Below are 53,520 nucleotides of genomic sequence, written 5' to 3' on the forward strand. Positions count from 1 at the left end.
ACTGCGATGCCGTGTTTGCCGCTTACCAACAGATCGGCACGCCTGAAGTGGTACTCAAGCGGGGCGCCGATGCGTGCCTGATTCGATGCGCCGGCGAGTCGTTCGAAGTGCCGGCGCAAAAGGTCGAGCGGGTGGTTGATACGACGGCGGCGGGGGATTCGTTCAGCGCGGCGTACCTGGCTTCAAGGCTCAAGGGCGCAAGCCCTGTGGAGGCGGCTGAGGCCGGGCATCGGTTGGCGAGTCGGGTGATTCAGGTGTCGGGGGCGTTGATTGCGAAATAGTGGTGGATGGCCGCTGGCTACGCCATCGGTTCGCGAGCAAGCCCGCTCCCACAGGGATGGGGGGTGGTGGCATATTTTGCCGACTCACAAAATCCAATGTGGGAGCGGGCTTGCTCGCGAAGGGGGCTTTCAAGCCAGCCCATCAATCCCGGTAAAACACCTGCACAAGGTGATAACCAAACTTGCTCTTGATCGGCCCATGCACCACTCGCAGCGGTTTCTTGAAGATCACCGCATCGATCACGCCGACCATCTGGCCGGGCCTGACCTCACCAAGGTCGCCACCACGTTTGCCGGACGGGCAGGTGGAGTATTTTTTCGCCAGCACATCAAAGGCTTCGCCTTTGGCGATGCGCTGCTTGAGTTGCTCGGCTTCTTCCGAGGTTTTCACCAGAATATGGCGGGCTTGAGCTTTCATGGGGCGGTTACCTTGCAACGGCGGTGACAACGGGGCGCGCGATTATGCCTCAAGTCAGCGGGCATGGCCGATCATCGTGCGAATCTTGTTGGCCAGCAGGTCGATGGTAAATGGTTTGGACACCATGTCCATGCCGTGCTCGAGGAAGCCCTGGCGTTCGGCGGCGATTTCCGCGTAGCCGGTCATGAACAGCACTTTCAATTCGGGACGATGCTGGCGGGCGATTTCCGCCAGTTGCCGGCCATTCATCCCCGGCAGGCCGACGTCGGTCACCAGCAGGTCCACCCGCAAGTCGGACTCGAGCATGGGCAGGGCGGCACTGGCGTCTTCGGCTTCGTAGGCGCGGTAACCGAGCTCGTTCAACAGATCGAGCACCAGCATGCGCACCGCTGAATCGTCTTCCACCAGCACTACGGTTTCCCCGGCAATGACTGGCGGTGCTTCGCCCACCAGCGGCTGCGGCTCCGCCACCTGTTCGGTGCCGTCCAGACGCGGCAGATACAGGCGCACACAGGTGCCCCGGTCTGGCAGGCTGGACAGGGTGACATGGCCGCCCGACTGCTGGGCGAAACCGTAGATCATCGACAACCCCAGGCCGGTGCCCTGGCCAATGGGTTTGGTGGTGAAAAAGGGATCGAATGCCTTGGACAATACCGATGGTGTCATGCCGATGCCGTTGTCGCTGACGGCAATCATCAGGTAGTCCCCGGCGTTGACCTGTTCCAGCGTGGTGATGTCGCTGCCATCGAGATACACGTTGGCCGTTTCGATCAACAGCTCGCCGCCGTCGGGCATGGCATCCCGTGCGTTGATCACCAGGTTGAGCAAGGCATTTTCCAGTTGACTGACATCGGTGTTGACCCGCCAGACGTTCTCGGTCAATTGCAGTTTGAGTTCGATGTGGTCGCCCTTGGTGCGGCTGAGCAAATCTTCCAGCGAATGGATCAGCTCATTGGCGTTGAGCGGCTTGCGATTGAGCGACTGGCGCCGGGAGAACGCCAGCAGGCGATGGGTGAGGGCGGCGGCGCGGTTGGCCGAGGACACGGCCGCCTCGGTGAAGCGGGTAATTTCGTCGACACGGCCTTCGGCAATGTAGCGCTGCATCAGGTCAAGGCTGCCGATGATGCCGGTGAGCATGTTGTTGAAGTCGTGGGCAATGCCGCCGGTGAGCTGGCCGACCGCTTCCATCTTCTGCGCATGGCGCAGCGCTTCTTCGGCGCGTTCGCGCTCGCACATCTCGTTTTGCAGGCGTTCGTTGGCTTGCGCCAGTTGCCGGGTGCGGGCAGCCACCCGTTCTTCCAGGGTTTCATTGAGGTTACGCAGAGCTTCCTCGGTCTGTTTGCGCTCGGTTTCGTCGATCACGAAGATGTAGAAACCGTTGACCGTGCCATCCGCCCCGTGGCGCGGCAGATAATTCATCAGGGCCTGGCGGATGCTGCCGTCGCGATGTGGGGTGCTAATGCTGAAGCTGCAGGGTCTGCCGGACAGTGCTTCGGCGACGTAGGACGCACGCAGCGCGTAGGCTTCTTTTCCGAGCACTTCAACAATGGTCCGGCCATAGAGTTCCTGAGGCGTCAGGCCGTACCAGTCGAGGTAAGCGGCATTGTTCAGGCGAAAGCGTTCCTCGCGGTCGACGTAGCTGATCAGGATTGGCATGGCGTTGATGATCAGCTGCAGCTCGGTCTGGCTCTGGCGCAGGGCCTGTTCGGTTTGTTTGCGCTCGGTAAGATCAAGGGCTGCACCGAGGAAGCGGATCGGGCGGTCATGGTGATCCTTGTAGCAACGGCCACGGGCAAACACCCAGCGCAGCTCCCCATCCGCTTGCAGCAGGCGATATTCTTCGGCGTACTCGCTGCCTTGGGTGATGCAGTGCCTGATGCTGCGGGTGATCAGGGCGCGGTCCTCGGGGTGCACGCCATTAAGGTATTCGCTGATTGGCAGATGATTGGCCTTGGCCGGATCGATGCCATGTAACTGGGCGAAATGCGCGTCAGCGATGAAGCGGTCCTCGCTGATGTCCCAATCCCAGGTACCGACCGCGTCAGTGGCGGCGAGGGCCAGTTGCAAGCGTTCTTCGGTTTCGCGCTGGGCCTTGAGGCTGGCGGCCGAACGTTGTTCGAGCTCCAGAGCGATGCGTCGGCGTTCGTTGGTTTGGATGGCCGTGACCAGAATTCCCGCGACCTCGGTATTTTCGTCACGAATGGGGCTGTAGGTAAGGTCCAGCCAGAGGTCGGATTCCTGGGCTTCGCCTTGAAGGGTGAAGCGCTGTTCGCTGTAGGTGCGCACCTGACCTTGCAGCACCGCGTGGTAAATCGGATCGGTGAAGTCCTTCAGCTCAGGCCAGATCTCGTGCGTCGGTTGCCCGAAAGCCTGCGGATGTTTACTGCCGGCCAGCAGGGCGAAACCGTCGTTGTAGATCTGCGTCAGCTGCGGGCCCCACAGCAACAGCATCGGCATCGGTGAGTGAATCACGATATCCACGGCGGTTCGCAGGCTCTGTGGCCAGTTGCTGGCAGCGCCCAGCGGACTGTTTTCCCAGTCCAGTCGGGCAATCAGGGCCTGGGCATCGCTGGCGGTCGGTGCTGCATTCATCGAGAAGTCCTGCGCATAAGTCGGCATGGCTGTGCCTATTCTTGCACAGCTGGGCGATGCTGGAGGATTCGGTGGGGTGAGCGGTTCACGTTGCAGGCACCCTGTGGGAGCGGGCTTGCTCGCGAAGGTGGAGTATCAGTTCTCAATGATGCCGACTGACACACCGCCTTCGCGAGCAAGCCCGCTCCCACAGGGGGGGCGCAACCTCAGGTTTTCAGTTCAGGACGGTCACGAAATTGCTCCAGGGCTTCGGGGTTGGCCAGTGCATCGGTGTTTTTCACTTTCTGCCCGTGCACGACGTTACGCACCGCCAGTTCAACCACCTTGCCGCTGATGGTCCGGGGAATGTCCGTGACCGCGACAATCTTAGCCGGCACGTGGCGCGGTGTGGTGTTGGCGCGGATCACCTGGCGAATCTGCTGCTGCAGCTCCTCGTCCAGTTCGACGCCATCGTGCAATCGCACGAACAGCACCACGCGCACGTCTTCCTGCCACTGCTGGCCGATGGCGACACTGTCGAGTACCTGCGGGACTTTCTCTACCTGACGATAGATTTCCGCGGTGCCGATGCGCACGCCGCCGGGATTGAGTACCGCGTCCGAGCGTCCGTGGATCATCATCGCGCCGTGGGGCAACTGCTCGGCATAATCGCCCTGGGCCCATACGCCGGGGAACTGGCTGAAATACGAGGCCAGCAGTTTCTTCCCGTCAGGATCATTCCACAGGCCGACGGGCATCGCCGGGAAGTGGCGGGTACAGACCAACTCGCCTTTTTCGCCAATCACCGGCTGACCCTCGTCATTCCAGACTTCCACCGCCATGCCCAGGCTCTTGCCCATGATTTCTCCACGACGCACCGGTAGCCAAGGGTTGCCGTTGACGAAGCAGGAAACGATATCGGTACCACCCGACATCGATGCCAGGCGCACGTCGGGTTTGAAGTCGCGGTAGACGTAGTCGTAGCTTTTCGGTGCCAGGGCAGAACCGGTGCAGAGCAGGGTTTTCAGGCTGTCCAGATCGTGGCTGGACCTGGGCCTGACACCGCTGCTTTCCAGGGTGGCGAGGTATTTGGGGCTGGTCCCGAAGACACTGATGCGCTCGTCGTCGATCAGCTCCAGCAAGCGCGAGTTATCGGGATGGAACGGCGAGCCATCGTACAGCACCACGGCGCTGCCCACGGCCAGGGCCGAGACCAGCCAGTTCCACATCATCCAGCCGCAGGTGGTGTAGTAGAACAGGCGATCGCCGGGGCCGAGATCGCAATGCAGGCCGTGCTCCTTGACGTGTTGCAGGAGCACGCCGCCGGTGCTGTGGATGATGCACTTGGGCACCCCGGTGGTGCCGCTGGAGTAGAGGATGTACAGCGGATGGGTGAATGGCACCGGGACAAAGTCCGGCTCGCCGCCGGGGTCGTAAAAGTCGTCCCACAGCGTCACGTTGGCCTGCGTGCGGAAATCTTCGATGTGCGCCTGCGCTCGCGCGTAGGGCACGACAACCAGCTGTTGCAATGATGGCAGGCGCTCGAGAATCTCGTTGATCTTGGCAGTCTGGTCGATCTCCTTGCCGGCGTAACGGTAACCGGCGCAGGTGACCAGCACGTTCGGTTCGATCTGGCCGAACCGGTCAACCACCCCCTGGGTGCCGAAGTCCGGTGAAGAACAGGACCAGATCGCCCCGAGGCTGGTGGTGGCGAGCATGGCCACCAGGGTTTGCCAGGTGTTGGGCATGCACGCGGCGACCCGGTCGCCAATACCGACACCGGCGGCCTTCAGACCATTCTGAAAGCCGGCCACATGTTCCGCGAGTTCAGCCCAGGTCAACTGTTCGCGCTGGCCGTTTTCACCGACAGCCACCACCGCCACTGCATCGTCGCGACGGCGCAGCAGGTGTTCGGCAAAGTTCAGGGTTGCGCCGGGGAACCACTGGGCGCTGGGCATCTGTGGGCCTTCGAGCAGCACCGCGTCGGGTTGATCGTGGAAGCGGATGTCGAAGAAGTCGACGATGGACAGCCAGAAATCTTCACGCTGGTCGATGGACCATTGGTGCAGGGCAGGGTAGTGATCGATTTTCAGAGCATGCCGCTGATTGATGAAGCGCCGAAAGGCCTCCATGCGAGTCTTGGTGATGCGCTTGGCGTCAGGTTGCCAGAGGATGTCGGACATGGTTTGCCTCTTCTTATCGCATACATGGGTGCTTTTGTGGCGAGGGGGCTTGCCCCCGCTGGGTGGCGAAGCCACCCCGGGCCCTGCGCCCCCATTTTCTGGGTATACCGCGAGCATAGAGTTTGCGACTGCTTCGCAGCCGAACGGGGCGGTGCGGCGGTCCGACAAGCCCCCTCGCCACAAGGAGCTTGCAGGCGCTTACTGCGCCAACCACCCGCCATCGACATTCCACGCCGCCCCACGCACCTGGCTGCCGGCCTCGCTGCACAGGAACAGCACCAGTTCACCCAGTTGCGGTGGCGTCACGAATTCCAGCGATGGCTGCTTTTCAGCGAGCAAATCATGCTGTGCCTGCTGCGGATCAATTCCGGTCGCAGCGCGGTCATCGATCTGTTTTTGCACCAATGGCGTGAGCACCCAGCCCGGGCAAATCGCGTTGCAGGTGACATTGCTGGTGGCGGTTTCCAGGCCCACCACTTTGGTCAAACCGATCACCCCGTGCTTGGCGGCCACGTACGCCGCCTTGCCCACCGAGCCGACCAGGCCATGCACGGATGCGATGTTGATCACCCGGCCCCAGCCCTTGGCGCGCATGCCCGGCAGGCTCAGGCGGGTGCTGTGGAACACCGACGACAGGTTGATGGCGATGATCGAATCCCAGCGCTCCTCCGGAAACTCCTCGACCGCTGCCACGTGCTGAATGCCCGCGTTGTTGACCAGAATATCCACGCCGCCAAACTCGCGCTCGGCATAGGCAATCATCTGGGCAATCTGTGCCGGGTCGCTGACGTCGGCCGGGTGATGGCCGACCTTGCCGCCGAACTGTTGCACCTGGGCGATGACCTCGCACGGGTCGCCGAAACCATTGAGGATCAGGTTGGCCCCGGCCTTGGCCAGGCTGAGCGCGATACCCAGGCCGATGCCGCTGGTGGAGCCGGTGACCAGTGCGGTCTTGCCCGATAAAGTCGTCATGAATACCTCACACAATGCCAGTGGCGTAGAAGGTGCCGATCACCACGAAAACCGCGAGTGTCTTGATCAGCGTAATACAGAAAATGTCTTTATAGGCCTCGCGGTGGGTCAGCCCGGTGACCGCCAGCAAGGTGATCACCGCGCCGTTGTGCGGCAGGGTGTCCATGCCGCCACTGGCCATCGCGGCGACCCGGTGCAGCACTTCCAGGGGAATGTTCGCGGCGTGGGCGGCGCTGATGAACTGCTCGGACATCGCCGCCAGCGCAATGCTCATGCCCCCCGACGCGGAGCCGGTGATACCGGCCAGCAGGGTCACGGTAATCGCTTCATTGACCAGCGGATCGGGAATGTTCTTGAGCCAGTCGGCTAGTACCAGGAAGCCCGGCAACGAAGCGATCACGGCACCGAAACCGTATTCCGACGCGGTGTTCATCGCTGCCAGCAGTGCGCCGCTGACCGCACTCTTGCTGCCCTCGGCGAGCTTGCTGCGAATGGCCTGGAAACCGAATGCCAGCACCATCAGGATGCCCACCAGCAGCGCGGCTTGTACCGCCCAGATCGCCGTGAGTTTGGCGATTTCGGTGGTGACCGGAGCGGCCATGCCCGGCAGCTGCAGGCTGTGGGTCTTGCCGTACCACTGTGGAATCCAGTGGGTGAACAACAGGTTCATGATGCCCACCGCCAGCAGCGGCGAGAGGGCGATCCATGGATTGGGCAGCTTGATGTCGGCAGCGGTTTCCGGCTCGTTGCGCAAATCAGTGCCGTAACCTTCGCCGGTGCGTTGCGCCTTGTTGCGCTGGCGCTGCAGAAACAGCATGCCGGCGCAGAACACGAAGATGGTGCCGATCACACCCAGCCAGGGCGCGGCCCAGGCGGTGGTGTTGAAGAAGGTGCTGGGGATGATGTTCTGGATCTGCGGAGTGCCGGGCAGGGCGTCCATGGTGAAGGAGAATGCGCCCAGGGCAATGGTCGCCGGAATCAGGCGTTTGGGAATATTGCTCTGGCGGAACATCTCAGCGGCGAAGGGATAAACCGCGAACACCACCACGAACAGCGAAACGCCGCCATAGGTCAGCAGCGCGCAGACCAGCACGATCACCAGCATCGCCTGGCGGGTGCCAAGCAGGCGGATCGCGGCAGCAACGATCGAGCGGGAGAAGCCCGACAGCTCGATCAGCTTGCCGAATACGGCACCGAGCAGGAATACGGGGAAATAGAGTTTGATGAAGCCGACCATTTTCTCCATGAACACGCCGGTGAAGACGGGGGCAACGGCGGAAGGGTCGGTGAGCAGGACAGCGCCGAGGGCGGCAATGGGGGCAAAAAGGATAACGCTGTAGCCACGGTAAGCAGCCAGCATCAGCAGCGCGAGGGCTGCCAAGGCAATGATCACACTCATGGTGTGTCTCCTGGGTTGTTATTTTTGTAGGGTGGATCTGTTGTAGGAGAGGCGTATAGCGAGATTTGTGCCATGTGCTTAAGTTGTTGAAATATAACGATATATTTTGTTTGTGGGACGGCGGGTGGCGAATTCGTCTCGTTCTGGAGAATTTGTTGCGCGGCTGGAATGATCGCTGGCAAGCCAGCTGCTACAAGTGAGCGGTGTTCCACGGTACGTTGGTGCGCCTACAACCCGTAGGAGCCGGCTTGCTGGCGATGCGCGCAAGCGCAAAAATAACGGTGTCTACAAAAAGAGATAGATATCTCACTATTGAGACTCGGCAATCCCCAAGGCCGCCATCTTCTTGTAAAGCGTCGACCGCCCAAGCCCCAGCCGGGCCGCCGCCTCAATCACCTTGCCGCCGCATTGTGCGAGGGTGGTCTCAATCAAATGCCGATCGAAACGCTCCCGCGCCGCGCTGAACGTTTCATGGGCCAGCGGCTCAAGGGTCAAGGGCGCCACACGCTCCACCGGGGTGAAGGTGCCAATGGCCGCACGGATATCCGCAGTTGTCAGGCGCAAGTCATCGCTAAGCAGGGCGGCTCGCTCCAGTACGTTGCGCAGTTCGCGAATGTTCCCCGGCCAGGCGTGCTGGGCCAGTAGCTCCAGCGCTTCGTGATGCAATTCATGCTGGCTGCGCAGTTCCTCAAGGATCGCTTCACTGAGCGCCGGCACGTCGTCGAGGCGGTCGCGCAGGGGCGGGACCTGAATCGGCAACACATTGAGGCGGTAATACAGATCGGCGCGAAACTCGCCGCGCTTGATGGCCGCTTCGAGGTCCGTGGACGTCGCGGCGATCACTCGCACATCGCTTTGAATCATTTCGTTGGAGCCGACCGGTTCGAACTCTTTTTCCTGCAGCACCCGCAGCAGTTTGCTTTGCAGGGGCAGCGGCATGTCGCCGATTTCATCAAGGAACAAAGTGCCGCCCTGGGCGATCTGCAACTTGCCGGCGCGGCCCTTGCGATCGGCTCCGGTAAAGGCGCCAGGGGCCGTGCCGAAGAACTCGGCCTCCAGCAACGACTCGGGAATCGCCGCACTGTTGATGCTGACGAAGGCCTTGTGCGCTCGCGGCGAGGCATTGTGGATGGCCTGGGCCAGCAACTCCTTGCCCGTGCCGGTTTCGCCCAGCAGCAACACCGGCGATTCGGTGCTGGCACTGCGTCGGGCACGGCGCTTGACTTCGAGGCTGGCTGCGCTGGTGCCGATGAAGTGGGCGAAGTTGTACTTGGTCTGCCGCGCGCGTAACAGCGAGCGGGTGGAGGCCAGTTCTTCCTGCATGCTCATGTAGCGCTTGAGCATGGGTGAAAGGCTGCGCAATTCATCGAACAGGGCAAAGCCGATGGCGCCGATCACCACGCCGGTGTCGTCGTGAATTGGCAGGCGCATGACCACCAGCGGTTCTTTTGAGGTGTCCTGCATGTCGAGCAATATCGGCCGACCAGTGCGCACCACTTCGCGCAACAGACTGCCGGGAATAACGCTTTCGCAGGGTTTACCGATGGCAATTTCCGCCGATTCCAGGCCGAAACGGCGGGCATAGCGCTCGTTCATCCAGACGATGTTGGCGTCGCGGTCGACAATCACCGTGCCTTCGCTGGATTGCTCGATGATCTCGAACAGCGAGCGGATCGCCAGCAGGCGCACGCGCTGGTAGTCCTTGAGGTTTTCGGTGGTGTTCATCTGTAGCGTCCATTTTTGGGATCAAGATCAAAAGATCGCAGCCTGCGGCAGCTCACAGGGAATGCGGTCCCCTGTGGGAGTGAGCCTGCTCGCGATTGTCGCGACGCGGTCTGAAGCCTGGCACTGAATCATGCATGCCCCAAAAGCGCCGCCGCCAACAGCTCCTTGGTATACGGATGCTGCGGCGAATCGAACACGTCATGGCTGGCGCCGCTTTCCACCACTTTGCCATCCTTGATCACGATCATGTCGTGAGCCAGGGCGCGCACCACCGCAAGGTCATGGCTGATGAACAGGTAGGTCAATCCGTATTTTTCCTGAAGCTGGCGGAGCAGGGCGACCACCTGTTTTTGCACGGTGCGGTCCAGCGCCGAGGTCGGCTCATCGAGCAGGATCAATTCGGGCTTGAGCACCAGTGCCCGGGCAATGGCGATGCGTTGGCGTTGGCCGCCGGAAAATTCGTGAGGGTAGCGATGACGGCTCTGCGGGTCGAGGCCGACCTCCGTCAGTGCCCGTTTAACTTCAGCATTACATTGCTCGGCGCTCAGCTGACGATGCACTTGCAGGCCTTCGCTGATGATCTGCGCCACGGACATTCTGGGGCTGAGGCTGCCGAAAGGGTCCTGAAACACCACCTGCATCTTCTTGCGCCACGGCCTCAGCTGCTTTTGCGTCAAGCCGTCCAGCGCCTCGCCCTGGAAGCGAATGCTGCCTTCGGAATCGAGCAGACGCAGGATCGCCTGACCCAGAGTGGACTTGCCCGAACCGGATTCGCCGACAATGCCCAGGGTTTTGCCGCGCTGGATGTTCAGGCTGATGCCGTCCACGGCTTTGAGGTACGTCTTGCGCTGGAACAGGCCGCCACTGACGGCGAACTGCACCTGCAAATTATCCACCTCCAGTACGTTTTCGCGCTGGTCTCGGGGCAGGGCTTCACCTTCCGGTTCGGCGTTCAACAGCTCGCAGCTGTAAGGGTGTTTCGGCTCGTTGAAGAGCGTTTCACAAGGCGCCTGCTCGACAATTTCCCCGGCCTTCATCACGCACACCCGCTGGGCGATGCTGCGCACCAGGTTGAGGTCGTGGCTGATCAGCAGCAGCGACATGCCCAGCCGATGTTGCAGGGATTTGAGCAGCAACAGGATCTTGCGCTGCACCGTCACATCCAGTGCGGTGGTCGGCTCGTCGGCGATCAGCAACTCCGGCTCGCAAGCCAGGGCCATGGCAATCATCACCCGCTGACGCTGGCCCCCGGACAATTGATGCGGATAGGCCTTGAGTCGTTCCTCGGCTTTCTGAATGCCCACCAGATGCAGCAGTTCAAGAATCCGTGCCCGCGCCGCTTTACCGGCCAGGCCTTTATGCACCAGCAACGTCTCGCCAATCTGCTTTTCGATGCTGTGCAGCGGATTGAGCGAGGTCATCGGCTCCTGGAAAATCATCGCAATGCGATTGCCGCGCAACTGACGCAGTTTTTTGCCCTCGGCCCCCACCAGCTCCTGGCCGCGATAACGGATGCTGCCGGTCGTCTCGGTGCCGCATTCGGGGAGCAATTGCAGGATCGAGTGGGCGGTGACCGACTTGCCCGAGCCCGACTCGCCGACCAGCGCCAGGCATTCGCCGGGGCGGATATCCAGGTTCAGGTTGCGCACCACGGTCTGGCCGCTGAAGGCGACGCTGAGGTCACGGATTTCGATCAGGTTAAGCATATCAATGTCCGTTGCATGGCCATGTCTTCAGGAGCGAGGGTCGAACGCATCGCGCAACGCCTCGCCGATAAACACCAGTAGGGAAAGAATCAGCGCCAGGGTGAAGAATGCGGTTAGCCCCAGCCAGGGGGCTTGCAGGTTCTGCTTGCCCTGGCCGATCAGTTCGCCCAGCGAAGCGCTGCCGGCGGGCATGCCGAAGCCGAGAAAGTCCAGCGCCGTCAGGGTCGAGATGGCCCCGGTCAGAATGAACGGCAGGTAACTCAAGGTCGCATTCATGGCATTGGGCAGAATGTGCCGCACGATGACTTTGCGGTCGGTCAGGCCCAATGCGCGAGCGGCTTTGACGTATTCCAGGTTGCGCCCGCGCAGGAACTCGGCGCGCACCACGTCCACCAGCGCCAACCATGAAAACAGCGCCATGATCCCCAGCAGCCACCAGAAATTCGGTTCGACGAATCCCGAGAGGATGATCAGCAGGTACAGCACCGGCAAACCGGACCAGACCTCGAGCAGGCGCTGGCCGAGCAGATCGACCCAGCCACCGTAGTATCCTTGCAGGGCGCCGGCGGCGATGCCGATCAGGGCACTGACAAGGGTCAGCATCAAGGCAAACAGGATCGACACCCGGGCGCCGAAAATCACCCGGGCCAATACATCGCGGGCCTGGTCGTCGGTGCCCAGCCAATTCACGCTGGAGGGCGGGCTGGGTGCCGGTTTGTTCAGGTCATAGTTCGGCGTGTCGTCGCTGAACGGGATCGGCGGAAACAGCAGCCAGCCGCCGTCTTTCTTGATCAGCTGCTGTACGTAGTCGCTGCGGTAATCGGCCTGGAACGGCAACTGCCCGCCGAACTCCTGTTCGGTATAGCGCTTGAGGGCAGGGAAGTACCACTGGCCCTGATAACTGACCATCAGCGGTTTGTCGTTGGCGATCAGTTCGCCGCCCAGGGTCAGCATGAACAGACCGATAAACAACCACAGCGACCACCAGCCACGACGGTTTTTCTTGAAGCGCTCGAAGCGGCGACGGGCCAGCGGAGAAAGCTTGAGCATCAGGCATTCCTCGCGGCGAAGTCGATGCGCGGGTCGACGAGGGTGTAGCAAAGATCGCCGACCAGTTTTATCAGCAGGCCGAACAGGGTGAAGATGAACAGTGAACCGAACACCACCGGATAGTCCCGCGACACCGCGGCTTCGTAACTCATGCGCCCCAGACCATCGAGGGAGAAGATCACTTCGATCAGCAGCGAGCCGGCAAAGAACACGCTGATAAAGGCCTGGGGGATGCCCGATACCACCAGCAGCATGGCGTTGCGGAACACGTGGCCGTACAGCACCCGCCGCTCGCTCAAGCCCTTGGCGCGGGCGGTGACCACGTATTGACGGGTGATTTCATTGAGGAACGAGTTTTTCGTCAGGATGGTGAGTGTGGCGAAACCGCCGATCACCAGCGCCGTCACCGGCAGGACCAGGTGCCAGAAGTAATCGGCGACCTTGCCCAGGGTCGACAGCGAATCGAAGTTGTCCGAGACCAGCCCGCGAACCGGGAACCAGTTCAACGAGGTGCCGCCGGCAAATACCACGATCAGGAACATGGCGAACAGGAATGCCGGCATGGCGTAGCCGATGATGATCGCGGTGCTGCTCCAGATATCGAAATGGCTGCCATGGTGCACAGCCTTGCGGATGCCCAGGGGAATCGACACCAGGTAGGTGATCAGCGTCGCCCATAACCCGAGGGAAATGGTGACCGGCATTTTTTCCAGGATCAGGTCAGTGACCGTGGCGCCCCGGAAGAAGCTTTTGCCGAAGTCCAGGCGTGCGTAACTGGTGAGCATCAGCCACAGGCGCTCGTGGGCCGGTTTGTCGAAACCGTACTGTTTTTCGATGTCTTTGATCAGCTTTGGATCCAGGCCGCGACTGGCCCGGGAAGTGCCGCTCATGGCTTCACTGGAACCGCCGCCGACCGCGGCACCGCCTATGCCTTGCAGGTGGGCGATGGCCTGTTCCACCGGCCCGCCCGGCGCGGCCTGGACGATGACGAAGTTGACCAGCAGGATGATCACCAGCGTCGGGATGATCAACAGCAGGCGCCGCAATATGTAAGCCCACATCAGTGCGGCCCTCCGGGTCTGCCTCGGCGGATGCGCTCGGCGGTCATTTGCTGGTTGGTCAGTGGTGTGCGGCTCATTTCCCACCAGCTTTCGATGGCTTCGTCATTGCTCGCCTGCACGTCCGGGATGCCGAAGCGGTTCCACCATACTGTGGAGGTGCCCGGTGGGTAATAGTTGGGAATCCAGTAGTAGTTCCATTGCAGCACCCGGTCCAGCGCGTGGGCATAGCGCAGCATTTCAGGCTGGGTATCGGCCCGCACCAGGCCTTTGATCAGGCTGTCCACCGCAGGGTTGCTCAACACCATGTAGTTGTTGGAGCCCGGATCGGTCGCCGCCACCGAGCCGAAATAGTTGAACAACTCGCCCCCCGCAGAGGTGGTGACCGGGTAGCCGGTGACGATCATGTCGTAGTCGCGGCTCATCAGGCGGTTGACGTACTGGGACGAATCGATGCGGCGGATGTTCAGGTCGATGCCGATCTGTTTCAAGGTGCGCTTATAAGGCAGCAGCAAACGGTCCAGACCGTTCTGGCTGACCAGGAAGGTAAAGCTCAGTGGCTCACCGTTGGCGTTGACCAGATGATCACCGTCCGGTTTCCAGCCGGCCTGTTCGAGCAAGTCCAGAGCTTGCAATTGCTTGTCGCGAATCAGGCCGCTGCCATCGGTTTTCGGTGCCTCGAACACCTGGGTGAAAACTTCGTCGGGAATCTGCCCGCGCAAGGGTTCGAGAATCGCCAGCTCGCCGGCATCCGGCAATTGTCGGGCGGCAAGGTCCGTGTTGGAAAAGAAGCTCTGCTGGCGGATGTACAGGTTGCGCATCATCTGCCGGTTGCTCCATTCGAAATCCCAGAGCATCACCAGCGCCTGACGCACCCGGCGATCCTGGAACATCGGTTTTTGCAGATTGAACACAAAACCCTGGGACGGCTGCGGCGCCTGGGTCGCCAGATGGGCCTTTTGCAGGCGGCCGTCGCTCAGGGCCGGGCTTTCGTAGCCGATGGAGTATCCGGTGGCGGAAAACTCGCGGTTGTAGTCGTAGGCACCACCGCGCAGTACCTGGCGTGCCACGTCGGTATCGCCGAAGTACTCGATGCTGAACAGGTCGAAGTTGTACAGTCCGCGACTGACCGGCAAGTCCTTGCCCCACCAGTCGGGGTTGCGTTCGAAGGTGATGCTGCGCCCGGAGTCGACCTTGCTCACTTTATATGGACCGCTGCCCAGGGGGGGCTCGTAACCGCCGCCATCGGCGAAGTCGCGGGTGCTCCACCAGTGCTGGGGAAGCACCGGCAAGGTCGCGATGTCCAGCGCCAGGGTGCGGTTTTGATTGTTTTTGAAATCGAAGCGAACGGTCAGCGGCGCTTCCACTTCGACGCTTTTGACGTCGGCGAACTGGGTGCGATAACGCAGGCTGCCCTGGGTCATCAGCAAGTCGAAGGTATAGTGCACGTCTTGGGCAGTGATCGGTTTGCCATCGGCAAAACGCGCGTTGGGGTTGAGCTGGAAACGCAAGGACAGGCCGTCCTCGGAACGCTCCATTGTCTGCGCCACCAGGCCGTACACGGTATAAGGTTCATCGAGCGAGCGCTGGGCCAGAGGGGAGTAGAGCAGGCCGTCGATCTGTGCGACGCCGATACCCTTGTCGATGTAGGGCAATATATGGTCGAAGTGCCCGATTTCGATCGCCGAACGACGCATGGCACCACCCTTGGGGGCCTGGGCATTGGTGTAGTCGAAATGACTGAAACCGGCAGGGTATTTGGCCGGTTCGCCGTACACGGTCATTGCATGTTGTGGTGCGGCATTCACACCAGCGGCACTCAATAGCAGGGCCACGGCAGTGAACAACAGGGTCGGGAAAGCCAGTCGCATTGTCAGTCTTAGAGCCGGGTGGTCGTTAACGACAATTTGTACGCTAGCGGCGCGTCCCTCGCCAGCCTATTACGTGTGCGAAACACAACGGCCCGCCAAAAGGCGGGCCGTTGCATGCAAATTGCGCGAATCGATCAGTCCTGACGGCTGGTCACTTCCAGCAGGTGATAGCCGAACTGGGTCTTGACCGGGCCTTGCACGACATTGAGCGGCGCGCTGAAGACTACGGTGTCGAATTCCTTGACCATCTGGCCAGGACCGAACGAACCCAGGTCACCACCCTGACGGCTGGATGGGCAAGTGGAGTTTGCCTTGGCAACTTCGCCGAAATCGGCACCGCCCTCGATTTGGGCCTTGAGTTCGTTGCACTTGGCTTCGCTGGCAACAAGGATGTGACGGGCAGAGGCTTTAGCCATGGAAAAATACTCCTTTCAATGTTCGGTAAAGTGCTGAGCCTACCGGATTCAGTGATGTATTTCTCCTCAAAGTTCCCTGGTGCGCGGGATTCGCGGCGGGACACTTCTTATAACCCGGCATTGATCAGGCGTTCGGCGTGGCGTACATAGAGTTCAACCGGGTCAATGCCAGAACGAAGCCGGCCGGCTGGCTGGGCGATGCTGTCCAGGTGATCCAGCGCATAGTCGGAGCGGATGACGGTGCCCAGGTGGGAGCTGTAACGCCCGACCATGCCGTCGTTCTGGTCGGCCTCGGTGGTGAAGAAGCGGGAAAAGGACCGGCATATGGCGTGGAACGGGTTGAGCGCGTTGAGCCCTTCGTCGAGGATGCGTTCCTGCAGGACACCGCTCCATGAGTAATAACGAACACCATTGACCAATTCCTGGCCCATGCCGCCCCAGTTTTGCGGTAGCCCCTGAGGGTACTTGTCGTTGAAAGCCCCCACACCCTCGGTGGTCAGGGCGTTCAGGGCGGCGATAGCGCTCTGCGGCATGTAATGATCGTCGCTGAGCGCCGCGAGCAAATCGGCGAACAGCGTCACGGCTTTGTCGGCGACCTTTTCCGGCAGACGTCCTGGCGTGAGCGCCTTGCGCAGGAAATCGGCCAGCTCCGAGCCATGGTTTGGCCCACTGACCGAAGTCACCGAGGCAATCGCGGCCGGATCCATCGCTGCGGCATAACGCGCGGCCAGTGCACCCTGGCTATGGCCGATCAGGTTGACTTTGCTGGAGCCCGTTCCTTGCAACACCCGTTCGATCTGCCCCAGCAACTGATCACCGCGTATCTCGTTGCTATGGGTGGCCGACAAGTGCGGGACGAATACTCTCGCCCCCGCATTTCTCAGGGCTTGCCTGATGTCATGAAAGAGCTCGAATTTGCCGATCCGATCGAAGCCCAATAATCCATGAACCAGCAGTATCGGGTAGCAGGTGTTTGCATTCCTTTGCATATTCGTACCTTTGCGCAGACGTTCTGGTGAGTGAAATTGCGCCTCACTCTAAAACACTGGGCGGTGGCGGGATGTATGAAAGGTCCGCCCCGGTCTGAAGAAAACGGCATAGGGGCAGTACGAAAGCCCGGATTGTGTCGCGTTCTTCGTCGCAGTGTTTCGGCACCTTTCACAGTGGTTAAGCCCTGTCTGCCCGCAGCCTTTGTGCAGCCTGACGCAACAGTTGTTCCGTGTCGGTCCAGCCCAGGCAGCCATCCGTCACCGAGACGCCGTACTGCAACGTCGAGCCCAGCGCTTGGCAACCCTCGAACAAGTGGCTTTCGATCATCACACCCATCAGCGAGCGATCGCCTTGCAGGCGTTGTTCGAGTACATCGTTGAACACTGCCGGTTGACGCAGCGGGTCCTTGCCGCTGTTGGCGTGGCTGCAATCGACCATGATCCGCGCCGGGATCTTCAGTCGGGTCAGGTCACTCTTCACCTGGGCGACGCTGTTGCGGTCGTAGTTGGCTCCGCGATGACCGCCGCGCAGTACCAGGTGCGTATCCGAATTGCCAGGGGTATGAATAATTGCCGGGTGGCCCTGGCTGTCGACACCGAAATGACGATGGGGGTGGGCCGCGGAGCGCATGGCGTCGCTGGCCACACCGACGCCGCCATCGGTTCCGTTCTTGAACCCTACCGGCATGTCCAGGCCGCTGGCCATTTCCCGATGGATCTGCGACTCGGTGGTGCGGGCACCAATGGCCACCCAGCTCAACAGGTCGTCGAAGTAGCCGGCCGCCATCGGTTGCAGCAGTTCAGTCGCAACGGGCAGGCCGAGGCGGAGCATTTCGCGTATCAGTTCGCGCGACAGCGTGAGGCCTGCGGCCATGTCGTCGCTGCCGTCCAGGTGCGGATCGTAGGCCAGGCCTTTCCAGCCGACAGTGGTACGGGGTTTCTCGACGTAGGCGCGCATCACCAGCAGCATTTCGTCGCTGACCTCGGCGGCCAGGCGGGCGAGGTTACCGGCGTATTCCAGGGCTGACTGCGGATCGTGGATCGAGCAAGGGCCGACGATGACCAGAAGGCGAGAGTCTTCGCCGTTGAGGATCGCGCGAACCGCCTGGCGGTGGGCGCTGACTTGCTGGGTCAAGGCGTTGCAGAGGGGCAATTGCTGTTTGAGCTGCAACGAGCTTGGCAGACGCAGGGTCAGCGCTTCATTGGCAGGGCTCAGGGTGGACAGCGGCAGTGCGCAGGCGGACGAGTTCATATTCAAGGCTTCCTGGGCTGGCGGCGGGTTGATGCCCGCGCGCTCGGCCCTACTGGGGTGTTCGACAATTGGCCGGATTGGCTGCGTGTGTGTGCTTGCCACCTGTGGGTGACCGATCGGAGGCGGCAGGCTGTCCCGAGCGGAGGCTGCTAAATCGCCAGGCGGTAAAACTGTCGTAACGGTAATAAGTGGCGTAGTTCATTTTTGAATCCTCAAGTTGTCTGGTGTGTCGCTAAAAATGTGCGGGGCTGAAAAAACAAAACCCCCGGTCGGGAAGCCGACCGGGGGTTGAGAATTCTCTGGTGGCGACCCGTTTAAAGTGGGCGCCGTGTGGGTATCAGGCGCGCCAGTGGCTAAACCAATACCCAAAATAAAAGCTGACCGGAGCACAAGCGTCATTCACCCGGGCAGCCGCAACCGAGCGCGGGGCGCTGACGGTACGAAGCTGTAAGAGGGTGTTGAGCATGGTCTGTCTCCGATGGATGAGCCGAGCTTACTAGAGGCCGGTACGCGGATTCAATCAGAAAATGCTATCGATCCACAAAGGCTATTTCTATCATCCGGGCACGACTCAAGTTGTGACACACTTTGGCCTTTCCCTGCCTGCCATGGTGCTTCGATGGAGTTTGAATGGCGCCCGGCAACTCCAGAGGATCTGGATTTCGCCCGCGACCTGACCTGCCGGAACATGTTGCGCTACTACATCCACCACGATTTGCTGTGGCAGGACGCAGCGTTCGACGTGGCCTGGGCAGGTCGCGACAACCGCATGATCACCCGCGGCGAGGACTTGCTGGGTTACGTCAGCCTGAGTCGTGACGCTGCAGCCCTGTACATTCGCGAATTGCACATCACTGAAGCTTTCCGGGGGCAGGGTGCCGGCTCATGGGCGATTGATCAGGTGTTAACCGTTGCGCGCGGGGAGCGGCGGCCGGCGTTGCGCCTGACGGTTTTCACCAACAATCCGGCGCACGCCCTGTATCAGCGAAAGGGCTTGCGCGTGGTGGGCAGGGACGAGTGTTTCCTGAGAATGCAGGTCGATCTTGATCGCTTGCAGTGCTGAGACACGCTTGCGGCAAGCCTTTGAAGATGAATTGAAACTCTTGAACCAGCGCTTTCTGCTAGGTCTGCCAGTTGCTTTTTGCTAAGGTGTCTCGCAATTCAATAAGACCATTTCGCGAGGTGTCTGCTTGATTAGGGTGCTAGTAGTCGATGACCATGATCTCGTTCGTACAGGCATTACACGAATGCTGGCTGACATCGATGGCCTGCAAGTAGTCGGCCAGGCCGAGTCGGGAGAGGAGTCCCTGCTCAAGGCACGCGAACTGAAACCTGATGTGGTCTTGATGGACGTCAAGATGCCCGGTATCGGCGGTCTCGAGGCCACTCGCAAAATGTTGCGCAGCCACCCGGATATCAAGGTCGTTGCGGTTACCGTGTGCGAGGAAGACCCGTTTCCTACACGGCTGTTGCAAGCCGGTGCCGCGGGCTACCTGACCAAGGGTGCCGGTTTGTCCGAGATGGTCCAGGCCATTCGCCTGGTATTTGCCGGGCAACGCTACATCAGCCCGCAAATTGCCCAGCAACTGGCGATCAAGTCCTTCCAGCCGACCAACGACTCGCCCTTCGATGCCTTGTCGGAGCGCGAAATCCAGATCGCACTGATGATAGTCGGCTGCCAGAAGGTGCAGATCATTTCCGATAAATTGTGCCTGTCCCCGAAAACAGTGAATACCTACCGTTACCGCATCTTCGAAAAGCTTTCGATCAGCAGTGATGTGGAGTTGACGCTGCTGGCGGTTCGTCACGGCATGGTCGACGCCAGCCTCTGAAAATGACCGATACCTTTGATCCTGGCGCCTTCCTGTCAACCGTCAGCGGACGCCCCGGCGTGTATCGCATGTTCGACAGCGAGGCGCGGTTGCTCTACGTCGGCAAGGCCAAGAACCTCAAGAATCGCCTGTCGAGCTACTTCCGCAAGACCGGGCTTGCGCCCAAGACTGCTGCGCTGGTGGCGCGTATCGCTCAGGTCGAAACGACCATCACGGCCAACGAAACCGAAGCCTTGCTGCTTGAGCAGACGCTGATCAAGGAATGGCGTCCGCCTTACAACATCCTGCTTCGCGACGACAAATCCTATCCCTACGTCTATCTGTCGGACGGCGACTTCCCGCGCCTGAGCATCCATCGCGGGGCGAAGAAGGCCAAGGGCAAATATTTCGGTCCTTACCCCAGCGCCGGGGCGATCCGGGAAAGCCTGAGCCTGCTGCAAAAGACTTTTTTCGTTCGCCAGTGTGAAGACAGCTACTACAAGAACCGCACGCGACCTTGCCTGCAATACCAGATCAAACGGTGCAAGGCGCCTTGCGTCGGCCTGGTCGAGCCCGAGGTGTACGCCCAGGACGTACGGCACTCGGTGATGTTCCTCGAAGGGCGCAGCAATGCGCTGACCGACGAATTGTCTGCGGCCATGGAAGAAGCCGCGATCAACCTCGAATTCGAGCGAGCCGCCGAACTGCGTGACCAGATCGCCTTGTTGCGACGAGTCCAGGACCAGCAGAGCATGGAAGGCGGCACGGGTGATGTCGATGTCATCGCGGCCTTCGTCAACCCGGGGGGCGCCTGCGTTCACTTGATCAGCGTGCGCGGCGGGCGGGTACTGGGCAGCAAGAACTTCTTCCCGCAGGTCGGTATTGAAGAAGACGTATCCGAGGTCATGGCGGCGTTTCTTGGCCAGTATTTCATTAGCAGCCCGGAACGCGACTTGCCCAGCGAGTTGATCGTCAACGTGGTTCACGAGGATTTTCCGACGCTGATTGCGGCCATCGATGAGCTGCGCGGTCGTGAACTGACCATCAGTCACAGGGTGCGAGGCACTCGGGCGCGCTGGCAGCAACTGGCGGTGACCAATGCCGAACAGGCCCTGGGCGCACGCCTGGCGAATCGACAACACATTACCGCGCGGTTTGATGCGCTGGCAGAAGTGCTCAAGCTCGAGGAGCCGCCACAACGCCTCGAATGCTACGACATCAGCCATTCCAGCGGTGAAGCGACTGTGGCGTCCTGCGTGGTGTTCGGCCCCGAAGGCCCGATCAAATCAGATTACCGCCGCTATAACATCGAAGGCGTGACCGCCGGCGACGACTATGCGGCGATGCACCAGGCCTTGACCCGCCGCTTCAGCAAACTGAAAGACGGGGAGGGCAAGCTGCCGGACATCTTGCTGGTGGACGGTGGCAAGGGCCAGTTGTCGATGGCCCGCGACGTGCTCAACGAACTGGCTGTGCCCGATCTCATCCTGTTGGGCGTGGCCAAGGGCGCGACGCGCAAGGCCGGTTTCGAAACCTTGTACCTCAACGACGCTGCCCACGAATTTACCCTGCGCGGCGATTCCCCCGCGCTGCACCTGATCCAGCAGATTCGCGACGAAGCCCACCGTTTCGCCATCACCGGCCACCGCGCCCGGCGTGGCAAAACCCGGCGCACGTCTACACTGGAAGGCGTCGCCGGGGTCGGGCCGACCCGTCGGCGCGATTTGTTGAAACATTTTGGTGGATTGCAGGAGCTGTCTCGTGCCAGCATCGAAGAAATCGCCAAAGCCCCCGGGATCAGTAAAAAGCTCGCAGAGTTGATTTATGCAAATCTGCACAGCGAGTAGAATGCTCCCTCACCTCGTAGCCAGTTGTGCCGATGAATATCCCTAATCTGATTACCGTTCTACGCGTCCTGCTCATACCGATCTTCATTTTACTGTTCTACCTGCCTTACCAATGGAGCTACCTGGCATCCGCCTCGGTCTTCGCCTTTGCTGCCGCAACAGACTGGCTGGATGGATACCTCGCCCGCCGCCTGGAGCAGAGCACGCCGTTCGGGGCCTTCCTGGACCCGGTGGCCGACAAGCTGATGGTTGCCGTCGCATTGGTATTGCTCGTCCAGGAACATGGCAACTTGTGGCTCACGCTGCCTGCCGCCGTGATCATCGGTCGCGAAATCGTCGTCTCGGCGCTGCGTGAGTGGATGGCCGAACTCGGCGCCCGCGCCCACGTCGCCGTATCGAACCTGGGCAAATGGAAAACCGCCGCGCAAATGCTGGCGCTGGTGATCCTGCTGGCCAATCCATCGGACTTCAGCTTCTGGGTCCTGTTGGGTTACACCCTGCTGATGGTGTCCGCAGGCCTGACCTTGTGGTCGATGGTCCAATACTTGCGCGCTGCCTGGCCGCATCTGAAGACCGACGTTGAAAAGAAATAAAACTTTTTTGAATCAAGGGGTTGACGGGGCTTCTGGAATCTATAGAATGCGCCACACCAAGCGGGAATAGCTCAGTTGGTAGAGCACGACCTTGCCAAGGTCGGGGTCGCGAGTTCGAGTCTCGTTTCCCGCTCCAAGTTTGTACGCATTTGATGTTGTGCTACCTGACAGCAAATGTTTTGAGGCCGAGTAGCAAAATGGTTATGCAGCGGATTGCAAATCCGCCTACGCCGGTTCGATTCCGACCTCGGCCTCCACTAATAAACAACCCCGTAGATTAATGTCTACGGGGTTTTTTATTGGCTTCGAAAAAGTGAAGTGTTCCGCAACTGGCGGACTGCTCTCCATCCCTCTGGCTTAATCAGCTAGCCAAAAGCGTAAGCCACTGCCTCCATCAATACCGGTCCGACGTATCCCCGCAAGCAAAGCGGCCTTGATGGCAGTAATTTGCCTGGCATTGCGTAAATCTATTGTTGCAACAGATCTCATACGAGACGACGACTGGGCAAGCGCGATGGCAAATGGCTACATATAATGGGAGCCACTCTATTTGTACGCTGACCTGCGCGGCTTCGACAAATTTCGATGAGATGCCTGGTGGTATTACCCGCCTGTCATTGATGACAACGAACAATATGGCCGCGTGGGATGCCACTTGCTGCCCTGATTAAAGGAAAAAACATGGGCGTGATAAGCGGCACTACGAACAATGACGTTGTGATCGGGACAAGTGAGGCCGACAGTATTTTTGGCCTGGCGGGGGATGACATTCTCGACGGCGGTGTAGGGCTGGACATTCTGAGCGGTGGCAGTGGGGATGACATTTACATTCTCGATAAAATCCCCGAACTGAAGTCTGACTTCACCAGTGTATGAGGGCTTTTGATTACCGGCGTCATGGACCTCATGTATGTATGGGGTTCTACTCCACCGCCAATCAACGCTATCTTGTTTGGCGAAGGACTGTATTGGGGCGAAGCCAGCTACTGGTCCCGTGGCAGCAGTGAGGCCACCCATTGGGTTTCCTTTGAGTCTGCGGGGGCATTAGCCACCCCAAAGGGCGTCGGCGACAGCTATTTTTACAACTATCACGTAGACCAGGACCAAATCGTAGGCAGCGGGGGTACCGATCTAGTCAAGTCCAGCCTGGACAGCTACACCCTGGGCAGCACCCTGGAAAACCTGGAACTCACCGGCAGCAAAAATATCAACGGTGACGGTAACGACCTGAACAACCGGCTGACCGGCAACAGCGGCAACAGCGGCAAGAATACCCTGATGGGCTACGGCGGCGACGATATCCTGGACGGAGGTACGGGTATCGACACCATGCGGGGCGGTGATGGAGATGACACCTATTACGTCGACAATGTCGGCGATGTGGTCAGCGAAACCAGCACAGGCGGCGTTGATCTGGTCGCGACCTCCCTCGACAGGTACGTGCTCGGTGCCAATATCGAGAGTGGCCGCACGCTCTCGACCGGGGTCACCAAAATGGCCGGCAACGCGCTCGACAACGTGCTCTACGCGGGTAGCGGCGACAATGGTCTCCACGGCAGCACAGGCTTCGATACCGTTTCATATGAAGATGCGGGCGCAGTCACCATCAATCTGGCCGTCACCCTAGCGCAAGACACCGGCGGCTCTGGCGTGGACACCCTGGGCGGCTTCGAGGCGGTGATTGGAAGTCGCTTCAACGACACCCTGATCGGTAACGCGCAAGACAATACCCTGGATGGCAACGCCGGCAGTGATCTCGTCAAGGGAGAAGGCGGCAACGATACCCTGATGGCTGAAGGCGGATATTCGGCGACGCTGGAGTCGATAGAGTACGAGAAGACATACGATGAATATGGCAATCTGACCGGCGGCTTTGATTATTGGTTCTACCTCGGCGAAACCCTCGACGGTGGCACCGGCAACGATTTCGTCAGTTATGCCAATGCCCAATCGAGCGTGATCGTCGACCTGGAAGGCGGCTTGGGGTATGCAACGGGAGTCATTGCCCTGCTTGACAACAGGCATGCTTCGGACACCGGCGGGGACGTCATCAACAACATTGCACGAACCCCCGCGGACTTTGCCGACCAGTTGTTGAATATCGAGAACATCATCGGCAGCAGTTTCAATGATGTTCTGTATGGCGATAATGGGGCCAATGTGCTCAGCGGCAGGTCGGGTGCGGACACGTTGATCGGCGGACGCGGTAACGACACCTACTTCGTTGACAATGCCGGCGATGTCGTTCGCGAAACCGACGTGACGCTCAGCAGCGGTGGAAGCGATACGGTGCATAGCTCTCTTGGCGCCTACACTCTCGGCGCCAATGTCGAGAACGGTCGCATCCTCGCCGCCGGGGTCGCCGCCCTGACGGGCAACAGCCTCGGCAACACCCTTTATGCCGGAGCTGGCAACAATGTGCTCAATGGCAGTACCGGCGTCGACACGGCCGCCTACGTTTATGCCGCCAGCGCCGTCACCGTCAGCCTGGCCGTGACCACGGCCCAGGCAACCGCAGGATCAGGCACAGACACCCTGATTGCCATCGAAAACCTTACAGGCTCCAACTACGACGACAAGCTCACGGGCAACGCTGCCGCCAACCTGCTGAACGGTGGCGCTGGCAACGACGTTTTGAATGGCGGCGCAGGGCTCGACAGGATGACGGGCGGTGAGGGTGCAGACACCTACTACGTCAGCAGCGCCGACGACGTCGTGATTGAAACCAATGCCACCGCCAGCACTGGCGGCATCGACACGGTCTACAGCTATCTAGGCGCCTACACCCTTGGTGCCAATGTGGAGGACGGTCGCATCCTTGCCACCGGGGTCGCCGCGATTGCGGGCAACAGCCTCAACAACACCCTCTATGCCGCAGCTGGCAACAACGTCCTCAATGGCAGTACTGGCGCTGACAACGCCTCCTACCTCTATGCCGGCAGCGCAGTCACCGTCAGCCTGGCGGTGACCACGGCCCAGGCCACCGGCGGATCAGGCTCCGACACCCTGATCGCCATCGAAAACCTCAACGGCTCCAACTACAACGACAACCTCACAGGTAATGCCGCCGGCAACCTGCTCAATGGTGGCGCCGGCAATGACGTATTGAATGGCGGCGCAGGCCTCGACAGGATGACGGGCGGTGAGGGTTCTGATACCTACTATGTCAGCAGCGCCGGCGACGTCGTGATTGAAACCAATGCGACTGTCAGCACCGGTGGCAGCGACACGGTCTACACCTATCTCGACGCCTATACCCTGGGCGCCAATGTCGAGAACGGTCGCCTTCTCGGCACCGGGGTTGCCGCCCTCACGGGCAACAGCCTCAACAACACCCTCTTTGCCGCGGCCGGTAACAACGTCCTCAATGGCAGCACCGGCATCGACACGGCGTCCTACGCCTATGCCGGCAGCGCGGTCACCGTCAGCCTGGCCGTGACCACAGCCCAGGCTACCGGCGGATCAGGTTCCGACACCCTGGCAGCCATCGAAAACCTCACCGGCTCAAATTACAACGACAAGCTCACGGGTGACGCCGCCGCCAACCTGCTCAATGGTGGCGCCGGCAATGACGTTTTGAACGGCGGCGCAGGCCTCGACCGGATGACGGGCGGTGATGGTTCAGACACCTACTACGTAGACAACACTGGCGACGTCGTTACGGAAACCAATGCGACGGCCAGCATTGGCGGCAGCGACACGGTCTACAGCTCTTTGAGCGTCTACACGCTTGGCGCCAATGTCGAGCATGGTCGCGTCGTCACGACCGGGGCCGGGATCCTTACGGGCAACAGCCTCGACAACACCCTCTATTCCGGGGCTGGCAGCAACGTGCTCGATGGCAGCACCGGCGTCGATACGGCCTCCTACGTCTATGCGGGCAGCGCAGTCACCGCCAGCCTGGCTGTGACCACGGCCCAGAATACCGGTGGATCAAGTTCCGATATCCTGCTGGGCATCGAAAACCTCACCGGCTCCAACTACAACGATAAGCTCACGGGAAACGCCGTCGCCAACCTGCTTAGCGGTGGTGTTGGCAATGACACTCTGCTGGGCGAGGGCGGGAACGACACCTTGATCGGCAGTACAGGCAAGGATGTTCTAACCGGTGGTATCGGAAACGATATCTTCGATTTCAACGCCCTCGCCGAAACGGGGCTGACCAGCTCCACCTGGGACATAATCACCGACTTCACCCGAGGAGCCGACAAGATCGATCTGTCGACACTGGATGCCAACACGGCGACGCTCGCCAATGACGCCTTCAACTCGGTCATCGGCAGTACAGCCGCCTTCAGCACAGCCGGGCAGTTGAAGGTTGCAGGGGGCGTGCTGTATGGCAATACCGATGCGGACAGCGCCGCCGAGTTCGCCATCCAGATCGTCGGCACCAGCAGTCTGACGACGGCGGACTTCATGCTTTGACTCGCGGGGGAGAGCGCTAAATCCAGCATCTTGCATGTTGGTACTTAGTGAATCCCCCTTGATGCTCTCCGCGCCTCTAGAGGGTGGCAGTGGCTGAGGATTCAACCTGTCGAACGCGACCACGTGGGCAGCAGGCCTTTTAAAATCAGTAGCTTGCGCAATGTACGGTATGCTAACCTACTGATCTGCTTGACTTTGTTAGTGGGCTACATAGCAACCTATGTCGGATCGTTCCGGCCTCGGCCTCCACTAATAAACAAGCTCCGTAGATCCATGATTTACGGAGCTTTTTATTTGCAATGCCTTGCAAGAATTAGTCTTGAAAAGGATCTTTGCGAACTTGCTTCACCGGGGTGGTATGTATATATTCCCACCTCTGCTGCACAAGCGTCAGGACTACCAGTTGCTAATCGACTGAATTCAGACGACTTCACCGCGCTACCGCCCGAATGGCGAAACTGGTAGACGCATGGGACTTAAAATCCCCCGCTCGTAAGGGCGTGCCGGTTCGATTCCGGCTTCGGGCACCATTTAAAATCAAGGGTTTGCGGGCGAAAGCGGATGCAAGCCCTTGTTCGTTTCTGGTCCGCAATTTTTGACGAGTTCCGCAATTGGTCACTTTGTTGGAGTAACCTTCATCCCTTCGCGCGTCCTGATGTTGCGCGGGGCAGAAGGGGGTCCAAAGTGGACCTGTGCCGAGCACACACTGCGGATCTAAAACCCTTGCGCCACGGTCTGGCCGACGAGTTCGGTCGCCTGTTTCAGATTGCCCACCTGGGATGGGTGCACCAGCCAGATATCAAGCCTCAGGGAAAAATCGTTGACCTCGACCACCGTCAGGTCATTGAAGGAACTGCACCGGTTCAAGACTTTGCGCGGGATCAAGCCCAGGCCGAGCCCCGCCGCGACCATGCGCAGTTGCATCTCGGTGCCATGGGTATCGACACTCAGGTGAATGTTTTTCCCTGTACTGCCCATCGCTCGCTCCAGCGCCGCCCGATAACCGCATCCTTGCGGATTCAGAATCCAGGGTTGATTCGCCAGGGCCTCGATGTCGGTATGGCGGTCGGTCAACGGCTTGCGCTTGCATTGCACCACCAGCACCTCAAGGGTCGTGATAAAGCGCCCGGCAAACCCTTCGGGCGGCCGGCTGGGAGACGTCAGCCGTGAAGACTGGTCATTCGGTGGCGGCGAGGTGCAGTACGCGCCCAAGTAATCACGCGTTCATCGTTAACACTGACCTCGCAGCGGGCTCGAATGCGCCGTCGCTGTAGGTTAACGCCTGCCCATTTTGCAAATGAAGATCCAGCCATGAAGTTCACCAATATCCAGACCTCTGATGGCCAAGGCGCCGCCGGTTTCGACCAGCAGTGGCCTGGCCTATTGCAAAGTGCGCTTCAAGCTGCACGCAGGCTTCGTGCAGGAAGGCGTCGTCGTGTACCGATTGCCCCCGGATCAAATGCGTAGCATCAGGAAATGGGATATGAAGGGATGGGCGCTAGGTCGGCGGTATTGTTATAAAGAGGCATCAACACGTACTGTGCGCAAAGAACGACCTGAAGTTGCACTTCGTCATCGGTATGAACAGCATGCGTGCTTTAGCGCAAGACTAACTCTAGGACCATCATGAAAGTCATTCAACTGCAACACCCCGCTGGTCTGGATAATATGCGCCTGGTCGACATGCCTGCCCCGGGCGCGCCTCAAGAGGGTGAGATTCAGGTGCGGATTCATGCCAGCTCGCTCAATTATCACGACCTCGGCGTCGTCACCGGCCATGCCCGCGCAGAGAATGGGCGCATCCCCATGTCCGATGGTGCCGGAGTCGTCACCGCTGTTGGCGAAGGAGTGACCGAGTTCGCCGTTGGCGACCACGTGCTGTCGTGCTTCTTCCCCTCCTGGAAATCGGGGCGGGTCGTGCCCACCACCTTTCAGACGGTGCCTGGCGATGGCGTCGACGGCTTTGCCCGCGAAGTAGTCAACATGGCTACTGATGCGTTCACCCTCGCGCCCAAGGGCTACACCCACGAAGAAGCCGCCACTCTGACCACGGCAGGCCTGACCGCCTGGCGTGCGCTGGTGGTCGACGGGCGCATTCAGGCGGGCGATACGGTGCTGGTGCTGGGAACCGGCGGCGTTTCCATCCTGGCGTTGCAGATGGCCAAATCCATGGGCGCCCGGGTAATTGCCACGACCTCGTCCGAAACCAAGAGGGAGCGCCTACTGGCGCTGGGGGCCGACCAAGTCATCAATTACAAAAGCCAACCAGAGTGGGGAGACTCCGTGCTGGACGCCACAGAGGGGCGTGGTGCCGACATAGTGGTCGAAGTGGGTGGTCCGGGCACATTGCCCCAATCCATACGCGCCTGCGCACCCGGCGGCCACATCGCGCTGATAGGCGTACTCACCGGTATTTGCGGCAGCGTTCCAACTCTGGAGTTGATGCGCAAGCAACAAACTCTGCGTGGCTTGATCGTCGGCAGTCGCGAGCAGCAGCAGGATATGGTGCGAGCACTGGAAAACTTCAGCTGGCGCCCCGTCATCGACAGCCGCTATCCACTGGAGCAGATTGCCGAGGCCTTTGCCCACCAGCTTAGCGCCAGTCACTTTGGCAAGATCTGCCTTCACTATTGAACTCAAAGCACTTCCTGACGCGAAAGCTGGCCGGGGTAAGCGCGCAGATGAGCTTGAATTACGCTTGAGTTTGGCCTCGGTCCAAACGCCGCCAAGCGGGCAGCCCGGCAAACCTGCATTGGCTCGCGCCAGCGGGATAACCGGCGCAAATCCAGCGTCGCGTGCCAGATTCTCCTCAAAGGAAAAAGGCAGAAATCGACCGACTTCTGCCTATGACAAGGGGAAAACGTCCCGGACCAGTTCCGAACTGAAGTTTAACGCCCCTTGTCGCGCTTGCTGATGATTGGAAAACGCCCGATCGAACCGGGCGTTTTTATTCAGAACTTCACCTTGATCCCGAGTATGCCTTCATAGCTTCGGCTGTCCTCGCCAAATGCTTTCTGATAGCCAACCGAACCGGTGACGGTGGTGCGTTCATCGACCTGGTAGTCGACGCCCAGATTAAGCTCACCCCATGTCCCGCTCATGTCGGTGGCGAAGGGAACATAGCCGTCGGTGGAAGAAAATTCGGTCTTTGTCTTGCCTTTGAACTCGTGCCAGACGCTTGGGCGAACCCATCCGTTGGTGCGATGTAGCTTGCCTTTGGCGTCCTCGCGGAACCAGTCTTTGTCGATACGTACACCAAGGCGGCCGGTCAGGGAGTCCACATCTTCGAAGCGCACTTTGGCGGCCTCGTCATGGTTGTCGTCGATCCGGACCTTGCTGACGATCACTTGGGCTTGTGGCTCGATGTGCAGGTTTTTGTCTTTGTTGGCATGGAACGGGTAGCCACCTTCCAGGGAAGCGGTGACCCCGTGGCCGCGGGTCTTGAACGCATCCATGTCAATGGGGGTTGCCTTGATGTCGAAGCGGTTGAACTGAAGTACGCCGTCCAGGTACCAGCCTTCAGGGCCGAAGTGTGTCCAATAGCCACCGACACCGTAGGCGCGCAGCAGATCGTCGCCAGCGTTGGTACCGTCGCTGTGTTCAATGCTGGCGCTGATGCGGCCGAAGTTCAGCGACAGGCCTGCCTGGTCAGTACTGCCATCGACGTCTTCGTTACGGTACAGATCGGCACCGACCTGGAACGCCTGAATCCGGTAGTCGGAGCGTGCGTTATCGCCCAGTTCGTCGTTGCCCTTGCGGTGGATCAACCGCCCCCAGCCCAGGCTTGGGCCGTAGCTGTCGACTGCTTCCACGGGCAGCGCATCGGTGCTCATCCGGCGTTCTTCGCCGATGCGCTCATGCAGGGTATCAACCATGGCACGGCTGTAGTTCAGGAGCATCCCGGGCAGCGCGCGGTACAGCGAGGTTTCTGCACGGTAGTTGGGTACTTGCGGGCGCATTGGCGCGAGCGGTTGCTGCGGTTGCACCACCGGTACCTCCGGATTGGACGGAGTACTCGGGGTTTCTGAAGTCTGCGGGTCAACCGGCGCTACTGGCACGACGGGTTCAACAGGCTTGACCGGCGTCACAGGCACGACTGGGTCAACAGGCTTGACCGGTTCCACTGGCACTACCGGATCAACAGGATCAACAGGATCAACAGGATCAACAGGATCAACCGGGCCAACGTCCCGGGTCGAACGCAAATACCAGGCTTGGGTGTTGCTGCCATCAAGGCTGGCACGGTGCAGGTTGTATTCGTAAGGGCCGGCCTTGACCTTGTTGAGCAGGCGGAACGCGTCGGTTGTGGTGGTTGCACCGTTGACTGCATCGACCACGAGGATGCCATTACCCTGGGTCACGGCACCGGGGCCCCCGGCATTCTTGATGAGTAGATTGCTGTTGCCATCGGCCTTGCCGCCGTCCACTACCAGCTTGTCGGAAGGGGAGTCGTCGGTGTAAAGGTAGGTGTTGAGCGCGAAGGTGCCGTTGGCGCCATGATAGGCGTTGACCGTCAGGTTCTTGAATTTTCCGCCCACTGGTGCGCTGAAGTCGATCAGACTGGATTCATTGCGCAGGGTGCCCAGATTCGAATCTCCGGTCAGGTTCCACAGGCTGCTATCGCGCAAATTGACAGTGGAATGGCTATCGCCGGCCGTACGGGCCGAGCCGTTGAGTACTGAGCCTGCCACATCGATATTGGCGTTGCCTGCGCTGGCCAGCGAGCGGCCGACACCTTGCCACAGGCCTGTGCCCATGTCCGGTACCTGACTGCCATCGCTGTCCAGTGCGCTGTCGACATTCAACCACTGACCGCTGCCACCCACGACGCTGTCGCGCAGCTTGAGATCGGCCACGCCAGCGACGGCTACGGTTGCGCCCTCCCGGTTGTGCAGCACGCTGTTGTCCACGTTTGCCTGGCCTGGAAGTGTGTCGGTGCCTTGGCTGTAGAGCGCCGCAGCCTGGGCGCCACCGGCATTGATGGTGCTGTGGGTGACGTCCAGCACGGCAGCGTTTTTGGCCACCAGAGCATGGGCCAGGTCACCGTGGGTGTTAACCCCGACCTGGTCGAGTTGCACGCCGGCCTGGTTGTTGGCCAGCACGCCCAGAGCGCTTTCGCCATGGGTGCTGACGGCGCTGTTGCTGGCGCGAAGCTGTGCCCCGGATTCGGCTTGCAGGCCATGGGACAACTGACCACGGGTGGTGAGTGTGGAGTCGATCAATTCGAGGGTGGCGGTCGGGGACTGGTACTGACGGCTGACCAGTGCGCCGGCGGCTTGCTGACCCAGGGTTTCGACGCTGACATTGCGGGCGCTCAGGCTCACCTGGCCGGGTTTGAGTGTACCGATGCCGGCGTAAAGGCCAGTCGAGTATTGTCCGGCGGTTTTTACCGTCAGCCCCTCCAGCAGCATGCTGCCGCCATCATCCACCGCAGCGCCATAGGCCTGATTGCCAAGCGTCTGCACGCTGGTGCCATAGGCATTGAGCTGGGCCCCCTCGTTACGCGAGGTCAAGGCATGGGGGAAGGTCAGGTTCGATTGCACCGGTGAGCCGTTGCCACTGGTGGTCACCGATCCACCGTACAGGTTGATGGTCGAGCCGGCGTCCGCCACGACACCCATGGCATTGTCATCGCCCGAGGTACGGACGCTCAGGTTGCGCGCGATTACCGTCGAGCTGCCTGCGCTAAGCCCGGCCGAATAGTTGCCTTGTGTGTCGATCAGGCCATTGTTGAGTTCCAGGTCGGCACCTTCGAGAGCGCGTACGCCATAGCTGGTTTTTTGTGTGGTACGCACTTCGCTGTCGTTCAGCAGCAGGCGCGAGCCTTGGCCTTCAACCAATGCGCCGAGCCCCCAGGGGCCGACTGCGGTAGCCGCAGGATCGAGACGGATGTCGCTGCTGCTCACTTCGGCGCTGGCACCCTCGTTGACATAAACGCCATGGGCGCGGGCACCACCGACGGCGATGCGGCTACCGGTAATGGCGGCCCGGGAGTCGTTGCCTTCGACGCTGACGCCGTGACTGAAGGTTCCCTGAGTCGACAACCCGGTGCCTTCGATGCTCACGGCGCCGCCATTCATGGCGCGGGCAGCGGAGGAGAAATCAGCGGCGCTGCCAGCGCCTTTGAGCGCCACGCTGCCTTGGTTCAACGTGACCTTGCTGCCATTGCCATCGGCGCGTACACCGCCGATGTAGTTGCCGGTTGCGCTGGCGTGGACGCCATCGGCCAGGATGCTGGCACCGCTCAGGGCGTGCAGCACAGCGGTGCTGGAGGTGCTGGTGGCGGCACCGGTACTGATAAGTTCGCTGCGTTCAAGCTGGATGTTTGCACCCGCTTCGGCGCGGGCACCGCTGGCAGAGACGGCATTGCTGCGCACCGTAACGTCGGTGGCATCGATCCGGCTATCACTGCCGCTGGCCAGCAACCCGTGGCTGATACTGAGGGTTTTCTCATCCTGCGGCGCCGAAGCATTGTTGACGGACGCGCCACTGGTGCTGATTTGCGTGCCTTGCCCCAGCTGGATTCGGGCGCCGTCCTGCGCCCAGGCACCGACAGCTCCTTTACCGGCGGTCGTGACGGATCCGTTGTCGAGGGAAATCTGACTGTTCTCACCCGTCGCCAGCAGGCCATGGCCATACACTGCGCTACCGGTATCGAGCGTGGCAGCGTCGAGGTCAATACGCGCACCGCTCTCGGCACGCACAGCATTGGCCCGGGCACCACTGGTAGTGACGCTGAGCTGGCGGGCGCTGATCTGGCTACCCGCGCCTTGCGCCTTCAGGCCATGGCTGCCGGTGGTTGGGCTGTTGGCACCACTGGTTGTGAGGGTGCTGCCTTGGCCGAGGGTGATTTTGCCGCCGTCTTGGGCGAGCGCTGCGATCGAGCCCTTCGATTGGGTGTTGACCGAACCGCCGAGGAAGTCAATGTGGCTGCCGGTGCCCGTGGCGACCAGCCCTTGATTGTTCAGACCGTTGACGCCTCCACCGAGGGTGATTTCGCTGTCGCGCAACGATACCTGACCACCCGCCTGCGCACTGACACCGGTCAAGTTGTTCGCAGTGATGATGGCCCCTTTTGCAGTCTTCGGAGCCAGATTGACGGTCACTCCCGTGCCGCTCAACTGGCCGCCGTCGTGTGCCTGCAGGGCTATTTGCTCATTGGCATTGGCGGCGGTCAGGGCGATGCTGTTGACGGTGCCGCGCTCGAAACCGACGCTGCTCGCCGCTTGCGCCAACACGCCAATGGTGCGGGTTGCACTCAGGTTGACGGTGGCGTCGTCATGGCTGCCAGCGTCGGCAATGCCAATACCATCGGCGCTGGTAACGACCAGCGGGGCGGGTGTGCCCAGTAACTGCCGGGTGAAAACCAGCGGGGCCTGCTCACTGGCGCGCATGGCGATCAAAAGGTACGAAGGGGCGGCGATGGAAGCGGCTGAGGAGGGTGGGCAAAAGTCGTCGGCGCATGGCACAACTGAATTCTCCTCGGCTTCGGCTTCTGTCACGCAGAAGGTGAATACACCGGCCAAAAGCAGGCTGATGGCACGCCCCAGGGGGGTATGTTGAAAGGTAGGGTGAGTGCCTGGTTTGTCGTTGTGAGTAGTCATGGCAGCCTCGCGGGCGCTGGAAAGTAGATGCCAGCAGTCTGCTCGTCGGGGATGGCCGGGGATGTCGGAGACGTTTTAACGTGGTTGTAGGAGTGACTCTCTATTGTTGCCCTGGTCTATGCTTGGGCACAGGAATCGACTCATAGGGAAAAAAGCATGGGCACCGTGCTGCTCGTGGACCCGCTCCCCATCGTTCGCAATGGTCTGCGGGCGTTGCTTGAGCGTGCAGGCCACACCGTGCTGGGCGAAGTCGACAATGGCCAGGATGCGCTGATGCAATGCCGCCAGTTGCACCCGGAAATGGTGATCATCGAGTTGTTGGTCCCGGGTCTGGGCGGTCTGGATCTGCTGCGCCGACTGAGGGCCAGCGACGAAGACATCAAGTTGCTGGTCTATAGCGTCCAGGAGGCCAGTCTCTATGCCACGCGCTCGCTACAAGCCGGGGCGGATGCCTATGTCAGCAAAGCCGACGCCGTGACAGAACTGGAAAGTGCCCTTGTGGCGCTCAGCCATGGGCGCCGTTATTTTCCGCGTGAAGTTTCCCGTCAGGACGCCCAAAGCGTGCGCGGGGAGGGTGAGAGCGAACTGGAGCAATTGTCAGGACGCGAACTCACGGTTTTGCAGATGCTCAGTCAAGGGCTCAACAATAAAGACATCGCCGAGCAATTGAGCCTCAGCTACAAAACAGTGAGTACCTACAAAGCGCGCCTGCATCAGAAGCTCAAGGTCAGCAATGATTTCCAGTTGCTGGAAGTGGCCCGTACGTTTGGCCTGGTCGCCGGTGAAGACCCCGGCGTTGGGCACGAGCCCTACCTGGATCCGCAACTGCTGCGTGAATACGACTTGTTGCGTGCGTTGCTCGATTCGGCGCCATACCCAATGTTCGTGCGCGATCTGGAAGGACGGCTACTGATGAGTAATCGCCGTTACCTTGCGTACACAGGTGAAAGCTTCGAGAACATTCGAGGCACCACGCTTGCGCAGGCAAAATGGCTGCCGGCGCAGATGCGCCAGAATTCACACATGCGCATGCGCGAAGCCGTCATCCGCCAGGAGTCGTTCATGGCCGAAGTCGTGTTCGAGAATGACGGGGTATCGAACGTTATGTATATCTGGTGTACGCCATTCCGTAACGAGGCCGGTGAACTTGTCGCCATGTTCGGTGGCATGCGCGACCTGACGGAACGCGACAGGCTGCTCACCAAATTGCGTCACGAAGGTGCCGAGGCTCGTTACGAAAGTCACCTGAAAAGTTCCACGCTGATGGCGGTAAGCCAGGAGTTCAAGGCGCAAACTGAGGCGATGAATAAAAGCCTAAGGGAAATTCTGTTGCCAGAGCTCGACCACTCTGAACGCATTTTGGACACGCTGAGCCGGCACGTCGACAGTATGCGCCAGTCCCTGACCAGGCTCGACGACTGGATAATGCTCGATGCCCACCATCAGGAGACACAGCATGAGGCCCGCAACCTGGGAGCACTGACTGAAGAGCTGCTTGGGCCCATTCACCCGCAGCTTGAATCAAAGGGTTGTCAGTTGAATCTGGGGCCGGGCCTGCGGGGCTTGAAAAGCGCCTGGATCGATGTCCGACATTACCGTCAATTGCTGGAAAACCTGTTTGCCTATCTGCTGCAGGGAACACCGCCCCCTGAAATCTCCATGATTCTGACGACGCACATTTTGCCCCGTGGCTTTCTACGCCTGAGTCTTGAATTGTCGCCTTGGCATGAACCGGCCGAAGACGCCCCATCGGCCCTGTTGGCGTATGCCAGCATCCAGCGCCTGGTGTTGGAACTGCAAGGCAAGGTGCAGACCGAATCCAGTGTGGATGGCAAGGCACTTGTGTGGCGCCTTGAACTGGATGTGGCACAAGACCTGGGCTCCTCACATTAGGGGCATAGGAAAACCGGCGCCGACTTCTGCAACGGGTGTAAAAGCTGTCACCCGTCACCCCTTTATCTCACGCGCGGTCTCCCTATATACCTGAGTCTGCAGCTGTTGGCAGGTGCACCCTGCGCTGGCGCATCAGGCCGATACTTCCCACCGCTAACGCCAACAGGCTGATGGCAATCCCGGCGATGACGACCCCGTTCCAACCCTGTGCCTGGTAGAGCTGAGCGCCGAGCATCGAACCCATTGCCCCGCCGAGAAAATAGCAGGTGATGTAGCCTGCATTCAGGCGATTGCGGGCTTGTGGTTGCAGTGCATAGACAGCGTTCTGATTGCTGACATGCACCAATTGCACCGCCAGATCCAAAACCACTACGCCAACCAACAACGCAATCAACGATTCTTTGGCCCACAACAACGGCACCCAGGCCAACAGCAACACCACCAAACCAACGAATGTGGTGAGTAGTCCTTTACCTTGATCCGCCAGGCGTCCCCCTAGCGAGGCCCCCAATGCTCCGGCTGCTCCCACCAACCCGAACAGGCCAATCGTGGCATCGGAATACTCATAGGGTGCATTCGCCAAAAGAAACGTCAAGGGTGTCCAGAACAACGCAAACAGACAAAAGCTGAGCATCCCCAATCCGGCTCGCAAGCGCAGCACCGGTTCATCGATGAATAATTGCAGTACCGACCCAAGCAATTGCAGGTAGCTCATCTGGACCGTTTGGCGACGCGGTGGCAATGCCTTCCATAGGGTGATTGCGCATATCAGCATCAAGGCACTCGCCACCAGGTAGATGCTCCGCCACCCACCCAAGGTCGAGAGACCGCCCGCTACCGTGCGCGCCAGCAAAATGCCGAGCAATAGACCGCTCATCATGGTCCCGACTACGCGCCCACGACGTTCGGGCTCGGCCATGCTGGCAGCCATGGGCACCAGAACCTGTGCCGCCACTGAAAACAGCCCTGTCAGGGTGGTGCCCAGAATCAGCCAGCCAACACTCGGTGCCGCCCAACTGAGCAGCAGGCCCAGGGCGCTGAGGATTGTCATGAGTACAACCAGGCGCCGTTGCTCCAGTAGATCGCCCAGCGGCACCAGGAAAAACAAGCCTGCGCCATAGCTCAGTTGAGCGGCGATGACGATGAGTCCGGCATCGCGGGTTTCCAGGCCAAACTCTGCGGCAATGGTGTGCAGCAAAGGCTGCGCGTAGTAATTGCTGGCCACGGCCAGACCGGTAGCGGTCGCCATCAGGAACGTCAATCCGCGACTGAGTAGCGGGCGAGTCTGCGACATACAAACCTCCTTGGAATAGTGAGGCGGCCAGTATCAATAGCGCGTATGTATGACACCAATGTATTGTTGAGATCCGATTGATCGTAAAACAAGATACTCATGAACCTTAAGCAAATGGAATATGCGCTGGCCGTGGCCGAGGAAGGCAGCTTTACCCTGGCCGCCGAACGCTGCCACACCGTGCAGTCGGCCCTGAGCCATCAGGTGGCACGCCTGGAGGGGCAACTGGGAGCGAAGCTGTTTGAGCGAACGTCGCGGCGCGTCAGCCTTACGCCCGCCGGCGAAGCGTTTGTGCGCAGTGCACGAATTGCCCTCGATGCCGCACAGCGAGTGGCCCATGACGTGGCAGCAGCGTGTGGAGAGGTGCGTGGCGCCTTATCGATAGGAACAATTTCGTCACTGACCTCCCTCGATCTGGTCGAATGCTTAGGGCAGTTCCATCAGCGATTCGATCAGGTGGACATCCGCTTGAGGGTGGCCCAGAGCGAAACGCTTCTTGACGATGTGCGGCAACGCCGCCTGGATATCGCCTTTGTCGGGTTTTGGCCGGGAGTACGCCTGGAAGGAGTGCAATGGCGCTTGCTGGCTGAAGAGGAATTAGTCGTCGTGGTGCCGCAGAGTCACCACTTGGCGAAGAGCACTTTAGTGTCGCTGACCGACCTGGTGGAGGAACCTCTGGTGGATTTTCCTTCCGGCACCAGTGCACGGCGCCAGACAGACGAAGCGTTCATGGCGCAGCGCCTCCATCACCGTGTGCAGTTCGAGGTCGATAGCATGGACCTGGTGAAAAAATTCGTCCGCCGTGGTCTGGCCATTGGCTTGGTACCAGCCACCATCGCGCAAGGGTTACGCGAAATGGTAGCGATCCCTGTGAGCGATGCACCTGGGCGCTGTGTCTATGCGCTGTGGTCCACGTCTCCAACACCTGCGGCCGAGGCGTTCATGGCGTGTTCGCTGGACGGATTTTGTTCAAGCCGATAGACACGGTTCCAATTTGCTCGCGGCGCAGGTTGATCGGCGAGCCAGCGATGCCGTCGAGGTCGGTATTGACGTGATGTTTGTGTATCGTCCGAGGGTCGAAATTAGCCAGGAGGCTAATGGGGGCTCATTACACCGTTGAATCCTGCGCGAGTCGTAAATGATGAGGGCGCCCGGTGCCGCGACCGATCAGGCTGCCGACGCCGACGCCGACGCCGACGCCGACTCCGACTCCGACTCCGACTCCGCCAAGGCCGCCGAGTACTGCGCCTACGCTACTGTCATGATTGTTCTGCATCTGTGTCAGTGTTATCTGCTCGATCTTCGCGCAGGCAGCCAGGGCGAGCGCTCTGGCGATGAGCGCGGCCATGAGCTACGGCCTCGGCAATCTCGAAAATAATTGCGATGAACAGGTCCACATGGCAGCAGTCCAGATCGGTGCAGGGTGACTCCCGGCCGAAAAGCGGTCCATCCCTGTGCGGATCTACGGGAAACCAGGCGGGCCTTGCCTGGGGCGCGATCCAGGTTTGCAACTGGCCTGACGCGCTCTCCAGTTGGAGGGACTGCAATCGAAGTGCCGACTGAACCAGCGAGAGAAGGCACTGAGTTCTGAAAACCCCAGGACACCGGCAATCTCGCCCAAAGGGTGGTTGGAATGTGCCAGGTGGCGCATTGCCAACTCGGCACGTACCTGGTCCAACAGAGTAGAAAATGTTTCACCTTCCAGTGCCAGCTTGCGATGCAGCGTACGCCTGTCAAAGCCCAGGTTGGCCGCAACCTGCTCTACCGAGCAACGGCCCGTGGGCAAGAGCATCCAGATCATCTGGCGCACCTGTTCAAGTAACGCGGTCCGGGATTCTTCGCGGATGCTGTCCAGATACTGATGAACATAACGCGCCATGTCCGGATCGGCGCTTGGCAGTGCCGTGTCGAAGTCAGTACTGCGACAAACGATGCCATCCATCAGGCTGTTGAACTGGACCGAAGTGGCGAACACTCGCCGGTGTCGGCTGTCGTCGAGCGGCGCAGCGTGACGGAAGCAAACCATGGATGGATGCCAGTGATTACCCAGCAAGGTTTTCAGCAGGCGGTGGGTCACCGCAATGGACAACTCAGTCGTCTGACGGACCGACACGTTGCCCAATGTGACTTGCTCCATGCGCAAGACCACGACGCCGCCGCTTTCCTCGATATTCATTACCAGCCCCTGATTGTGCAGGTAGAGGAAGTCGCGAAACGCGTGCAAGGCCGAGCGGATGGTTGGCTCGTCGCGCCATAGCAGTGCCAGGGGGCCCAGATTGGAGAGCTTGCGAGTTTGCGCCATGCGCAAACCAAAATCGTCGACACCGGCCTCGCGCGCAGAACTTTCCAGCAGTTGCGCTACGGCGTCGGTAGGGATCTTCAAATCCGGTTCGAGCAGGCATCGTGGATGGAGGCCGGCGAGGCGCAACTGCTGCAGATGGTCAACATCAAACGAGCGCGCCACTTCCACGTAGTTGGTCAGGCTGGCACTGCGAACAAGACCGCTCATAGGTGATTTCCATTGCGAAACAGTGACCAGCTTAGCAGGCCGATGTCCCGAAATGTCAAGTTCATGTCCCGATCGGTCAACCCGAATCAGCAAAGTGACCTTACAGTGGGTTCAACGACGAACAATAATAAAGGAACTGTCCATGCCGCTGAATCAGCCCAAGCCGAGCACGCCAACCACGCCAACCTGCGATGCCATGCGCGAAGCCGGCAACTGGAATCCAGCCTGGAGCACCATGGCCGAACTGGATGCCGAGTGGATCGAGAAATTCCTCTCCATGGCCGTGCACCCCATGCATAAAGAGGTGCTGGACCCCAAGACTGTCGAATTGATCTCGATCGCTGTCGACGCCTCTTGCACTCATTTGTACGCTCCGGGCGTACGCCGTCACATCCGCAAGGCCCTGGAGCTTGGCGTCAGCGTAGAGGAAGTGCTTGCAGTGTTGCAGCTGACCTCGGTGCTGGGCATCCACAGCATGGCGGTGGGCGCTCCTCTGCTGATTGAAGAAGCGCAGAAGCTGGCGGCGGAGGGCCCGAGGCAAGGCAGCTACTGAATTTCCTCCTACACCGACACCGACGGCGCTCAGCGCGCCGTCGTGCCGTGAGTGCTCAACCGCGGATGAATGCCAACAGATCAGCGTTGATCTGATCCGCATGAGTTGTTGGCATTCCATGAGGAAAACCCGCGTACGTCTTGAGCGTGGAGTGCTTCAATAGTTTGGCCGAAAGCGGCGCAGAGTCGGCATACGGCACTATCTGGTCGTCATCGCCATGCATCACCAGTGTCGGCACCTCAATCGCCTTCAGATCTTCGGTGAAGTCGGTCTCGGAAAACGCCTTGATGCAATCGTAGTGAGCTTTTGCACCGCCCATCATGCCTTGCCGCCACCAGTTGTCGATTGCGCCTTGGGAAACCTTGGCGCCCGGTCGATTGAATCCGTAGAACGGCCCCGACGGCACGTCCACGTAAAACTGCGCGCGGCTGGCGACCAGCGCCGCCCGAAAGCCGTCGAACACTTCCAGCGGTAAGCCGCCGGGGTTCTTCTCTGACTTCACCATAATCGGCGGTACTGCGCTGATCAGGACCGCTTTGGCAACCCGACCTGGTTTGGCCCGTGCAGTGTAACGCGCCACTTCTCCGCCACCAGTCGAATGGCCGACATGGATCGCACCTTTAAGGTCGAGTGCATCGGTCAACTCGATGACGTCGGCGGTGTAGGTGTCCATTTCGTTGCCCACCCAGGTTTGGGTCGAACGCCCATGACCCCGGCGGTCGTGGGCGATCACGCGGTAGCCTTTGAGCAGAAAAAACATCATCTGGTTGTCCCAGTCGTCTGCGCTCAATGGCCAGCCGTGGTGAAACACAATGGGCGTCGCATCTTTCGGGCCCCAATCCTTGTAAAAAATCCGGGTGCCGTCTTTGGTGGTAATGAAGTTCATGGCGTGCATCTCCTGATGATCGGATGTGTGTTGGGTTGCACTGTGCGTATCAGCGGCTTGCGTCCATTCGCTAAAGCTGGATAGCGGTACCAACAAACTTGCGGCCACTACCACTGAACCCGTCAGTATGGCCCGGCGCTGGGAATCTACCTCTGGATTGGAAACTTTCGTAGTGGTCTGGCCTGGCGATGATGGCCCATGGCTTGTAGTGGATAAAACGCCCGGATATAATGCGACGCATTCCCAAATATGCGGCGAGCGCAAACAGCCAGACTGGCGCTATGCCAATTGTCTTGTGTGCCCGCACGCCGGCCGTATGTTGCAACTCTCGGCAATCGTGGAATTTTCAGGAAAGAACCGAATATGACTGCCCGAGCCTTGCGTAAATGGTACCTGGTCCACAAGTGGACCAGCCTGATCTCCACTGTCTTTCTGTTGCTGCTGTGTCTGACGGGGTTGCCGCTGATCTTTCATGAAGAGATCGAGCACTATTTCGAGCCGCACCCGGAACTGCGTCCGCTTACCGCCGATTCACCACAGATCGACTACGACAAGGTTATCGCCGGTGCACTGGCGGCACGGCCGGGTGAGGTCGTGCGATTCGTCAGTTTCGATCCGCAAGACCCCCTGGGTGCGGTGATCACTGCACCGACCCTGGTGCCACCGCCGCTTGAAGCTCACGTTCAGCCGTTCGATACGCGCACCGGCGAGTTGTTTGCGCCAGAGCCACCGGACGATGGCTTCATGACTCTGATGTTTCGCCTGCATACCGATTTGTTCCTCGGTCTGCCTGGCTATCTGTTCCTCGGTTTGATGGGGTTGCTGCTGGTGGCCTCGCTGGTTTCCGGCGTGGTGGTGTACACACCGTTCATGCGCAAGCTGGACTTTGCCACCGTGCGTAGCGGGCGCAGTTCACGACTGAAATGGCTGGACCTGCACAATGTGCTCGGGGTCGTCACCCTGGCCTGGGTCCTGGTGGTTGGCGCCACCGGTGTCATCAATACGCTGGCGCTGCCGATACTTGGCATGTGGCAGAGTGGCCAACTGGCAGAGATGACCGCGCCCTACGTTGACGCACCGCCGCTCAAGGGTCTCGGCTCGTTGCACAACGCGTTGCAAACTGCGCGTAACGCGGCGCCGGGCATGGAGCCGAGTTTCATCGCATTTCCCGGTACCCAGTTCAGCAGCCAGCATCATTACGCGGTGTTCATGCGTGGGACTACGCCACTGACAGCACGTTTGCTCAAGCCCGCCCTGGTGGATGCCAGCACCGGTGAGCTGACCGATATGCGCGAGATGCCTCTGTACGTGAAAACCTTGCTGGTCTCGCAACCGTTGCACTTCGGCGACTATGGCGGCTTGCCGTTGAAGATCATCTGGACACTGCTCGACATCATCACCATCGTCGTCCTGGGTAGCGGTCTGTACCTCTGGCTGGGACGACGCAAGGTACCGCTGGAAAAACGCCTGGCCGAACTTCAGACCAGCGACCTTGAGACGGAGGGCAGGGCATGAGGCGCGGGCTCTGGATGATATTCCGCTGGCCACTGCTCGTGGCGCTATTGAGTCTGTTTGGCCTGATATCGGCATTGATCGGCGATGAGGTCTATGACCTTTTGTCGTGGCTCAGCCTGGGGGTGCCGTTGCTGTTGCTCGGGGTGGTTTGGCTACGCTTGCGTCGCTCGAAACGGGCGCTTGGGTGATCGCAGTCGGCGTTCTGCTCTGCAGCGCTTCTGCCGGCTTGTCGAACCGCGCCGCTCAATCCGGTTTGGCAGCTCCATGATGGAGCTGCTTCGAGGGCGTGTTGACTTGCGTTGATCTTAAACGGCAGGGAAGGCGGCCGCAGGCATCGTCATTGGCGTGGCGAAGTTCAGCGCAACCATGTACATCACGCCTCTGCCAGGTTCAGTCAGTCCGGCATGTACACAGATGAAGTCGAACACCGCTTCGGCTTCGGCTTCATCCACCACCACGTTGACCACCCGGGAGAGCACCGCCTCCGGCACTTCGTTGCCGCGTGCCTTGGCGGCCTGCAATACGGCCACGCCACGGCAGCTGACGCTGTCCGCGCGGGTAATGCCATGCGCCTCTTGCAGCAGGAGCAACAGCCTGCGTTCCGTGCCGTCGTCGGGCAATATGCAGGTGATGAGTTTTGCCGCCCCGCCCGGTATTGCCGCGTTCGCCATGCTCACGAGGCTTTCCCTTGTTCCAGCGTTTCACGGGGGATGTAGGTGGCCACTTTTTCCACCGGTGTCGCATAGATCATGCCGGCGCCGGGAACACCCAGGTCGGCGGCGTGGTAGATGGCCTCAAGAACCGCATCCTGGTACTCGGCAGCCACCAGCAGGCTGACCACTTCTTTCTCCGCATCGATGGCGATGCTGAGCAGGCCAAGCCGCTCACGGGGGCCAATGCCGTTGGCGTGGTAGACGATGGCGCCTGGCGCGCCCATGCCTTGTGCCGCACGAATCACAACGTCTGCGCGCCCGACGGCGACAATGCAGGTGATCAGTGCAACGTCAGTCAGGTAGGTAATCCCTTCAGCTTTCATCCAGCTTCTCCGCTGCTCAATAATTGATTCGCCGGCTGTTGCGTGGTGGCCGTTGCCTGTCTCCACAACTGCAAGCGCGCCCACTGCCCGAGGAGCATGACGCTGATGACAGGGCCGACCGATGCCATACACAGAATGCCAAAACCCTCGACCGCGTTGGTGGCGTTGCCCAGCCCCAGGCCCATGGCCAGAACGAGCGGCACGGTGATCGGCCCCGTGGTAACGCCGGCGCTATCCCAGGCCACATTGACGAACTCTTCGCTCGAAAAGACCGTGAGCACCGCAGCAAGCAGGTAGGGCGGTATTACCAGCCACACCAGTGGCAGGTCGAACACCAGCTTGGCCACGCCCACGGCAATACCGCAGGCGACGCCTATCGATACTGCGCGTATCAGGCTGCGCTTGCGGATAAACCCGTTGGTGAGGGTCTCGGCGGTGACGCCGAGCGCATTCAGCGCGGGTTCGGCGACGGTTGCGCCGTACCCGAGCACCCAGGCGAAAACCAGGGCCAGTACCAACCCCACCTCGTACATGTAAAGAGGGGAGTCGTCCACGCCGGGAGTCTGCATGAATGCCGCCGGGATCAGCGAGCCCGCACTGCCTCCCAGTTTCGACAGGCCGTAGGTCAGCCCGAGGTTGAACACGCACATGCCCACCACGGTCAGGCCGATACCGAGGAAGATCTCGTTGCGCCGCGGCAGACTCTGGCGCAGCAGCAGTTTGAGCACTATCAGCAGGAATATCACCAGAGGCACGATGGCCCGCACCCCCGAAACGATCTCCAGTCCGGGGCTGACCCTGTGCCAGTCTGCTGCCAGTTGTCCGGCGCCGGTTGCGCTCTGGGCCGCAGCGATGATCTCCGCCGGCGAGGAAATAGCGGACACGTACAGACCCAGCAGCATGACCCCGGCGACGGGAAACAGTGAGGCCAGTGTGACAATGCCGAACCCGGACAGCCCTGAACCGCCTTTGCCTGCGGCAGCTGCAATGCCGATGCCCAGCGCCAGCACCAGCGGTACAGTGACCGGCCCGGTGGTGACCGCGCCGGCATCCCAGGCCAGGCCAATGATTTTTGCAAGCTCAGGATCACTGCTCATGTACACCGTCAGCAGCAGAACAGGGGCCAGGGACATGTAGATCAGCGGCTTCAGGCTCCAGCCGTAGAGAAAGCGCAGCGTCCCGATGACTGCGGCAAGGCCGACGCTGGCCCCGACCACCAGGACCAGCTCACTGGTCCACTGGTTGAGTATCGCCCAGAGATAAGGCGCGCGCTCTGCGGAAACGTTCTGCCCGGCGGCACGCAGCGCGCCGATGGCCGGTTCAGCGAAAGTCACCCCGATGCCCAGCAGCAGGGTCACCAGTAACACCACGGGCAGGGATAACTTGCGTGGAAGGTTGCTGCCGATGACTTCGCCGAATGGCATCAGGCCGAGCTTCAAGCCTTCCATGAACAGCATCAGTCCGACGATCACGGCAAACAGGCCGCCGGCGACAAGCAGCGAGTCCTCAACCAACTGGCGCAGGATGATGATCTGGAACAGCACCAGGTAAAGGGCCAGCGGCACCACGGCGCGAACCTGCTCCATTAGCCGCACGCTGAGATACGGCTTGAGGATGGCGACGACCTCGCCTGCACGCAATTTCGCAGCTTTGTGCGGGGCGGCCTGCCAGCGGCCATCGGCATCGCGTACCGGGGCCGATACCAGTTCACGCATGGGAATTTCGCGGCGACGGGCTCCGACCCTATGCAAATAGTCGGCGTAACGAATGGGGTCTTTCATAAGGTCATCTGTTGAGGTTATCTATCAGAAGGAACCGGCCGCAGTCATAGCGCTCTGCGAGCTGTACGAGATAAAGAGGCTATTTATGTGCACATCTCACTGCGCCTGCTGTGCCGTTGGCGCCGCCGAGCATAGCCCACGAACAGCCGTGGAGAGTGCCCTATTAGAGGCCAGTTCGATAGCGTAGAAAAGTTAATAATGATCAAAAATATATAATTGTATCGGCAGAGCCCTGCATAGGCTCTGCGCAACACGGGTGGAGGTACATCAGGCAGTGCCGGAACATGTATAAAAAAGATGTTCCACACGTTCAGGGGAGTCATCGGCACAACAGAAGCCAAACGGAAAGAACAGCATGGGTTGTTTGTCAGAATCCCTAATCAGCCTTGCTCTGGTGGCTGCCAGGTAGACTCCCAGTGCTGATCAGCCTTCTCTCCAGCAGAATATTCTGCAGCGCCTGGCGATCCGACGGTTCCAGTTGATGCTCTCGTTCCTTGAGTTCAAGCAGGATTGGGCTGGACCACTGGCGGTAGGTTTGTTCGGCTCTACGAATGGATGACATTGATTCCTCCTTGATGCTCGTGCCAATAGGGGGCCGCAGTTCAATACGAAAGTGACCCTAGCCGAGGAAGTTGCTTGTCGCCAATGCAGTGCGTCGGACATCAATCCGCGTGACCCCAGCCTATCGTAAGACGGCTATTTCGCCTTCCAGCTACCACCGCCTGTTTCACAATCGATTTTCGACTGCGCGAGATTTTCAGCGTTGTAGTAATAGGTGGTGACCTGGGCATTGTCCGGGATGTTGAGGGACTTGCTGTTCTTGTCCTTGCTTGTCGATTGAGGGTTGGCCAGGGACTCCTGGGTCAAGGTGGCGAGGCAGGTGGCCTGGTAGTGGTCGGCGCACTGTTCGACGGGTTTCTTGGTGTTGCTGAGCATTTCCTTGCTTTCGTTGCTGCAGGACCAGTCGATCGCATCCACCGGCATGCCTTCGTACTCATAACAGGTGTGGCTTTCGATTACCGGCACCGAGGGGCTTTGGGAGCGGGTGATGACATCGCAACCTTGAGCCATCGCCAAGGCAGGGCTCAGGCTGGCGATGACGAGGAGAATTGCAGTGTTCATGATTTTCCTCTCCAGTTGAGTCCTGCCATGCATACGGTTAGACGAAGGGTTGACCGCTGAAACCCCGAGGCAACCTGTTCAGGCCGGAAATGGCGGTCAGGCGTTCGATCCAGGCGGTTCGCCAGTCGTTGGCGGTGTGGACGGCTTTGGCTTTGCGGGCCGCACGACGGGTAGCACTGCGTTCTGCTTTGCGTGCCTCTTTGTAGGCATCGGTGTTGCGGCAGCTTCTGCACTTCACTCGATTGAGTTCCTGGGTCGATGTGAGATTGCTGCCTTTGTGACCGCAGGCCAAGTGTCCGCTGACTTTGAAGTGAGTGACCATCGAAACGTCTCCTGTGCGACGTGTGATCGGTTGACCTCACGCGGGCGCTGACGTTCGATTGGATTACTCCAACGAAAAATCCCGGCGCCAGGCCGGGTGGGGGATATGCGAAAGTCGATCAGGCAGCCAGAAGCAGGGTGACCCTGACGTCGCCGTTCATGTGACCTGAATCAGGTCGTGTGCTGACACGATCCTCCAGGCAGCAATCATCTGAACCGGGGCAGCGGCCGGTCGACCGGTTTCAGCGATGACAGCGTATGTCGGATGAGCGGCGTATCTTTTTCGATGTCGTTCAGGCGATCACGAATTCTCAGGGCGGTTGGATGCCCGCCTTGGTGATCGACCCAGTCGGCGATTTCCTTGCAGGCCGCTGCGAGGCGGGCCTGACGGGAGTCAAGCAGGGTAAGCAGAGTGGTGATGGACTCTTTTTCGGACATGGGAAACACCTCCGTTTAAGAAACCTGGGTGTGGCATCAAATAGCCCGGGGGCTTATTGCTGTTCTGTTCTGTTCTGTTCTGTTCTGTAGGAGCGAGCATGCTCGCGATGGACGTCAACGATAACGCGGGAACCCTGAATGCCCGCGTCGCTCTCACCTCCATCGCGAGCGTGCTCGCTCCTACAGAAGGAAAGCAGCATTTGCAGTATAGACCGGCAACAGCTCGTCAGCTTTGGCGGGCTGACACCTGTGACTTGGCGTTCAGTTGCCGGCAGGCAGACTGGGCGTCTTCTTCAAGGTCATAGCCGTCACCGATGAAACCCTGGGTGCGGGTATCGCAAATGCGGTACCAGACAGCCGCGTCCGGTGGCAGATGACCGGATTCGCCGGTCCTGCGACCATGGATAATGATCTTGTTGCAACGCTTGACGACGAAAATGTCTTCCATGGCGTCTCCGCAGCGGGTTCCTGTTCAGATCAACTATAGAAGCCATTACTGATCGTGCAAAAAATACACAGTTCAATTCGTCGGGTCCGAGGCCGCGAGCATGCCCTCCAGGAACATTGCCAGCCCCACTTCCTCAGCCTTGAGCCCCTTGCGGGCACGCGGCCGGGGCAACTGGTGGAGTGACCCGAGCAGGAAGCCATCGAGCACGGCCGGGTGGATGTAGCATTTGCGGCAGACCGCCGGGGTGTTGCCCAGTTGCCTGGCGACGTCCTTGACCATTTCCACCACATGCCGTTTTGCTTCAGATTCAGCTTCCCAGCGCAGCTTGCGCAGCATGGCCAGAGCCAGAACACTGCCAGCCCAGGTGCGATAATCCTTGGCGGTGAAATCGGCGCCGGTGAGGGTTTGCAGGTAGCTGTTGATGTCGGATGAGCTGACGGTGTGCCGTTCACCGTTTTCATCCAGGTACTGGAAGAGGTTTTGTCCGGGGATCTCCTGGCAGCGTTTGATGATCCGCGCCAGCCGCCGGTCTTTGACGGTGATCTGATGCTCGACGCCGCTTTTGCCGCGGAACTGGAACAGGATGGCGCTGCCATTGATTTCCACATGGCGGCTGCGCAAGGTGGTCAGCCCATAGGAGCGGTTATCCCGGGCATATTGACTGTTACCGATGCGGATCAGCGTGGCATCGAGCAGGGTGATGACCGTGGCCATGACTTTATCGCGGCTGAAACCCGGCGCCGCCAGCAGGGCCTCCAGTTGTTTGCGCACTCTCGGCAAGACCAGCCCGAAGTCGCGCAGGCGCATGTACTTATCGGCGTCACGCACTTCCCGCCAGCGTGAGTGGTAGCGGTATTGCTTGCGCCCCCGGGCATCGCGGCCCGTGGCTTGCAGATGCCCGCGCGGATCGGTACAGATCCACACATCGGTGTAAGCCGGCGGCACCGCGAGGGCGTTGATGCGCTTGATTTCGTCGGGGTCGCTGATGCGCTGGCCTGCGGGGTCGAAATAGCAGAACTTGCCACGCAGTTTTTTGCGGGTGATGCCCGGCTGGGTGTCATCGACATAGTGCAGGTCAGGGGGCAGCGCATCGGGCATGGCGAATGTCCTTGGCAGGGAATCAGGGGCCGTTACAGGCATTGACCCCGCGCCGATGCAGTGGTGCCAACGGATTTACGCCAGTACCGCCACCGCCTTGATCTGTGCCCAAAGGGACTGGCCGGGATGCAGGCCCAACTGGTCGCGGGAATAGCGGGTGATGCGCGCGAGCAGTGGCGTGCCCGCGGCGTCGAGGCGAATCAGGACATGGGCGGCGTTGTCGGCATTCATTTCGCTGATCACCGTGACCGGCAGGCGATTGAGAATGCTGCTCTGCTCGACGCTGTGCAGGCTCAGGCTGACGTCTCGCGCCTGTACCTTGCAGCGCAACGACTGGCCTACTTCCATCCGGGTGTGCGGCACGCGAATGCTCAGCGCGCAATCGGGCAATTGCAGGCTCAGCAGTTGGTAGTTGGCGTCATAGGCACTGACGTGCCCCTCAATCACCACGCCGGCATCGTCCCCCTGAGCCAGCGGCAAGTCGAGACGGGCCAGGGTCTGGCCGATAGGGCCGCTGGCCAGGGCCTTGCCGTCGCTGAGCAGGACGATATGGTCGGCCAGGCGCGCCACTTCATCCTGGGAATGGCTGACGTAGAGCACCGGGATCTCCAGTTCATCGTGCAACCGTTGCAGGTAAGGCAGTATTTCACCTTTACGCCGGGCATCCAGGGCGGCCAGTGGTTCGTCCATCAATAGCAACTGCGGGCTGGTGAGCAAGGCCCGGGCGATGCCAACGCGCTGGCGCTCTCCGCCAGACAGATGTTGTGGATGGCGGTCGAGCAACTGACTGATGCCCAAAAGCTCGGTGGCATGGGCCATATCCACCCGGCGCTGGTGCCTGGGGATGCGCTTGAGGCCGAACTCCAGGTTGGCCAGCACCGACAGGTGCGGGAACAGGCTGGCTTCCTGGAACACGTAGCCGAGGGCACGTTTATGCGGCGCGACGAATATCTTCCTGGCGCTGTCTTGCCAGACTTCTCCGTTGACCTGGACGAAACCCTGGCTGGCCTGTTCGAGGCCGGCGATACAACGCAGGCAGGTGGTCTTGCCCGAACCCGAGTGGCCGTAAAGCGCGGTGACGCCACGGCCCGGCAGCTGCAGGTCGACCTCCAGGGCGAAGCCTGAATAATCCAGTTTCAGACGCACATCAATCATCGGTCAGCTCCAGCCTGCTTTGGTTTTACGGCTGGAGTACAGCGCCAGCAAGACAATGAACGAGAACACCAGCATCGCCCCGGCCAGCCAGTGGGCCTGGGCGTATTCCATGGCTTCGACGTGATCGTAGATCTGCACTGAAACCACGCGGGTCTTGTCGGGAATGTTACCGCCGATCATCAGCACCACACCGAATTCACCGACGGTGTGGGCGAAACCGAGAATGGCTGCAGTAATGAAACCGGGGCGGGCCAAGGGCAGGGTTACGCTGAAAAATGTGTCCCATGGATTGGCGCGCAAGGTTGCCGCCACTTCCAGGGGGCGGGTACCGATCGCGGAAAAGGCGTTCTGCAGCGGCTGGACCACAAACGGCATCGAGTACAACACCGAGCCGATGACCAGCCCGGCAAAACTGAAAGTCAGGGTGCCAAGCCCAAGTGATTGGGTGAACTGGCCGATGAACCCGTGAGGGCCCAGCGCCAGCAGCAGATAGAAGCCAATCACCGTGGGCGGCAGCACCAGAGGCAGGGCGACAATCGCCCCGACCGGGCCGCGCAACCAGGAGCGCGTGTGCGACAGCCACAACGCAATCGGAGTGCCGATCAGCAGCAGGATGAAGGTGGTCAGGGACGCCAGTTTCAGGGTCAGCCAGATGGCGGAAAAATCGGCACTCGAGAGGGACATTTAGATCTGGTAACCGTAGGACTTGATGACAGCGGTGGCTTTCGGACCCTTGAGGTACTCAACCAGAGCTTTGGCCGCCGGGTTGTCCTTGCCCTTGTTGAGGATCACCGCGTCCTGTTTGATCGGGTCGTGCAGGCTGGCCGGAACGATCCAGGCCGAACCGCTGGTGATCTTGCCGTCCTTGTAGATCTGCGACAAGGCGACGAAGCCCAGTTCAGCGTTGCCGGTGGAGACGAACTGGTAGGCCTGGGTGATGTTCTGGCCTTCGACGATCTTGTCCTTGACCTTGTCGGTCAACCCCTGTTTGGCCAGTACCTGAGTGGCTGCAAGGCCATACGGCGCGGCTTTCGGGTTGGCGATGGACAGGTGCTGGTACTCATTGTTTTTCAGTACCTCGCCCTTGGCATCGACGTAGCCTTCCTTGGCCGACCACAGGGCCAGGGTGCCGATGGCGTAGGTGAAGCGCGAGCCCTTGACCGCGTCGCCTTCGGCTTCGAGCTTTTGCGCGGTAGTGTCATCCGCCGAAAGGAACACCTCGAATGGCGCGCCATTCTTGATCTGGGTGGAGAACTGCCCGGTTGCCCCGAAGGAGGTGACCAGTTTGTGCCCGGTGTCTTTTTCGAAGTCGGCTGCGATGGCCTGGATTGGCGCGCTGAAGTTAGCCGCTACCGCGACCTGGACTTCGTCGGCCTGGGCAGAGCCGAAAGCGAATACGGCGATAAGGCTCGCCAGACAGGCAGGGGCAAAACGTGAGGCACGAATGGTCATGAACCGGCTCCGTCGTAGACAATTGCAGCAAGTGGGGGATCGCTATGTACAAGAATATATAGCGAATAAGCTGCAAACGGAACGTGGAATCTTCGTTGATGAGCAACTTCACGGCAGCTGCCGCAGCCCACGGCAGCTGCTACAGCGGGGATCACTTAACGACGGAGCAATCTGGCCAGGCCTTCATCGGCCAGATGCCGGGTCAGTTCTGCCGAGGTCAGTTCAGCGCCGAGGGTAAATGCCTGTCCGGCCCACAGATTGCTGAAATCGGCCTCGCCCTTGGCCCTCAGAGGCATCAGCGCGCCGCCGGCGAGCGGGAAGGCCGGGGCCTTGGCGCTCATGGGGCCGAGTTCGCGCATCACCCGATTGAGAATCCCCCGGGCCGGGCGACCGGTGAAAATGTTGGTGAGCGCTGTCTCGCTTTCACGAGCCGTGCGCAAGGCTTTATGGTGCGAGGCGCTGACCTTGGCCTCAGGCGTGAACAGGTACGCCGTGCCGACTTGCACCGCCGACGCCCCGAGCATGAATGCCGCTGCAACACCGCGTGCATCGGCGATACCGCCAGCGGCAATCACTGGCACTTTCACCGCATCGACGATTTGCGGCACTAACGCGAAGGTGCCGACCTGGCTGCTCAGGTCATCACTGAGAAACATCCCGCGATGCCCACCGGCCTCATACCCCATGGCGATGATCGCATCACATCCGTGCTGCTCCAGCCATAGCGCTTCTTCGACGGTGGTGGCGGACGACAGCACTTTCGCACCCGTGGCTTTTACCCGATCCAGCAGGGCTTTGTCCGGCAGACCAAAGTGGAAGCTCACGACTTCGGGACGGAACTCCTCGACTATCGCGCAGGCCGCATCATCGAAGGGCGCGCGATTGGAGACCGGCGTTGGTGCATCGAAATCGGCGCCCAGTTCCTGATAGTAGGGTTGCAGCAGATTTTTCCAGTCCTGTGCCCGCTGCTCGTCCGCCGGTGGCGATGGGTGGCAGAAGAAGTTGACGTTGATCGGGTGCCGGGTGTGTTGGCGAATGGTCTTCAACTCCTCGCGCAACTGCTCGCTGCCGAGCATCGCGGCGGGCATCGAGCCCAGGCCACCGGCGTTGCTCGCGGCAATCACCATGGCCGAGTTTGTGGCGCCGGCCATGGGCGCCTGGATAATCGGCAGCTCGATCCCGAGCAGGTCAAGAATGCGGGTGTCTGGCCATTGGTTCATTGCACTGGTCTCCCATGATGGGTTCGGGCAGGGACATGTTTGTAACCCATCGACTGGCGCGAGGCCAGTCGACTTTTCGGCCAGTTCGCGGTTGCTCGACGGCGATGCAGGGGGTTTCCAAATTACAGACGCTTCCTACGCGCGAATAAGACGGATCCTATTTCGTCTCTTCTCCGTTTTTTCAATGCTTTCATCCCCCCGGACCCGGGTGAAAGCCCTGCCTTTTCTGCCCGTCCCCCGCAGACCAGGAAGGACTGAGCATGAGCAATCCGCTGCGCACTTTTTACGACCACAGCCGCCACAAACTCAAGATCGACCAACTCGACACCCACCTCGACGTCCTCGCACCCTACCTCTACCGCATCGAATTCACCGCCAGCGACCTCGACATCGGCGCGGAAAAACTCATCGGCCAATACGCCGAGTTCAGCCTGTACGCCCACCCCTCGACGCGGCCGGTGATGTCCTGGGACGAACCCAAGCCACCCAAACCCCTGCGCACCCTGTACGGCCGCATCACCGGCTGCCAGCGCCTGTCCGGGTCGGTCGACGAAGCCCGCTACGAAGTCACCCTGCAACCGCGCCTGGCCTTTCACTACCGTCGTTCGGGGTGATAACCAGACGGCGC

45 protein-coding genes, 3 tRNA genes and 1 pseudogene (1 of these 49 running past the window's edge) are annotated in these 53,520 nt (G+C 60.2%); 18 read left to right on the plus strand and 31 right to left on the minus strand.

Annotated elements, in window-relative coordinates; genetic code table 11:
* Window positions 1-281: the end of a sugar kinase gene (locus ASE98_RS06835; protein ID WP_060540626.1), read on the plus strand. The gene continues 652 nt to the left of window position 1, outside the view; the window shows 281 of its 933 coding nt (coding positions 653-933); the start codon falls outside the window, past its left edge; it ends in the stop codon at window positions 279-281.
* A 142-nt stretch (window positions 282-423) separates the two neighbouring features.
* Here ASE98_RS06835 and ASE98_RS06840 read toward each other — a convergent pair whose 3' ends face one another.
* The 13 genes from ASE98_RS06840 to ASE98_RS06900 all read right to left on the minus strand — a co-directional run bounded on the left by ASE98_RS06840 (window position 424) and on the right by ASE98_RS06900 (window position 17,891).
* The gene (locus tag ASE98_RS06840; protein ID WP_007898282.1) at window positions 424-699 is read right to left on the minus strand and encodes a peptidylprolyl isomerase; all 276 of its coding nucleotides are present in this window, start codon (window positions 697-699) and stop codon (window positions 424-426) included.
* Window positions 700-753: 54 nt separating this feature from the next.
* A complete protein-coding gene (locus ASE98_RS06845; RefSeq protein WP_060540673.1) occupies window positions 754-3,291 on the minus strand; it encodes a PAS domain-containing hybrid sensor histidine kinase/response regulator in 2,538 nt (845 codons plus the stop codon).
* A 206-nt stretch (window positions 3,292-3,497) separates the two neighbouring features.
* The gene (locus tag ASE98_RS06850; protein WP_060540627.1) at window positions 3,498-5,453 is read right to left on the minus strand and encodes an acetoacetate--CoA ligase; all 1,956 of its coding nucleotides are present in this window, start codon (window positions 5,451-5,453) and stop codon (window positions 3,498-3,500) included.
* 198 nt (window positions 5,454-5,651) lie between these two features.
* On the minus strand, window positions 5,652-6,425 hold the full coding sequence (gene hbdH / locus ASE98_RS06855; protein ID WP_060540628.1) for a 3-hydroxybutyrate dehydrogenase: 774 nt from the start codon (window positions 6,423-6,425) through the stop codon (window positions 5,652-5,654).
* Window positions 6,426-6,432: 7 nt separating this feature from the next.
* Window positions 6,433-7,824 (minus strand): GntP family permease, encoded by a 1,392-nt coding sequence (locus tag ASE98_RS06860; protein ID WP_060540629.1) that lies wholly within the window; start codon window positions 7,822-7,824, stop codon window positions 6,433-6,435.
* A gap of 309 nt (window positions 7,825-8,133) precedes the next feature.
* On the minus strand, window positions 8,134-9,549 hold the full coding sequence (locus ASE98_RS06865) for a sigma-54 interaction domain-containing protein (protein ID WP_060540630.1): 1,416 nt from the start codon (window positions 9,547-9,549) through the stop codon (window positions 8,134-8,136).
* A gap of 128 nt (window positions 9,550-9,677) precedes the next feature.
* A complete protein-coding gene (locus ASE98_RS06870) occupies window positions 9,678-11,255 on the minus strand; it encodes an ABC transporter ATP-binding protein (RefSeq protein ID WP_060540631.1) in 1,578 nt (525 codons plus the stop codon).
* 27 nt (window positions 11,256-11,282) lie between these two features.
* Window positions 11,283-12,305, minus strand: a complete 1,023-nt coding sequence (locus ASE98_RS06875) for an ABC transporter permease (RefSeq protein ID WP_060540632.1) — start codon at window positions 12,303-12,305, stop codon at window positions 11,283-11,285.
* Window positions 12,305-13,366 carry a microcin C ABC transporter permease YejB gene (locus ASE98_RS06880; RefSeq protein WP_060540633.1) on the minus strand — a complete coding sequence of 354 codons (1,062 nt, stop codon included), beginning with the start codon at window positions 13,364-13,366 and terminating at the stop codon, window positions 12,305-12,307. Before ASE98_RS06880 ends, ASE98_RS06875 begins: the two co-directional genes overlap by 1 nt.
* A complete protein-coding gene (locus ASE98_RS06885) occupies window positions 13,366-15,234 on the minus strand; it encodes an extracellular solute-binding protein (RefSeq protein WP_060540634.1) in 1,869 nt (622 codons plus the stop codon). The genes ASE98_RS06880 and ASE98_RS06885 overlap by 1 nt, the downstream gene beginning before the upstream one ends.
* Before the next feature lie 134 nt (window positions 15,235-15,368).
* On the minus strand, window positions 15,369-15,650 hold the full coding sequence (locus ASE98_RS06890) for a peptidylprolyl isomerase (protein ID WP_060540635.1): 282 nt from the start codon (window positions 15,648-15,650) through the stop codon (window positions 15,369-15,371).
* A gap of 107 nt (window positions 15,651-15,757) precedes the next feature.
* Window positions 15,758-16,639, minus strand: coding sequence for a lipase family alpha/beta hydrolase (locus ASE98_RS06895; RefSeq protein WP_060540636.1), 882 nt, complete (start codon window positions 16,637-16,639; stop codon window positions 15,758-15,760).
* Window positions 16,640-16,817: 178 nt separating this feature from the next.
* Complete coding sequence (locus tag ASE98_RS06900) at window positions 16,818-17,891, minus strand: 3-deoxy-7-phosphoheptulonate synthase (protein WP_060540637.1); 1,074 nt, start codon at window positions 17,889-17,891, stop codon at window positions 16,818-16,820.
* 619 nt (window positions 17,892-18,510) lie between these two features.
* Here ASE98_RS06900 and ASE98_RS06905 point away from each other — a divergent pair.
* The 9 genes from ASE98_RS06905 (at window position 18,511) to ASE98_RS06945 (ending at window position 27,097) form a co-directional block, all read left to right on the plus strand.
* A complete protein-coding gene (locus ASE98_RS06905; protein ID WP_060540638.1) occupies window positions 18,511-18,954 on the plus strand; it encodes a GNAT family N-acetyltransferase in 444 nt (147 codons plus the stop codon).
* Window positions 18,955-19,081: 127 nt separating this feature from the next.
* Window positions 19,082-19,723 carry a response regulator transcription factor GacA gene (gene gacA / locus ASE98_RS06910; RefSeq protein ID WP_060540639.1) on the plus strand — a complete coding sequence of 214 codons (642 nt, stop codon included), beginning with the start codon at window positions 19,082-19,084 and terminating at the stop codon, window positions 19,721-19,723.
* A gap of 2 nt (window positions 19,724-19,725) precedes the next feature.
* A complete protein-coding gene (gene uvrC, locus ASE98_RS06915; RefSeq protein ID WP_060540640.1) occupies window positions 19,726-21,549 on the plus strand; it encodes an excinuclease ABC subunit UvrC in 1,824 nt (607 codons plus the stop codon).
* Between the two features lie 32 nt (window positions 21,550-21,581).
* Window positions 21,582-22,142, plus strand: coding sequence for a CDP-diacylglycerol--glycerol-3-phosphate 3-phosphatidyltransferase (gene pgsA, locus ASE98_RS06920; RefSeq protein ID WP_060540641.1), 561 nt, complete (start codon window positions 21,582-21,584; stop codon window positions 22,140-22,142).
* Between the two features lie 60 nt (window positions 22,143-22,202).
* Window positions 22,203-22,278, plus strand: a tRNA-Gly gene (locus ASE98_RS06925).
* Between the two features lie 47 nt (window positions 22,279-22,325).
* Window positions 22,326-22,399: transfer RNA gene (locus ASE98_RS06930), tRNA-Cys, on the plus strand.
* Between the two features lie 424 nt (window positions 22,400-22,823).
* Window positions 22,824-23,018, plus strand: coding sequence for a hypothetical protein (locus ASE98_RS06935; RefSeq protein ID WP_060540642.1), 195 nt, complete (start codon window positions 22,824-22,826; stop codon window positions 23,016-23,018).
* Window positions 23,019-23,039: 21 nt separating this feature from the next.
* Window positions 23,040-26,567: a calcium-binding protein gene (locus ASE98_RS06940; protein WP_156465478.1), complete on the plus strand. Its 3,528-nt coding sequence runs from the start codon at window positions 23,040-23,042 to the stop codon at window positions 26,565-26,567.
* 443 nt (window positions 26,568-27,010) lie between these two features.
* Window positions 27,011-27,097: transfer RNA gene (locus ASE98_RS06945), tRNA-Leu, on the plus strand.
* A gap of 184 nt (window positions 27,098-27,281) precedes the next feature.
* Here the strand turns inward: ASE98_RS06945 and ASE98_RS06950 are convergent.
* The gene (locus ASE98_RS06950; RefSeq protein ID WP_082457488.1) at window positions 27,282-27,779 is read right to left on the minus strand and encodes a substrate-binding domain-containing protein; all 498 of its coding nucleotides are present in this window, start codon (window positions 27,777-27,779) and stop codon (window positions 27,282-27,284) included.
* Between the two features lie 414 nt (window positions 27,780-28,193).
* Between ASE98_RS06950 and ASE98_RS06955 the strand changes: the two genes are divergently transcribed.
* A complete protein-coding gene (locus ASE98_RS06955; protein WP_060540645.1) occupies window positions 28,194-29,201 on the plus strand; it encodes a zinc-dependent alcohol dehydrogenase family protein in 1,008 nt (335 codons plus the stop codon).
* A 317-nt stretch (window positions 29,202-29,518) separates the two neighbouring features.
* Here the strand turns inward: ASE98_RS06955 and ASE98_RS06960 are convergent, their stop codons facing one another.
* The gene (locus tag ASE98_RS06960) at window positions 29,519-34,171 is read right to left on the minus strand and encodes an autotransporter outer membrane beta-barrel domain-containing protein (protein ID WP_060540646.1); all 4,653 of its coding nucleotides are present in this window, start codon (window positions 34,169-34,171) and stop codon (window positions 29,519-29,521) included.
* A gap of 156 nt (window positions 34,172-34,327) precedes the next feature.
* Here ASE98_RS06960 and ASE98_RS06965 point away from each other — a divergent pair, with 156 nt between their 5' ends.
* Complete coding sequence (locus ASE98_RS06965) at window positions 34,328-36,064, plus strand: LuxR C-terminal-related transcriptional regulator (RefSeq protein WP_060540647.1); 1,737 nt, start codon at window positions 34,328-34,330, stop codon at window positions 36,062-36,064.
* 82 nt (window positions 36,065-36,146) lie between these two features.
* Here the strand turns inward: ASE98_RS06965 and ASE98_RS06970 are convergent, their stop codons facing one another.
* Complete coding sequence (locus tag ASE98_RS06970) at window positions 36,147-37,358, minus strand: MFS transporter (protein WP_060540648.1); 1,212 nt, start codon at window positions 37,356-37,358, stop codon at window positions 36,147-36,149.
* A gap of 99 nt (window positions 37,359-37,457) precedes the next feature.
* Here ASE98_RS06970 and ASE98_RS06975 point away from each other — a divergent pair, with 99 nt between their 5' ends.
* Both ASE98_RS06975 and ASE98_RS26475 read left to right on the plus strand, forming a co-directional pair.
* Window positions 37,458-38,339, plus strand: a complete 882-nt coding sequence (locus ASE98_RS06975) for a LysR family transcriptional regulator (protein ID WP_060540649.1) — start codon at window positions 37,458-37,460, stop codon at window positions 38,337-38,339.
* Window positions 38,340-38,496: 157 nt separating this feature from the next.
* Entirely contained in the window at window positions 38,497-38,736 is a 240-nt protein-coding gene (locus tag ASE98_RS26475; RefSeq protein ID WP_060540650.1) for a hypothetical protein, read from the plus strand.
* A gap of 84 nt (window positions 38,737-38,820) precedes the next feature.
* On the opposite strand, the gene ASE98_RS06985 is transcribed toward ASE98_RS26475, so the two are convergent.
* Window positions 38,821-39,867 (minus strand): AraC family transcriptional regulator, encoded by a 1,047-nt coding sequence (locus tag ASE98_RS06985; protein WP_060540651.1) that lies wholly within the window; start codon window positions 39,865-39,867, stop codon window positions 38,821-38,823.
* Window positions 39,868-40,009: 142 nt separating this feature from the next.
* On the opposite strand from ASE98_RS06985, the gene ASE98_RS06990 reads away from it, so the two are divergent.
* A complete protein-coding gene (locus ASE98_RS06990) occupies window positions 40,010-40,420 on the plus strand; it encodes a carboxymuconolactone decarboxylase family protein (RefSeq protein ID WP_060540652.1) in 411 nt (136 codons plus the stop codon).
* 55 nt (window positions 40,421-40,475) lie between these two features.
* Here the strand turns inward: ASE98_RS06990 and ASE98_RS06995 are convergent, their stop codons facing one another.
* On the minus strand, window positions 40,476-41,306 hold the full coding sequence (locus ASE98_RS06995) for an alpha/beta fold hydrolase (RefSeq protein WP_060540653.1): 831 nt from the start codon (window positions 41,304-41,306) through the stop codon (window positions 40,476-40,478).
* 363 nt (window positions 41,307-41,669) lie between these two features.
* On the opposite strand from ASE98_RS06995, the gene ASE98_RS07000 reads away from it, so the two are divergent.
* Together ASE98_RS07000 and ASE98_RS07005 are read left to right on the plus strand one after the other, a co-directional pair.
* Entirely contained in the window at window positions 41,670-42,821 is a 1,152-nt protein-coding gene (locus tag ASE98_RS07000) for a PepSY-associated TM helix domain-containing protein (protein WP_060540654.1), read from the plus strand.
* Window positions 42,818-43,009, plus strand: a complete 192-nt coding sequence (locus tag ASE98_RS07005) for a hypothetical protein (protein WP_060540655.1) — start codon at window positions 42,818-42,820, stop codon at window positions 43,007-43,009. Before ASE98_RS07000 ends, ASE98_RS07005 begins: the two co-directional genes overlap by 4 nt.
* A gap of 117 nt (window positions 43,010-43,126) precedes the next feature.
* Here ASE98_RS07005 and ASE98_RS07010 read toward each other — a convergent pair whose 3' ends face one another.
* From ASE98_RS07010 to ASE98_RS07070, 13 genes are all read right to left on the minus strand, one after another.
* On the minus strand, window positions 43,127-43,498 hold the full coding sequence (locus ASE98_RS07010) for a hypothetical protein (RefSeq protein WP_060540656.1): 372 nt from the start codon (window positions 43,496-43,498) through the stop codon (window positions 43,127-43,129).
* Window positions 43,495-43,857, minus strand: a complete 363-nt coding sequence (locus ASE98_RS07015; protein ID WP_060540657.1) for a P-II family nitrogen regulator — start codon at window positions 43,855-43,857, stop codon at window positions 43,495-43,497. The genes ASE98_RS07010 and ASE98_RS07015 overlap by 4 nt, the downstream gene beginning before the upstream one ends.
* Window positions 43,854-45,638 carry a DUF1538 domain-containing protein gene (locus tag ASE98_RS07020; protein ID WP_060540658.1) on the minus strand — a complete coding sequence of 595 codons (1,785 nt, stop codon included), beginning with the start codon at window positions 45,636-45,638 and terminating at the stop codon, window positions 43,854-43,856. Before ASE98_RS07020 ends, ASE98_RS07015 begins: the two co-directional genes overlap by 4 nt.
* A gap of 376 nt (window positions 45,639-46,014) precedes the next feature.
* Window positions 46,015-46,200: a hypothetical protein gene (locus ASE98_RS07025; RefSeq protein WP_060540659.1), complete on the minus strand. Its 186-nt coding sequence runs from the start codon at window positions 46,198-46,200 to the stop codon at window positions 46,015-46,017.
* Window positions 46,201-46,334: 134 nt separating this feature from the next.
* The gene (locus tag ASE98_RS07030) at window positions 46,335-46,760 is read right to left on the minus strand and encodes a hypothetical protein (RefSeq protein WP_060540660.1); all 426 of its coding nucleotides are present in this window, start codon (window positions 46,758-46,760) and stop codon (window positions 46,335-46,337) included.
* 37 nt (window positions 46,761-46,797) lie between these two features.
* Window positions 46,798-47,082, minus strand: coding sequence for a hypothetical protein (locus ASE98_RS07035; protein ID WP_060540661.1), 285 nt, complete (start codon window positions 47,080-47,082; stop codon window positions 46,798-46,800).
* Between the two features lie 206 nt (window positions 47,083-47,288).
* Window positions 47,289-47,519 (minus strand): hypothetical protein, encoded by a 231-nt coding sequence (locus ASE98_RS07040; protein ID WP_057714650.1) that lies wholly within the window; start codon window positions 47,517-47,519, stop codon window positions 47,289-47,291.
* A gap of 226 nt (window positions 47,520-47,745) precedes the next feature.
* Window positions 47,746-47,967 (minus strand): hypothetical protein, encoded by a 222-nt coding sequence (locus ASE98_RS07045; protein WP_060540662.1) that lies wholly within the window; start codon window positions 47,965-47,967, stop codon window positions 47,746-47,748.
* 72 nt (window positions 47,968-48,039) lie between these two features.
* On the minus strand, window positions 48,040-49,065 hold the full coding sequence (locus ASE98_RS07050) for a DNA topoisomerase IB (RefSeq protein ID WP_177336953.1): 1,026 nt from the start codon (window positions 49,063-49,065) through the stop codon (window positions 48,040-48,042).
* 75 nt (window positions 49,066-49,140) lie between these two features.
* Window positions 49,141-50,220: a molybdenum ABC transporter ATP-binding protein gene (gene modC / locus ASE98_RS07055; protein ID WP_060540663.1), complete on the minus strand. Its 1,080-nt coding sequence runs from the start codon at window positions 50,218-50,220 to the stop codon at window positions 49,141-49,143.
* Window positions 50,221-50,223: 3 nt separating this feature from the next.
* Window positions 50,224-50,904, minus strand: coding sequence for a molybdate ABC transporter permease subunit (modB, locus tag ASE98_RS07060; protein WP_060540664.1), 681 nt, complete (start codon window positions 50,902-50,904; stop codon window positions 50,224-50,226).
* Entirely contained in the window at window positions 50,905-51,672 is a 768-nt protein-coding gene (gene modA / locus ASE98_RS07065) for a molybdate ABC transporter substrate-binding protein (RefSeq protein ID WP_060540665.1), read from the minus strand.
* A 155-nt stretch (window positions 51,673-51,827) separates the two neighbouring features.
* Entirely contained in the window at window positions 51,828-52,892 is a 1,065-nt protein-coding gene (locus tag ASE98_RS07070) for an NAD(P)H-dependent flavin oxidoreductase (protein ID WP_060540666.1), read from the minus strand.
* A 260-nt stretch (window positions 52,893-53,152) separates the two neighbouring features.
* Between ASE98_RS07070 and ASE98_RS07075 the strand changes: the two are divergent.
* Window positions 53,153-53,482: pseudogene (locus tag ASE98_RS07075) on the plus strand (type VI secretion system tip protein VgrG); the annotation flags it as partial.
* Between the last annotated feature and the right edge of the window lie 38 nt (window positions 53,483-53,520).

This window comes from Pseudomonas sp. Leaf48, assembly GCF_001421885.1.
GTDB lineage: Bacteria > Pseudomonadota > Gammaproteobacteria > Pseudomonadales > Pseudomonadaceae > Aquipseudomonas.

What these genes read in the sequence shown, in the direction of transcription:
- ASE98_RS06840 (WP_007898282.1), bottom strand. Translation starts at nt 699, where the DNA reads ATGAAAGCTCAAGCCCGCCATATTCTGGTGAAAACCTCGGAAGAAGCC.
- ASE98_RS06845 (WP_060540673.1), bottom strand. Translation starts at nt 3,291, where the DNA reads ATGAATGCAGCACCGACCGCCAGCGATGCCCAGGCCCTGATTGCCCGA.
- ASE98_RS06850 (WP_060540627.1), bottom strand. Translation starts at nt 5,453, where the DNA reads ATGTCCGACATCCTCTGGCAACCTGACGCCAAGCGCATCACCAAGACT.
- hbdH (WP_060540628.1), bottom strand. Translation starts at nt 6,425, where the DNA reads ATGACGACTTTATCGGGCAAGACCGCACTGGTCACCGGCTCCACCAGC.
- ASE98_RS06860 (WP_060540629.1), bottom strand. Translation starts at nt 7,824, where the DNA reads ATGAGTGTGATCATTGCCTTGGCAGCCCTCGCGCTGCTGATGCTGGCT.
- ASE98_RS06865 (WP_060540630.1), bottom strand. Translation starts at nt 9,549, where the DNA reads ATGAACACCACCGAAAACCTCAAGGACTACCAGCGCGTGCGCCTGCTG.
- ASE98_RS06870 (WP_060540631.1), bottom strand. Translation starts at nt 11,255, where the DNA reads ATGCTTAACCTGATCGAAATCCGTGACCTCAGCGTCGCCTTCAGCGGC.
- ASE98_RS06875 (WP_060540632.1), bottom strand. Translation starts at nt 12,305, where the DNA reads ATGCTCAAGCTTTCTCCGCTGGCCCGTCGCCGCTTCGAGCGCTTCAAG.
- ASE98_RS06880 (WP_060540633.1), bottom strand. Translation starts at nt 13,366, where the DNA reads ATGTGGGCTTACATATTGCGGCGCCTGCTGTTGATCATCCCGACGCTG.
- ASE98_RS06885 (WP_060540634.1), bottom strand. Translation starts at nt 15,234, where the DNA reads ATGCGACTGGCTTTCCCGACCCTGTTGTTCACTGCCGTGGCCCTGCTA.
- ASE98_RS06890 (WP_060540635.1), bottom strand. Translation starts at nt 15,650, where the DNA reads ATGGCTAAAGCCTCTGCCCGTCACATCCTTGTTGCCAGCGAAGCCAAG.
- ASE98_RS06895 (WP_060540636.1), bottom strand. Translation starts at nt 16,639, where the DNA reads ATGCAAAGGAATGCAAACACCTGCTACCCGATACTGCTGGTTCATGGA.
- ASE98_RS06900 (WP_060540637.1), bottom strand. Translation starts at nt 17,891, where the DNA reads ATGAACTCGTCCGCCTGCGCACTGCCGCTGTCCACCCTGAGCCCTGCC.
- ASE98_RS06905 (WP_060540638.1), top strand. Translation starts at nt 18,511, where the DNA reads ATGGAGTTTGAATGGCGCCCGGCAACTCCAGAGGATCTGGATTTCGCC.
- uvrC (WP_060540640.1), top strand. Translation starts at nt 19,726, where the DNA reads ATGACCGATACCTTTGATCCTGGCGCCTTCCTGTCAACCGTCAGCGGA.
- pgsA (WP_060540641.1), top strand. Translation starts at nt 21,582, where the DNA reads ATGAATATCCCTAATCTGATTACCGTTCTACGCGTCCTGCTCATACCG.
- ASE98_RS06935 (WP_060540642.1), top strand. Translation starts at nt 22,824, where the DNA reads ATGGGCGTGATAAGCGGCACTACGAACAATGACGTTGTGATCGGGACA.
- ASE98_RS06940 (WP_156465478.1), top strand. Translation starts at nt 23,040, where the DNA reads ATGGACCTCATGTATGTATGGGGTTCTACTCCACCGCCAATCAACGCT.
- ASE98_RS06955 (WP_060540645.1), top strand. Translation starts at nt 28,194, where the DNA reads ATGAAAGTCATTCAACTGCAACACCCCGCTGGTCTGGATAATATGCGC.
- ASE98_RS06960 (WP_060540646.1), bottom strand. Translation starts at nt 34,171, where the DNA reads ATGACTACTCACAACGACAAACCAGGCACTCACCCTACCTTTCAACAT.
- ASE98_RS06965 (WP_060540647.1), top strand. Translation starts at nt 34,328, where the DNA reads ATGGGCACCGTGCTGCTCGTGGACCCGCTCCCCATCGTTCGCAATGGT.
- ASE98_RS06970 (WP_060540648.1), bottom strand. Translation starts at nt 37,358, where the DNA reads ATGTCGCAGACTCGCCCGCTACTCAGTCGCGGATTGACGTTCCTGATG.
- ASE98_RS06975 (WP_060540649.1), top strand. Translation starts at nt 37,458, where the DNA reads ATGAACCTTAAGCAAATGGAATATGCGCTGGCCGTGGCCGAGGAAGGC.
- ASE98_RS26475 (WP_060540650.1), top strand. Translation starts at nt 38,497, where the DNA reads ATGATGAGGGCGCCCGGTGCCGCGACCGATCAGGCTGCCGACGCCGAC.
- ASE98_RS06985 (WP_060540651.1), bottom strand. Translation starts at nt 39,867, where the DNA reads ATGAGCGGTCTTGTTCGCAGTGCCAGCCTGACCAACTACGTGGAAGTG.
- ASE98_RS06990 (WP_060540652.1), top strand. Translation starts at nt 40,010, where the DNA reads ATGCCGCTGAATCAGCCCAAGCCGAGCACGCCAACCACGCCAACCTGC.
- ASE98_RS06995 (WP_060540653.1), bottom strand. Translation starts at nt 41,306, where the DNA reads ATGAACTTCATTACCACCAAAGACGGCACCCGGATTTTTTACAAGGAT.
- ASE98_RS07000 (WP_060540654.1), top strand. Translation starts at nt 41,670, where the DNA reads ATGACTGCCCGAGCCTTGCGTAAATGGTACCTGGTCCACAAGTGGACC.
- ASE98_RS07005 (WP_060540655.1), top strand. Translation starts at nt 42,818, where the DNA reads ATGAGGCGCGGGCTCTGGATGATATTCCGCTGGCCACTGCTCGTGGCG.
- ASE98_RS07015 (WP_060540657.1), bottom strand. Translation starts at nt 43,857, where the DNA reads ATGAAAGCTGAAGGGATTACCTACCTGACTGACGTTGCACTGATCACC.
- ASE98_RS07020 (WP_060540658.1), bottom strand. Translation starts at nt 45,638, where the DNA reads ATGAAAGACCCCATTCGTTACGCCGACTATTTGCATAGGGTCGGAGCC.
- ASE98_RS07025 (WP_060540659.1), bottom strand. Translation starts at nt 46,200, where the DNA reads ATGTCATCCATTCGTAGAGCCGAACAAACCTACCGCCAGTGGTCCAGC.
- ASE98_RS07030 (WP_060540660.1), bottom strand. Translation starts at nt 46,760, where the DNA reads ATGAACACTGCAATTCTCCTCGTCATCGCCAGCCTGAGCCCTGCCTTG.
- ASE98_RS07035 (WP_060540661.1), bottom strand. Translation starts at nt 47,082, where the DNA reads ATGGTCACTCACTTCAAAGTCAGCGGACACTTGGCCTGCGGTCACAAA.
- ASE98_RS07040 (WP_057714650.1), bottom strand. Translation starts at nt 47,519, where the DNA reads ATGTCCGAAAAAGAGTCCATCACCACTCTGCTTACCCTGCTTGACTCC.
- ASE98_RS07045 (WP_060540662.1), bottom strand. Translation starts at nt 47,967, where the DNA reads ATGGAAGACATTTTCGTCGTCAAGCGTTGCAACAAGATCATTATCCAT.
- ASE98_RS07050 (WP_177336953.1), bottom strand. Translation starts at nt 49,065, where the DNA reads ATGCCCGATGCGCTGCCCCCTGACCTGCACTATGTCGATGACACCCAG.
- modC (WP_060540663.1), bottom strand. Translation starts at nt 50,220, where the DNA reads ATGATTGATGTGCGTCTGAAACTGGATTATTCAGGCTTCGCCCTGGAG.
- modB (WP_060540664.1), bottom strand. Translation starts at nt 50,904, where the DNA reads ATGTCCCTCTCGAGTGCCGATTTTTCCGCCATCTGGCTGACCCTGAAA.
- modA (WP_060540665.1), bottom strand. Translation starts at nt 51,672, where the DNA reads ATGACCATTCGTGCCTCACGTTTTGCCCCTGCCTGTCTGGCGAGCCTT.
- ASE98_RS07070 (WP_060540666.1), bottom strand. Translation starts at nt 52,892, where the DNA reads ATGAACCAATGGCCAGACACCCGCATTCTTGACCTGCTCGGGATCGAG.